Here is a 57,671-nt window from a genome sequence, read left to right as displayed (position 1 = left end):
AAAATGATGATGTATGGCGATCAGGCTGCGTTTATATCTGCCGGTGGGTATCACCATCATATAGGTTTAAATACCTGGCATAGTAAAGGAGCTTCACCAGCGCCAGCGTATGCGCCCGGCCTTTACCATACTGCTATTGTATATCCCGAACGAAAAGATCTGGCGATAATACTGCAAAGGCTCATTGATGCCAAATATACCATCACAGGAGCATCAGACCACGGGGTATCGGAAGCGATTTATTTAAACGACCCGGATCAAAACGGTGTTGAACTTTACTGGGACAGACCAAAAGAAAACTGGCCGGTTGACGAAAATGGCGACATGACGATGTTTACCAAAAGGTTGGATATTGAGGGGCTTCTGGCATTGGCTAAATAAACATCATTTTGAGGATTAAAATAGATTAACAGGATTTGTATTATCTGCCGATAGCCGGGCGTGACATACAATCCTGTTAATCTTGTAAAATCCTTAAATCGTGTTACAACTCCTTAATCCTTACATTTCTGAAATAAGCTTTATGCCCATGATCCTGCAGGGCAATTAAGCCGGTTTTAGCCGTGCCGTAATCGGGATAATCTTTCCACTTACCTTCGGTTTTTTTCTTGGTCCAGTCATCAGTCCATGCTTCAAACGAAACAATTTTTGATCCGTTAAGCCAATGCTCTACATGGCCATTATTAAACACAATTTTGCTGATGTTCCATTTACCAATTGGCTCTACTTTTTTAAGTGTATTTGGCAGGTGCATGGCGTAATCGCAGCCGGTTTTTTGCCATTCTTCCAGTTTGTCTGGCCAGCCTTCATCATCTATGATCTGGTATTCGGGACCGGTATCGTAGGTAGCACGATATTTAGGGTCTTCAATAACATGATAAAGCACACCGCTGTTGCTGCCTTTATCAATTTTCCATTCCCACTCCAGTTCAAAATTAGTGTAAGTTTTATCGGTAACAATATCGCCCCCGGTATCGCCTGCGGCTGCACCTAAGCATACCAGGGCGCCATCAACTATGGTCCAGTTTTTTACTTCGCCTTTTTTATTAAAGCCATGCCAGCCATTTAATGTTTTACCATCGAATAGTTTTACCCAGTCGGCTTTTTTAGCATGTGACTTTTTTGTATGAGGGGGTGTTTTTACCGGTATAGCCGATGTTTGCACGCAAACCAAGGCTGCGGCAGCCATCACCAAACCAAGTTTTTTTAGTTGTTGTTTCATAACTTGCTAATGTGTTTGTCTTAATAACTATAAAGTTTTTCGTCTTAACTCTTTTTCGCCAGCTGCATTTTTTCCGGATCCCAAAACATGGGGCTATTGTTATAATAGCTATCGTTACATAGCAGGGCAGGGGCGGCGGCACGGTACCCAAATATGGCATCCTCCGTTACCTTGCCATTGTTTCTGATGGCGTTAAAGAAGTTATTCATGTGGTCATAAGGGCCACCCATGTAGCCCTTATCGGCATCATAAGTGATTTCTTCTGGTGGCAGCATCATTTTGCGCTCGGTATAGCTGCCGCCTGCTTTTTTCAGTTTATCGAGGTAAAAAGGATCGTCGGATGCAAAAGTCTTGTTCCTTTTCAGGGTAACTTTATCCCAGGTTATATCCATCGAGCCTTCGCTGCCTACCAGTTTAAGGTAAGTAGTGCCGCTGGTGCCATCAACAAAGTTGCAGCGTAAAGAAAGATTAAAGGCTGGATGTGCCTGGGTTTTGCCATAATCAAAAGTGCCCAGCAATACATCAGGTACCTCGCGGCCATCATTCCAGAAACGTAGGCCACCCGATGCATAGATCTTGTTTGGCCCAACAGAATCCGTTATAAAGTGCAGACTGGAGAACAGGTGCACAAAAAGATCACCAGCCATACCCGTACCATAATCGGTATAGTTTCTCCAGCGGAAAAAGCGTTTCTCATCAAACGGGCGTTTTTTGGTGTTGCTGATATAGGTTTCCCAATCCACAGTTTGCGGTGATGCATCGGCCGGGATAGGGTATTGCCAAACTTCCAGCGGTTCGCGACGGGCCCAAAAGCCTTCGGCATAATTGAGCTGGCCTATAGCCCCGCTTTTTAACAGTTCATGCGCTTTCTCATTACCCAATGATGATACGCCCTGGCTGCCCACCTGGAATATTTTACCTGTTTCCTTCTGCGCTTTTATTACAGCCGGACCTTCGGTAATAGCATGAACCATTGGTTTTTCGCAGTATACATGTTTACCGGCGTGCATGGCATCAACAGAAATTTGCTGGTGCCAGTGGTCGGGAGTGGCAATAATTACGGCGTCTATATCCTTACGGTTCAGGATCTCTTTATAAACGCGGGTGGTAAAAATATCAGCACCCCATTTAGCTTTGGCATCTTTAAGGCGGCCGTCATATAAATCACATACGGCAACCAGCTTTACACCTGGAATTTTAAGGGCTGTATCCGTATCACTGTTGCCCATACCGCCTGCGCCGATAAGGGCAATGTTGATCTGGTCATTCAGTTCATAGCCCAATTGCCTTTTGAGTATGGCAAATGGTTTTACCGTATTTTCGGAAGCGAACAGGTTGCTTCCAACGGCTACGGCAGCGGTTGTAGTGGTTAGTTTTTTAATGAAACTTCTGCGGGATGATTCTTGTTTTTCTTTCATAGATAAGGCTTAAACTTATATGCTTTAGTTAATTTATGAGAACCGATAAAATAGGGCCGCTCCATTTTGGGGAGAGACCGGTTACGAACTGGTTTAAAAGAATTGGCTTTTAAAATTAAGGAATTGACTTAACATTTACACAAGCCAATCAACTTAATACATCCAAATAAACGCAATCATGATACAATCACTATCTTTGCTACCACTAAAAAAATGAGCAAAACCATAACTCCGTACAACAATCAGCAAGCTACCAAAAAAGAGCAGGTGGCGGATATGTTTAACAATATATCAAAAACATATGATTTTTTGAACCATTTTATGTCGTTGGGGATTGATATCATCTGGCGTAAAAAGGCGATAAACGAATTAAAAAAGGATCAACCAAAACTAATTCTGGATGTAGCCACAGGCACAGGCGACTTTGCCTTTGAAGCTTTGAAAGCGTTAAAGCCCAATAAAATAATTGGTGTGGATATTTCCCGCGGTATGCTGGATATTGCCGAGCAAAAGATCCAGAAACGAGGTCTTGGAGATAAGTTTGAGGTGAAACTTGGTGATTCGGAAAAGCTGCCTTTTGACGATAATGCTTTTGACGCGGTTACGGTTGCTTATGGTGTTCGTAATTTCGAGAACCTGGAAGTGGGGTTGGCTGATATTCAAAGGGTGCTAAAACCAGGCGGCAAAGCGGTAGTGCTGGAGTTTTCAAAACCCAAAGCTTTCCCCGTAAAACAGCTGTATAATTTTTATTTCAACTATATTACACCGGGCATAGGCAAGTTGTTTAGTAAGGATTCAAGAGCTTATAGCTATTTGCCCGAGTCGGTAGCGGCTTTTCCGGATGGAAAGAGTTTTGTTGCCTTGATGGATAAAGTAGGCTTTAAAAATACCAAACACAGGCCATTGGCGTTTGGTATCTGTTCTATTTACACTGGTGTTAAATGATCAAAATACGGTGCCTTTTAGTTGTATGCCTTATGTTTTGCTGCAAATTTTTGTTGGCGCAGAATGTACCGGCATGGGGCGGAGGTGCCGATCAGCAAGACCTGAGTTTTGGTTTTAGCTTTAGTTATGTTAGCAGCGATTTTAAAATAGTAAAGAAGCCAGATTGGCGTAAGCCCTTTTTTGATGCAACCAACAATCAATATATAACCGATTCGTTAAATGGCATCAGTTCAAAGGGTACACCTGGTTTTGCTATTGGTTTTTTAACACGCTATACATTAACCGAGCATTTTGAAGTACGCATAACACCATCGCTGGTTTTTGCTGATCGTAATTTAACGTATACTTATGCCAACCCCGATCAAAACCAGGTTAAGCAGCTGCAAACCACCTCGGTGGATATTCCGTTGTCTTTCAAACTAAAATCTGATAGGCTGGGCGATTTCAGGGCCTATATTTTAGGCGGCGTTAAATACACCAAAGCCATCGGCACCAAAAAAAATGATCCCAATTTAGATCCCATAGATAAACTGGTGAAAAATGCCGGTGGATTTAGCTCCTATGAAGCGGGCCTTGGCTGTGATATTTATTTTGAATTTTTTAAGCTCTCGCCCCAAATTAAGGTATCCAACTCCTTTGGTAATATATTGGTTCCAGAAAATCATCCATTTTCAAGCCCTATCAGTAAGTTGTCTTTACATACCGTTATGTTTAGTTTGTTTTTTGAGTAGATATATAAGTGCTACCCTGAGCTTGTTGAAGGATAGGGCGCAGGCGACTGCTCGCCAGGAACAGGCAGGTTTGGCATAACAGCCGGATTAAGTAACATTACCTCAGAACAACAATAATTCAAACTAAAAAACATAATTTCGCTCCTATAGTTATCCTACTATTATGACTAAAATTGCTTTAATTACAGGTGCAACCGCCGGAATTGGCGAGGCATGCGCACACGTATTTGCCCGCGAGGGTTATAATCTGATACTAACCGGCCGGAGGGAAGACCGGCTTGAAAAATTAGCCGAACAGTTAAATGAAACTTATAATGTGGAGATTGCCATTTTATCATTTGATGTGCGCAACCGTGAGCAGGTGATTGAAAACCTGGAGGGCTTGCCCGAAAAATGGAAGCTGGTTGATGTGTTAGTTAATAACGCTGGCTTAAGCCAGGGCCTTGATCCTATACAAAACGGTAATGTAGATGATTGGGAAACAATGATTGATACCAACATAAAAGGTTTACTTTATGTAAGCCGTATGGTATCAAACTGGATGATAGCTAATGGTGGGGGGCATATTATTAATTTAGGCTCCATAGCCGGCAAAGAAGTTTATCTTAACGGTAATGTTTATTGCGCAACCAAGCACGCTGTTGATGCGTTAAACAAGGGTATGCGTATTGATCTGTTGCCTCATGGTATAAAGGTTACAGCTATACACCCGGGTGCTGTAGAAACTGAGTTTTCTGAAGTTCGTTTTAAGGGCGATAAGGAACGCGCTAAAAAAGTTTATGATGGCTTTGAGCCGCTGGTGGCACAGGATGTTGCAGAAACCATTTGGTTTGTAGCATCGCGGCCGGCGCACGTAAATATCAACGACCTGGTGATTATGCCAACAGCGCAAGCTACTGCTGTGAATATATATCGAAAATAATGTGCAGATGATGATTTGATGTGCAGATGAAAAAAAGTATGAACATCTGAAATTATAATCTGCACATTTGCACATCTGAAATTTGCGCATTTGTTAACACGTTTGCATATCTGAAATCTGCATATCTAAAATTAAAATACATGTCATTAATCACACAAATAGACCAGGATATAAAGCTGGCTATGTTGGCAAAACAACCTGATCGTCTTAGAGGGCTGCGTGCTATAAAATCGGCCTTGTTACTGGCTAAAACCGAAAAAGGCGCAGCCGAAGAACTTACTGAGGAAGCTGAAATTAAAGTACTTCAAAAACTGATCAAACAACGTAAAGAATCGGCAGATATTTACCGCACTCAAAACCGGGAAGATCTATACGAAATTGAAATGGAGGAAATGCGCGTGATTGAGCCTTACCTACCCCAGCAAATGACCCGTTTTGAAATTGAAGGTTATCTTCAGGAACTGATCAGTAGGATTGGAGCTACATCGATACAAGACCTTGGCAAGGTTATGGGTACTGCCAATAAAGAACTTGCGGGCAAAGCCGATGGTAAAACTATATCAGAGGTAGTGAGGCAATTATTGGGATAGTTATTAATTTAACAATGTAAGCTTAATATCTACATTGATAAATTATTACTATAATTGTTGCAAGTCATTCGCAATAGATTAAATTTATAGCGAATTAACATATTTTTATACTGAAACGGGTTTTGGTATAGTTAATTGAAAATTAATATTAATAATTTATATGGATTTCGTGCTTAAAGAGGAACACGGTTTTAGTTACATCGATGAGGGCGAAGGTGAGGTGCTGTTACTACTGCACGGTTTAATGGGGTCATTAAGTAATTGGGATGGCGTAGTTGAGGAGTTTAAATCCCAATACCGTGTAATAATACCAATACTTCCAATTTATGATATGCCTCTTTTAACTACTGGTGTAAGAAGTTTATCAAAATTTGTACATAAGTTTATCAAGTTTAAAAACCTGAGCAATATTACGTTGCTGGGTAATTCGCTTGGAGGGCACGTAGCTTTAGTGTATGTTTTAGCACACCCCGAAAATGTAAAGGCCATGGTTTTAACCGGCAGTTCGGGGTTATATGAAAATGCTTTTGGTGGTTCGTTTCCGCGCCGCGAAAGTATTGATTTTGTGAGAGAAAAGGTGCAGTATACTTTTTATGATCCGGCCATTGCAACTGATGAAATGGTTAATGATATACATAAACTGATAAATGACAGGCATAGCGTAATCAGGTTGCTGGCGATGGCAAAATCAGCTATCCGCCATAACATGAAGAAAGATCTTCATAAAATGACCTTGCCTGTTTGTTTAATATGGGGTAAAGATGATAAAATTACACCGCCCGATGTTGCGGTTGAGTTTAATGAATTATTACCCGATTCTGAATTGCACTGGATTGATAAATGCGGCCATGCCCCAATGATGGAGCGGCCACAGGAGTTTAACGTTTTGTTTAGCGCATTTTTAGATAAATTAAAAGTAAAAGCATAACATGATAGCAATTGAGCTGATAGCTGATGTGATACCCCCGGTTCATACCTCTGATAGTATACAGAAGGTATATGACCGTATGCTGGAGTTTCGCGTGAGGCATTTGCCAATTGTAAATGAAGAACAGTTTTTAGGTTTAGTAGCCGAGGATGATCTGATAGGCGAAAGCGACTACCAGGCATCAATAGGATCGTTGGCGCTTTCGCTTGTTAATCCTTACGTGCTGGAGGATCAGCATATTTATGATGTGATTCGCATGTTTCATGAGCGCCAGCTCACGGTTGTGCCTGTGCTTGATGCCAAGCAAAATTACCTGGGCCTAATCTCCATAAATGCTATAACTGAATATTTTGCGCAGATCACCTCTGTATCACAACCGGGGGGTATCATCGTACTCGAAATCAACAATAAAAATAACTCGCTGGCGCATATGGCGCAGATAGTAGAATCTGACAATGCCCAGGTGCTGAGCTCATACGTTCAAACATTTCCCGATTCAACCCGGATGGAAGTAACCCTTAAGGTTAATAAGCAGGATATCTCAACCATTATCGCCACTTTCCTGCGGTATGAATATGACGTAAAGGCAACCTTTAACAATACCGATCATAACGATAATGGCAGAGATCGTTACGATTCACTTATGAATTATCTTAATTTATAATTAGTAAGGTAGTCCATGGACCATGGACGATCGACCATCGACTAATAAAAATCATCCATGAAGATAGCAATTTACGGCAGGCCATTTAATGAACCATCTGTAATCCCTTATATACAACAGGTATTTGATAACCTGGCCCAACACAATGTCGAGATCTACGTACATCATCTGCTCAACGAATATCTTCAGGATAAAATTAACGGTGTAGTATATAATGTTTTACAAAATACCGACTCGTTAAAAGGTTTTATAGATGTTTTTATAACACTGGGTGGGGATGGTACCCTGTTGGATATGGTTACCGTTATCCGCGATTCTGGCATTCCTGTTATTGGTATCAATTTTGGCAGGCTGGGTTTTTTAGCCAGTGTAAACAAAAGCGATATAAATGCTGCTATACACGCGGTAGTGAATAAGGAATTTACACTTGATTGCCGCGAACTGCTGAAAATAGATTCAAAGTCATCCATTTTTGGGGAAGATAACTTCGCGCTTAATGATGTAACTATTCACAAGCGCGACGATGCGGCCATGATTATCACCCATGTGTTTTTAAATGACGAGTTTTTAAACTCCTACTGGGGCGATGGGCTTATTATATCAACCTCAACAGGCTCAACAGCATATTCCTTAAGTTGTGGCGGCCCTATCATCTTCCCGCAGTCAAACAGTATTGTAGTTACCCCGGTGTCACCCCATAATTTAAATGTGAGGCCAATTATATTGCCGGATAACAGCAAGTTATGCTTTGAGGTAGAAACCCGAAGCTCCAAATACCTCGTATCCTGCGATTCAAGGATGGCTGTTATGGATGAAACGATGAAGTTTCATGTGGAGAAAGCCGGTTTTCAGCTAAATTTGATCCGGTTAAATAATGAAAGTTATTTAACAACGTTAAGGAACAAACTATTATGGGGATTGGATGCCCGTAATTATTAAAACTGCTTGATGCCTAAAATTTTACTTTTTGTTTTCCTTTTACTGCTTTCATACCATCTGCAGGCGCAAACCTGGGAGATAGGTGGCTCATTGGGCGGTGCTGGCTATATTGGTGATTTAAATATCAATAACCCTGTAAAAATAAGCGGCATATCAAGCGGCTTGTTTGTAAAACGAAATTTTGATGGATACCTTTCAGCAAGGTTAACGTTTAGTTACGGTAAGTTTGGCGCTGCCGATAGTACATCATCCAGCCAACAGTTTCGTGATCGTAATTTGAGTTTTTCTGATGGGGTAAAAGAGATCAGTGCAATTGGCGAGTTCAATTTCCTGAAATATATCCCGGATGCAGGTCCTAATAAATTTACGCCATTTATATATGCCGGTATCGGGCTCACTTCTTATGCGCCGCGTACTATTTATAACGGGGCATCTGTTGACTTGAGAGAGTTAAAAACAGAAGGTCAACCAAAGCCGTACGGAGGCCATACTGCGGTGATTCCTTATGGAGTTGGTATAAAGTACAATATTGCCGGAAAGTTTAACCTGGCGGCAGATATTGGATATCGCTATACGTTTACAGATTACCTGGATGATGTGAGCAGTGTGTATGCTGATAAAAGCAAGCTTAATGGTATTGCCAGGGCACTATCTGACAGATCTGGCGAACGCACCGGAACCTACATTGGTTCGGTTGGAACACAGCGCGGCGATTTTAAGCCCCGCGATACCTATTTCTTGGTTGGGTTTAGTATCTCCTATACCTTTGTTACCCAGCGTTGTTATTATTGATGTGTTTAAAATTTAATTCTGTTAATTATTTAATTATAAAATTAAATTCTGTTTAATTCATAATATATGAATTTATAATTCGTTTTAAGGTTAATGATCGGTATTTAATACTGGTGATTATTAACCTTAAACTATAAAATCATGGCCGAATTAAATTCCTCTCCCCAAAAATCAGGATCTACCCGCGGACGTAAAAGAATGAATACCCGCGTTGATCTTACCGCAATGGTTGATCTGGCTTTCCTGCTCATCACTTTTTTTATAATGACAACTACGCTTGCAAAGCCAAAGGCCATGCCTTTAGCCATGCCCGACGGCAGCCTTGGCGATCCCGTGCCTGCCAGTCGTAGCCTTACCATCTGTCTTGGTAAAAGCGACCGGGTGATGTGGTACCTTGGCGAATTGAAAAATCCGGTGATTGCGCCATCAATTACCAACTTTGGTAAAAATGGTTTAAGGCAGGCACTTATTGAAACCAGCAAAATGATCAGAAATAAAACGGGCAAAAACATGATTGTGTTGGTAAAGCCCAGTAACCACTCTGTATACAGCAATGTAGTCAATACTTTAGATGAATTAAATATTACCCAAACTCAAATATATTCTATTGTTGATATAGCCCCCCAGGATGTGGAGGCTTTAAAACAAAAAGGTGTTTATTAGCAGCTGATTAAAAGGGGTACCAAACCTAAATACCGCGCTTTATTTACAGGGCATCGTGATCAATTTTTAGGGATCATAGATGCCTTTTTTGCATTTAAAGTTGTTTTAAACCATAATAAACAGGGCCAGAAAATGTTATTTATGTGTTTTTAATGACATTTACAGGCAATATTTATAATAACATTTTCTTTTATTGCTGCATACTAAAAAAATACAAAGGAAGTTTTACCTTTGTACCCTGAAAAAACCGGCAATTCGGCATATAAATAACGCTGTAGCAGGATAATTTTTAAGGTCGATTAGTCTAAAAACAAATATTTATTAGGCATGGCGTTGATAAAAATAAAAACAAAAGCATGTCTTTTATAAGCCATTACACCGGTTTTTGATAATGAGTAATATGGAATATTTGGATCAGATTGATTTGTTAAGATTGCCAAAACATGTAGCTATCATTATGGATGGCAACGGCCGTTGGGCAAAAGAGAAAGGCAAGTTAAGGGTATTTGGTCATCATAACGGAGTGGTATCTGTAAGGGATGTTGTTGAGGGCGCAGATAAACTGGGTATAAAATACGTTACACTATATACCTTCTCGTCAGAAAACTGGAACAGACCCAAATTTGAGGTTATGGCCATCATGGAACTTATGGTGAGCACCATTCATAAGGAAATTGCCGGTTTCATGAAAAATAATATTAAGCTAAATGCCATTGGCGATTTGGACATGCTGCCCGCGAAATGCTTAAAAGAGTTAAATGCGGCCATGCAAAAAACTTCATTAAATACAGGGGTGGTACTTACGCTGGCCTTAAGCTATGGTTCAAGGCGCGAGATTTTACAGGCGGCTAAAAACATAGCCATACAGGTAAAAAGCGGGGAGTTGGAAGTGGAAGATATTAATGAAAATGTTTTTGAACGGAATTTATTCACCAACGATATGCCCGATCCTGAATTACTGATCAGAACCGGCGGCGAATATCGGATAAGTAACTATTTATTATGGCAAATTGCCTATGCTGAGTTGTATTTTACAACTAAGCTATGGCCCGATTTCAGAAAGGAAGATTTGTACGAAGCCATACTTGATTATCAAAAACGCGAGCGTCGTTTTGGTATGACAAGTGAGCAGGTTAACTAAATTTTTCCTTTTAACACTTTTTAACAACTGTATAAATTAATTTTAGCCCACTAAAATATTCGAATGTATAAATTTCTTTTTGCTATTCTTTTCTCTGTTTTTGGTACTGCTGCCCTGGCTCAGGTTTCCAACGCGCCGAGGCAACCACTCACAAAACAGATACCGGCCGATAGTTTAAGTTACCTTAATCCGCACGATTACATCATTGGTGGTATTACCGTAAGCGGAGTAAAATATCTTGATAAGGATAATTTGATATTGCTTTCAAAATTAACCAAAGGCGACCGTATTAATTTGCCAGGCGAACGCAATGCCGAGGTAATAAAGAAATTATACGAACAAGGTTTGTTTGATGATGTGCAGTTAAACATCACCAAAATTAATCTTGATACCGTTTATCTTGAAATAGTTGTAGTTGAGCGCCCGCGTTTATCACGCCTGCATATAACAGGTATCCGCAAAGGTGAAGTAGAGGATGTACAGAAAAAATTAACAGATAAGACCGGTAAAATTGTCAACGAGAATTTGCTGAGTACTACATCGGCTATCATCAAAAAACATTTTAACGAAAAAGGTTTTATGAACACCGCTGTTGTAATGACGCAGCGTAAAGATCCCGGAGATGCCAACAGTGTTATACTCGATGTAAAAATTGACAAAAAGACCAAGGTGAAAATTAACGATGTTACGTTTGAAGGTAACAAAGCTTTTTCGCAAGGCGATTTGAGAGGTTATTTGAGTAAAACCCGCAAAAAGAAATGGTACAACCTTTTTGGATCGAAAAAATTCAAACAGGATAAATACGAAGAAGATAAGTTAAACCTTATTGAAAAGATGCAGGCCAAAGGTTATCGTGATGCCGAGTTGGTAAGCGATTCTGTTTGGAAGCATGATGATAATACTGTTAACGTAAAAATTAAAGTTTATGAAGGCCCAAGGTATTACTTTGGTAAAGTAAGGTGGTCTGGTAACGCAAAATATAGTACAGAGTTATTAGAAAGAATATTACACGTTAAAAAGGGTGATGTATTTAGCGAGGACGAATTAAATAAGAGATTAAGCGGCCCAACGCCAAGTAACGATGATGTTTCATCACTTTATTTAAATGATGGTTATTTAACTTTTAATGCCGACCCTGTACAGGTTAGGGTTTATAACGATACGGTAGATCTTGATATACGTATATATGAAGGCCCGCAGTACACCATAAACCGTGTAAGCCTTAAAGGTAATGATGTAACCAACGATAAAGTTGTGTTGCGTGAGATCCAAACCAAACCGGGACAAAAATTCAATAAAGATTTATTAATTCGTAGTGCACGTGAAATTGGCCAGCTTGGTAACTTTGATGAGCAAAAAACCGAGCCGAAACCAACCAACATTAACCCCCAGGATGGTACGGTAGATATTATTTACAACGTTGTTGAAAAGCCTTCAGATCAGATCGAGCTTTCGGGTGGCTTTGGTGGCGGGCAGCTGGTGGGTACACTGGGGCTTACCTTTAACAACTTCTCATTAAGGAATATATTTAACCTTAAAGCCTACAAGCCACTGCCAAAAGGCGATGGACAAAAACTAAGCTTAAGAGGTCAGTCAAGCGGTCGTACATATCAAAACTTTTCGTTCACTTTCTCTGAGCCATGGTTAGGTGGTAAAAAACCTATTTACTTTGCATTATCAGCATATACACAGGGGAGTTCAACAGGGCAGTATTATGCAAAATCGAGCCCGTACTACAATAACCTGCGTATTAATGGTGTTGGTATTACATTGGGTAAACGCTTAAAATGGCCAGATAACTATTTCCAGTTAAACTACTCACTTAACTTTGACCACTACAACCTTGATAACTATACTGGTTACCTTTTCTCAAACGGTACCTCGTTCAATATCAAATTAACACAGGAGTTAACACGTAACTCAATAGATGCGCCAATATTCCCTACACAGGGTTCAAATATTAAATTTACGGTACAGGCAACTCCTCCATATTCGTTATTTAACAATACCAACTATAAAGTGGCCACACCGCAGGAGCGTTACCATTTTGTAGAGTATTATAAATTTAAGTATGATGCGCAGTGGTTCTCTAAACTGGTTGGTAAGTTTGTGCTGATGTCGCAGGTAAGATTTGGTTTCCTGGGTATGTATAATAAGGAAGTAGGTCCTTCACCATTTGAACGCTTTAAGTTAGGTGGTGATGGTATGCAGAGCTACCAGTTTTTACAGGGTAGTGAAATCATCGGTTTAAGAGGTTACCAAAACTTCTCTATAGTACCAGAAGGTTCAAACGAAAATCAGAACAGCAATACAGGTAGCACCATCTATAACAAATACACACTGGAGTTGCGCCACCCGGTTATCGCCAGCCAGTCTGCAACCATATTTTTACTGGCATTTGCAGAGGGTGGAAACGTTTGGAACAATTTTAGTCAATTCAATCCGTTTAACGTGAGACGTTCGGTAGGTGTGGGCGCAAGAATATTTTTACCTATATTTGGCTTGCTTGGGTTAGATTATGGTTATGGATTTGATAAAATTCCAGGTGCCCCGGATGCAAATAAAGGGCAATTCCATTTTACAATTTCTCAGAGTTTATCCGGCGGATTTAATTAATTTGCGAACCGAATATGAAGAAGATAATTTTAATAGCAGTTTTAACGTTTACAGCATTTGCAGGAGCTTATGCGCAACGCTTTGCTTATGTTGATTCGGATTATATATTAAAGCACATGCCGGAGTATGCTTCTTCACAAAAGCAGCTTGCTGCTTTGTCTGATCAATGGCAAAAAGAAGTTGATGGACGTTTTCAGGAAATTGACCGTTTGTATAAAGCGTACCAGGCCGACCAGGTGTTAATGACGGCCGATATGAAAAAACGCCGCGAAGCGGAGATTGTAGATAAAGAAAAAGCCGCGAAGGATTTTCAACGTCAAAAATTCGGGCCCGATGGTGAGCTTTCACAAAGAAGTACTGGCTTGATTAAACCAATTCAGGATAGAGTGTCTAAAGCTGTGCAGGCCGTGGCCGAAAGCAATGATTTGGATATGATCTTTGATAAAAACAGTGAGGTGATCATGCTGTATGCAAACCCAAGGTTTGACAGGAGCGCAGAAGTGATAACCAAATTAGGGCTTAAACCCGGAGTATTTGCTAAATAACTTTTTGAATAAATAAACAGAACAAAACTATTATTAAACACAGGACAAAAAAAATGAAAAAACTATTTAAAGTTGCTTTAGTTGCAGTAGGAATGATATTTGCCGGCAACTTTGCCAATGCGCAGACAAAAATTGGCCATATTAATTTTAACCAGCTGATAGATTTAATGCCAGAAACTAAAACCGTTTCAACTCAGATTCAGGCTTACCAAAAAACCTTTATTGATGTACTTACTACCATGAATAATGAGTACACCACAAAAGGCCAGGCTTTTCAAAAAGATCAGGCTACTATGACTGATGCAGTTCGTACTGCAAAAGGTAATGAGCTTCAGGATATACAAAAACGTATGACCGATTATCAAACTAACGCTCAACAACAGGTTGAAGCTAAAAAGAATGAATTAGGTAAACCACTTTTTGATAAAGCTACTGCCGCTGTACAAGCAGTTGCCAAAGAAAAAGGTTATGCATATGTATTGGATTCTTCGCAAGTAAGTTTATTAGTATCTCCGGATGCTGATGACCTGATGACAGCCGTGAAATTAAAATTAGGTTTAAAATAATATCAACCATTAGTCATTTATAAAAGAGCGCCTCGTATTTACGGGGCGCTTTTTTTATGTTTGTATATGCAAAATAAACCCATTGGTATTTTTGATTCAGGCTTTGGTGGCCTCACTGTTTTTAAATCTATCATTGAACAGCTGCCGGGTTACGATTACATTTATCTTGGTGATAACGCCCGGGCTCCTTACGGAAACAGGTCGTTCAAAACCATACATGAGTATACCTGGGAATGCGTGCAATGGATGTTTGAGCAAGGATGCCCGCTAGTAGTACTGGCTTGCAATACGGCTTCGGCAAAAGCATTGCGCACCATACAGCAACAAGACCTTAACAATGTTGACCCCACAAAACGTGTACTCGGTGTAATAAGGCCAACTGCCGAGATCATTGGCAATTACACTAAAACCAAACAGATTGGGGTACTTGGCACAAAGGGTACGGTGCAATCCGGTTCGTATCTTATCGAGATAGAAAATTTTTTTCCGGATGTAAAAGTTTACCAGCAGGCATGCCCGCTATGGGTACCACTTATAGAGAACGGAGAGTATGACCAGCCCGGCGCCGATTATTTTGTGAAATTGTATTTGGATGAGATTATGGCTCAATCCCCGGATATTGACACCATTTTATTAGCATGTACACATTATCCTATTATAAAAGATAAGATAGAGGCCAATCTGCCTGCGCACGTTAAAGTAGTTGCCCAGGGCGATATTGTAGCAAAGAGCCTGGTTAGCTACCTTCAGCGCCATCCCGAGATGGAAAGCAGGCTAACTAAAAACGGAACTAACCAGTTTTATACCACTACAGATGATACCGCGGATTTTGATCATCATGCTTCGCTGTTTTTTTCATCCCCGGTAACGTCGACATTTATTGCCGCCAATGATTTGGTGAAGAGATGTTGAGTGGTTGATTGGTTTGGATTAGGTGAGTGGTTGAATTAAGGATAAAATCAGGCACTTTCATAACCCGCCAAAAAAAAATAAAGCCACTCAACTTAATATAACTCAGTCAACCACTCTCCCAATCAACCACTCACCAATTTAATATACTAAACTTGTCGTCTAAAATAGTTCAACATTTAGTAAGTTTGCAGCTTAAGCAAAAAGGTACTTGAATTATTATATCACATATTTTATTGTTGCTGTAGGCTTGTTCAGTTTTTCGGCCTTTTTCGCTTTGTTTGGCGTATATGCCGAGCGTAAGATCTCTGCATTTATACAAGATAGGCTTGGTCCCACAGAAACCGGTAAGTTTGGCTCTTTACAAACTCTGGCTGATATCATGAAAATGATTCAGAAAGAATTGATCATTCCCGCCGCTGCCGATAAGTGGCTTTTTATGCTGGCGCCTGCAGTAATTTTTATTGCGGTTTACATGGGTTTTGCTGCATTACCATGGGCCCCCGGCCTTATTCCATCAAAAATAAATCTTGGTATCTATTATATTTTCGCCATTATCTCCATTGAAACATTGGGTATCCTCATGGCCGGCTGGGGATCAAATAACAAGTATTCCATACTGGGAGCTATGCGCTCAGCCGCACAAATTATTTCGTATGAAATCCCGGCTGGTTTTGCCATTATATCCGTTGTGATGATAGCTCAAACGCTGGATATGCAGGCAATAGCCATGCAACAAGGTATACTATCGCCAGAGAAAATAAAGTTTCTTGGTTTTTGGGATGTAACACAAACGGGAGGTTTTTTTAGCTGGAATATATTTCGTGCCCCGCACCTTATTATTGCGTTTGTCATATACTTTATAGCTTCACTGGCTGAGAGTAACCGTGCCCCGTTTGATATTCCCGAAGCGGAATCAGAGTTGGTGGCGGGCTTTCATACTGAGTTTACGGGCATTCGTTTCGCGCTGGTTTTCCTGGCCGAATATTCTATGATGTTCCTGGTATCCATGATAGGAGTTATACTGTTTTTAGGTGCATGGAACACGCCATTGCCAAACATAGGTCCGGTACATTTGGCTACCTGGACAACCGGCATGGGCTGCGGTATTTTGTGGGTAACATTAAAAACCCTGGGGTTGGTGGCCGTCCAAATGTGGATCAGGTGGACATTGCCCCGGTTTAGGGTAGATCAGCTGATGAATCTCTGCTGGAAAGTACTAACTCCGCTGGCTTTTGCCTGTATGCTGATATCCGGCGTGTGGAGATTGTGGCTCATGTAGGAAAGGGAATTTCGGATTTCGGATGTTCGATTTCGGATTTGGGATTTTTGAAATTAGAGTTTGGAATTTAGGATTTAGAGTTTAGGATTTGTTATTTAGAGTTTAATAATTAGTGTTTAAAAGAGTAGTCAACGGTTTTGCAACAGCATGGAAAGGTTTAAGCCTTACCGTGAAGCATTTATTTGCGCCAAATTCTGACAGGAAGATTATTACCGTAAGCGACAGTAATTACTTTAAACAATTGGAAAAAGGTACCAATACCATCCAATATCCCAAACAACAACTGCCCGTTCCTGAAGTGGGCCGCTACCAGTTGGAAGTAGAGATGGACGATTGTATTGTATGTGACCTCTGCGCCAAAGTGTGTCCGGTTGATTGTATAGATATTGAAGCTATCAAAGCCACTGAAGCCATCGGCCAAACATCTGATGGAACTACCAAACGCCTTTATGCCGCTAAGTTTGATATTGATATGGCCAAGTGTATGTACTGTGGTTTGTGTACTATTGTGTGCCCAACCGAGTGCATCGTGATGACCAACCAATATGATAAAACCGTATTTGAGCTAAGCGACCTGACCTACCAGTTTTCGGACATGCCGCCAGAAGTCGCTGCCGAAAAGCGTGCGCTGTTTGATCAGCAACAAGCCGAAAAGCAAGCTGCCAAACTGGCCGCGATGCAAAAAAAGGAGGGTGGGGCATGAGTTTCGTCCGGGTGTTATTTTATTTTATGAGTTTTATTGCCATTGTTTCGGCATTATATGCGGCATCCACAAAAAACCTGGTACGCAGTATTTTTGTATTTTTTGTAACGCTGTTTGCTTTGGCGGGTTTGTATGTGTTGGCCTTGGCTGATTTTGTTGCCGTAACCCAGGTGGTAATTTATGTAGGGGGGATACTGGTGCTCATCATTTTTGCCTTTATGCTATCTGGTAAAGAAACTTTAAATGTGATTCAGCAGCAAAAGGGTAAATTCTTTAGCATGGCTAAACTACCTGCCATACTGCTGGCTGCTTTGTTTTTTATAGTGATGATCAACGTAGTGTTAAAGGCCGATGCGGATAACCTGCGCTGGGTAAAGGATTCTATCGCCAATAACAATACGATTACCCCAAACGCGGTGATGATAGATAATATAGGCGTTAACTTAATGACCCGGTATTTGCTGCCTTTTGAGGCCATCTCCATTTTATTGCTGATGGCGTTGGTGGGCGCGGCGCATCTTTCACGTAAGGAGGAAAAAATATGATCACCTTAACCGATTTTTTGGTGGTAAGCGTAATGCTTTTCTGCATAGGCTTGTATATGATCGTATCAAAACGCAACGCTATCCAGATTTTGATTGGCATTGAACTGATCTTAAATGCCGCCATATTAAACCTGGTTGCCTTTGGTAAACACGATAGCGTAAATAACAGCGGGCAGATCTTCGCCTTATTTGCTATTGTACTGGCAGCCGCTACAACAGCTGTGGCACTTGCTATTATACTTAATGTGTACAGAAAATATAAAACCATTGATCCGGGTAAGATCAATAACCTGAAGGATTGATGATGAACATACCTAAAACTATATTGCTGTTACTTGTGATGTTTTGCTGTAAGCAATCGTATGCCCAGGTAAACCTAAAAGATTTGAAAAGGGTTGATGAAAAGTTTTACAATAAAGACAAAACGCCTTATACAGGTACGTTTGTTGCTTATGCAGATAACGGAAAAATAGCCGCAAAAGGTAATTTAAAAGATGGATCTCCTGAAGGGGTTGAAGTTCTTTACGACGAGAATGGCAATAAATTATCGGAGATCACTTTTAAAAACGGCTTAAGAAACGGACCGTACAAAGATTTCTATGCAAATGGTATATTAAAACAGGAAGTAAATAACGTAAATGATAAGGACGATGGCAAAGCCATGGTATATTACGAAACCGGAGAAAAGCATATTGAATTTAACTTTGCAAAAGGTGTGCAGGTTGGCGATTATATAGAGTACGACAAGCAGGGTAAAATTACCCGTAAGCTTGATTTTGTTGATGGTAAAGCTAGTTATGGCAAACAAATAAATGATTTGATTACTAAGGCAAATGATTTGGCCCACCGATACAAATCGGATGAAGCGATTGATTTGTATACTAAAGCTATTACCATAAATTCAACCATCGCTGAACTTTATTTTGACAGGGGAGCTGCAAAAGGAAATAAGTTTGATATGGATGGTGCTATTGCTGACTATGACAAAGCAATTGATCTATACCCCGATTATAAGGAGGCCTATGCAAATAGAGGAGTAGCCAAAATCAATAAGTATACATCAAAAGGTATTATTGAGCCGTCTGCTGAACAATCTGCTTCAGCTTGTGAAGATTTTTATAAAGCCAGGGATTTGGGCGACGGCGAAGCGGTTGCAGATATGATATATGTGCATTGTGAACGCAACAAAATAAAATCCTCAACCGATACCATTAAATCAAAATCTGATCCATTGTTTTTCATGGACGGAAAAAAAACTGATCAAACCGCGTTAAAAGGAATAGATCCGAATGATGTTCTTGAGATAGAAGTTTTGAAAAGCACTTCAGCAACGAGTAGTTATGGTCCCGAAGGAAAAAATGGGGTAATTTTAATGACAAGTAATGATTTTGGAATAAAGGCCTATCAGAATGTATTGAGCACATTATCAAAAAAATATGCCGATTCTGTACGTGTTCCTGATACTTTTTTATACCATATAAATGGTAAGTTACTTTCTGGAAAAAAATCAGAGATCGTTGGGAAATTATATCATTTAAAACTGGATACTATTCAAAGCGTAACTGTTAATGGCAGTGGTGATGTGAATATCATAACAAAATAGACTTGAACAACACCCTATCCCATATCGACACTGTTCTTATCACCTGCACCCTCGCAGCTGTGGCATTGCCGCTGCTTGCCGCTTTGATAAACTTTTGCCTTCCGGTTAAAAGTAAGGCTTCGGGCTGGGTATCAACATTGGGTATTTTGGCAAGCTGTGTTTTGGCAGCAAAGGTATTTGCCGGCATATGGAATAATCATCAAATACATCATCAACATATTTGGTTTACTATTGGGCAAACAAAGGTTTATGCGGGGATATTATTGAATAATCTTTCGGCATTGATGCTGTTGCTGGTATCGGTTATAGCTTTACCGGTGCATATTTATTCAACTGCTTACATGAAGTATGATGAGCGGTACAGCAGGTATTTTACTTACCTCAGCTTCTTTTGTTTCAGCATGCTGGCTTTGGTGGTGGTTGATAACCTGGTATTGTTTTATGCTTTTTGGGAGTTGGTGGGCTTTTCGTCGTACCTGCTTATTGGTTTCTGGTTTACTAAGGATAAGGCGGTGCAGGCCAATAAAAAGGCCTTTATCATGAATCGTGTGGGTGATATTGGTTTACTAAGTGCTATTATCATCCTGTTTACCCAATTCCATACTTTTGATATTTTAACGCTATTTGCCAATAAGGGATTAATAGCCCAATCAGTTGTAAATAATGGGTTATGGATTGCGCCAACCGGGCAGCTGCCCGCCATCTGGCAATATATTGCCTGCGCAGGTATCTTTTTAGCTGTTGCAGCCAAATCCGCTCAGTTTCCGCTGCATACCTGGCTACCGGATGCTATGGAGGGGCCTACCTCTGTGTCAGCTCTTATTCACGCTGCTACCATGGTTGCCGCGGGTGTGTTTTTATTAGGCAGGGTTTACCCCATGTTCACCGAAACAGAGCTTACCACACTGGCCTGCATTGGTTGCTTTACCGCGTTTATGGCGGCTACTATCGCCCTTACACAAAATGACCTGAAACGCATCCTGGCTTATTCTACCATATCGCAATTAGGGTTCATGATACTGGCAATGGGAGTAGGGGCATATGCCTCATCGCTTTTCCATTTGGCTACGCACGCGTTTTTTAAATGTTTGTTGTTTTTGGTGGCTGGTATTGTTATTCACCAAATGCAACACATTAAGGAGGATAATGACCTCGATATTGATCCGCAGAATATTTTGTATATGGGTGGTTTGCGCAAACGGCTGCCCCTTACCTTTATCGCGGCTATTATTGGCGGTTTGGCATTGGTTGGTTTACCATTAACATCTGGCTATCTTTCAAAAGATGGCATACTGATCCAGGCATTTGAATGGAGCGAAGGCAAAAGCGTATGGCTTAAAATAATCCCGGTAACGGCATTGATCACCAGCTGGCTAACCGCCTTCTACGTGGCCAGGCTCATCTTCAAAGTTTTCTTTGGAGATCTCAGGCTGCTCAACATCCACCCAAAACTAAAACTACACCTGACTGATGGTGGCTGGCAGTACAAATTACCTTTGGCGTTCTTAGCAGTTTGCTGTTTATTTCCCTTATTTTCCTTTAATCCATTCTCCTACGAGCAGGGCTGGTTATTTAAAGGCTTGAATATTTCGCGAATAACTAAGTTCGAGAGCGTTTATCACTTGATTATCCCGGTATTGGTAAATGTGATAAGCCTGGTGGTGTTATACCTGGCCTATGCTATCTACGTAAAACAAAATAGCTTTGCTTTTTCACAAACCGGGTTTTTATACCGGCTATCCTACAACCAATGGTATATTGATAAAATATACAAACGTGTTTTTGTAAAACCGGTACTTGGTTTTGGCAAAGCCTGTTTTTGGTTTGATAAAAATGTTATTGATGGACTTATCCATTTGCTAACTAAATTAAGCGGTTATGCTGCGCGGTTAACCGCCTGGGCCGATAAATATATTGTAGATGACTTTTTGCATTTAATAGCAGCCATTGTGCAAAGTATTGGCAATTTTGCACGTAAGTTTCAAACCGGCAAAGTGCAATACTATTTGTTTAGCATGCTGGTGATTGTACTGTTGCTGTTTATTTTAAAAATACTGATATAAACCTGATGAATATATTAACCTTACTCATATTTATACCTGTACTGTTTGGCTTTATCATCATGCTGCTGCCCTCATCCATGAGGAACAGTTTTAAATATATCACGCTGCTTGCTACGTTGGTACAATTGGGTATTAGTATCTGGATATACCTTAACTTTAAAACAGGCGCAGGCCATGGCGGTATTAACCATGAAGAGCAGTTTCAGTTTGTCCAAAAACTACCCTGGATAGGCCTTAACCTGGGCAGCATGGGCAAAATGCAGATAGATTATTTTGTAGGGATCGATGGTATCTCCATTACCTTATTGGTCATGACCTCGCTGGTACTGGTGATCGCTTCTTTGGCCTCATGGGAGATCAAGAGTAATTTAAAGGGGTTCTTCCTCTTGTTTTTATTGCTGGATATGGCCGTTATCGGGGTGTTTTGCGCTTTAGATTTCTTCCTGTTCTATATGTTTTATGAACTGATGCTGTTACCCCTATATTTCCTTATCGGGATGTGGGGTGGCGCGCGCAGGGAATATGCGGCCATTAAGTTTTTCCTTTATACATTGTTTGGTTCGGTATTTATGCTGCTGGTGATGGTTGGGTTATACCTATCCGTTACAGACCCTGCCACCGGTAACCATACCTTCAACATCGTACAAATGATGAACCCGGCCAATTACAGCGCACAGTCGGTATTCTCTTTAGCGGGGCATCAAACCATATTGGGTATGCCTGCACGTACGGTTGGTTTTGTGGTGCTGTTCATCGCGTTTGCTATTAAGGTGCCTGTAGTGCCATTACATACCTGGCTGCCAGATGCACACGTGGAAGCGCCAACACCTGTATCTATTATACTGGCTGGTATCCTGCTCAAAATAGGCGGTTACGGTATCATCCGTATCTGTATGGGGATTTTCCCTGATGTGGCCACAACTCATGCGTTCTGGCTTGGATTGCTTGGGGTGATCTCTATTTTATATGGTGCCTTTAACGCTTTGGCACAACGGGATTTGAAACGGATGATCGCTTATTCCTCCGTATCACACATGGGGTTTGTACTACTGGGCATTGCTTCGCAAACAGCCGAAGGTATCAGTGGTTCGGTGATGCAAATGGTAAGTCATGGGTTTTTATCAACCATGCTGTTCTTCCTGGTGGGGGTTATCTACAACCGGGTACATGACAGGGATATTTACCATTTCCGCGGATTAGGTACGCTGATGCCAAAATATACCGCCTTTGTAATGATCGCATTTTTTGCATCACTGGGTTTGCCTGGTTTCTCGGCATTTGTGGCCGAGGCGTTTACTTTAGCCGGGGTATTCAAATCACATGCGGTTAATGGCTTGTTACCTTATTGGATGGCGGTTTGTGGTACATTAGGAATATTTTTAAGCGCCGCTTATTTCTTATGGACATTGCAGCGCATGTTTTTTGGGCAGCAATCATTAAAAGGCGGCAGTGTTTGGAAAACCGCCCTTACCGATTTGAACCTGCGCGAAAAGCTAACACTTGCACCACTGGCATTAATAGCCCTGGTATTGGGTATTATGCCATCATTGGTTTTTGATAAGATCAATGATTCGGTACTGGCATTGATACAATTTTTACAAGCTAAATAAAATAATGCACGACCTGCTACCGCACATATCCGAACAGTTAACCGAAGTTTTTGGGAGTATAACCTATTTTATACCCGAGGCTTTCCTGGCCCTGCTGTTCCTGGTGGTTATGATAACCGATGTGTTATTTGGTAAAAGATCAGCCGGCCTTTGCCGTACCGTAGCTTGCGCAGGTATCCTGGTGGTGATATTCAAAGATCTGCAGCAGTTTGCATTGATATTAGATGGGCAGCATTTTATATTCAGCAATATGCTGCTGCTCAGTCGCAGTGGTATATTGTTTAAACTGGTGATTGATTTACTGGCATTTATACTGTTGTTGTATTTTACATGGGATGAAAAACTAAACTCGCATCAAAAAGGATTGTCAGATCTTTATTCCATAACTATAGCTTCTATACTGGGTTTACATTTAATGGTGATGGCTGTAAACCTCTTGTCGATTTACCTCGCTATCGAGATGGTTTCTATCGCATCATACCTGATGGTAGCTTATCGTTCAGAAAACGCTTTCAGTACCGAGGCTGGGTTAAAATACGTATTGTTCGGGGCAGCATCTTCGGCTATTATGTTGTATGGCATCTCGTTACTTTATGGGTTTAGCGGCTCGCTGGATATTGTTTTTCAGTCAACCATTATCGGGCTTGCAAAGGTTAATCCAATAAGCGCCATCTTTGCTGTGATATTGGTACTGGTAGGCATAGGCTTTAAACTCTCTTTTGTTCCAGTGCATTTTTGGGTGCCTGACGTATATGAGGGAGCGCCAACCCCGGTTACTGCTTACCTGTCAACCCTGCCCAAAATTGCGGCTTTTGCCTTACTGGTTAATTTTTTGGCGCCTTTAATGGTTTGGAGTAATGGAATAGGTTTTGATCTGGGAATTGTATTATCCATTGTTGGTGTTATCACCATGATAGCCGGTAACTTTGCGGCGGTAATGCAAACCAATATTAAACGGATGCTGGCATACTCCAGCATAGGGCATACCGGTTTTGCTTTGATGGCCGTAGTAATCCTTAACCTTCAGGGCTTATCTGCATTAACTTATTACCTGCTGGTTTACGCCCTGGCAAATATTGGCGCGTTAGCACTGGCCTCATACTTTAGCAACGTTGCCAATGCAGAAGGTTTAGATGATTATAAAGGACTTGGTTTAAAATATCCAATAGCATCTGTTTGTTTTACCATTATACTGATATCGCTAACGGGCTTGCCTGTTTCTGCAGGGTTTACAGGTAAAATATTTGTGTTTTCGGCAGTGTATAGTGTTTATCAGCAAACCCATAGTATCTGGTTGATGCTGCTGATGGCTACCGGAGCTTTAACTACAGTTGTCTCCTTGTTTTACTATATAAAAATCCCCCTGAATTTATTTTTAAAACGATCAGAAAATCAGGATATTGTATATAAAAAATCCTATAATTTATTGGTTTTGGCTGTAATTATAAGTTTTGTGCTGATTTTGTTGGGTATTTTTCCTGATTTTGTGCTTAAGTATCTATAATGACGATTTTTTATTGTCTATTTAATAAAAAATTAACATTAACTTCGTTTTATTAAGCAAAAAGTATTAATTTCAGGCCGTTTTAAAATCAGTTCTATAATTTTTGCATGAAGCGGTATATTCCTTTCTTAATTATACTTATAATTCTAACGCTAACATTTATTTTTCCATCTGTTGAGTTTAAGAATTCCGGGGATCCTCATTTTAATACAGGTGATATTGCCTGGATGCTGATGTCAACCGCGCTTGTTTTGATCATGACGCCGGGCCTTGCCTTTTTTTACGGCGGTATGGTTAACAAAAAGAACGTTATCTCCACCATGCTGCAAAGTATTGTTTGTATGGTTATCATCACTGTTTTATGGGGCATATTTGGTTTTAGTTTGGCCTTTGGCGAGAGCTTTCATGGCTTTATAGGTAACCCGATGACTTATTTCATGATGAAAGGCATGCTGGGCAATGCAACCTGGAAAGCGGCTCCCACTATTCCTTTGCTCTTATTTGCCATGTACCAGTTAAAATTCGCGATAATAACCCCTGCGCTTATTACAGGTGCTTTTGCCGAGCGGATCCGTTTTAACTCTTATATCATTTTTCTTGTATTGTTCTCCATCTTTATATTCTCGCCATTGGCACATTGTACCTGGCATCCTGATGGTATTTTGGCCAAATTGGGTGTGCTTGATTTTGCCGGTGGAACTGTGGTGCACATGTCGGCCGGATGGGCTGCTTTAGCCTCTGCCTTATACTTAAAACGTCGTAACGAAGCCAACCATTCACCTGCCCGTATCACTTATGTGATGATCGGTACAGGGCTTTTATGGTTTGGGTGGTTTGGGTTTAATGCAGGCTCAGCTTTTGGTGCAAACGCTTTGGCTGTAACTGCACTGGCCACAAGCACAACGGCATCAGCTGCGGGTGGTATCACCTGGATATTTTTTGATATGTTGCGTGGCCGTAAGCCATCTGCTATGGGTACCTGTATCGGCGCCGTAGTAGGCTTGGTAGCTATTACTCCGGCAGCAGGCTATGTAACAGTACCACATTCGCTGGCGATAGGTATCATATCAGCCGTGGTGAGTAACCTGGTTGTGGAGTGGCGTACGCGCACCACCATTGATGATACACTGGATGTATTCCCTTGCCATGGTGTAGGTGGTATGGTAGGTATGTTACTTACCGGTGTTTTTGCCAATCAGCATGTAAATGCAGGCAATACTACGGGTAACGGCCTCTTTTTTGGCGAAACGCATCTGTTTTTGGTGCAGCTTATCGCGCTTATCGGGGTATCTATATTTTCGTTCTTCGGCTCTCTTTTATTGTTAAAAATAACAGATATGATATCACCATTGAGGGTATCGGCAGAAGATGAGGTGCTTGGGCTGGATATCAGTCAGCACGGCGAAAAACTTTAATCATGAATTTCAAACCAAATCAATAAACCTAAGGTCCGGCTGAGAAGCCGGATTTTTTTTTGCCAAAAAGGAGAGTAAGGAGTAAGGATGAAAGGACAGAAGATGTTCGGACGAAAGGCCGGCGAAAAAAAATGTGATGAGTTTTGGTATAAGGTTAAACAGTTTTCATTTTCTTTTGTCTAATTTTTAAATGGGGACAAGCAGTATGTCAATTTTTCTTTTGTCTTGTTTTCGAGGTCTTGAATTGTGACTCTTTTTTAAAAATGGATTTTTTTGCAGATAATCAGTTAGGGATATTTGATACCGGCCGTCAAAATATTTTGCCGTTTGATGGCGAGGCCTATCTGTATCCCAATTTTTATGAGGAAGATGGTGTTTACGAGTTATTTGAACAGCTGAAACATACCATTCTTTGGAAGCAGGATAAAATGAAGATTCATGGCAAAATGGTGAACTTTCCCCGGCTCACTTCCTGGTATGCCGATAACGGGCAAACTTATACTTACTCTGGCGTGGTGAATATTCCAATCCCATTTACCCCTTTGCTGAAAATGATAAAGGTGGCTGCCGAGCAGCTTTGCGACAAACAATTTAACTCGGCCCTGCTTAATTATTACCGCAACGGCGAGGATAGTATGGGCTGGCACAGCGACGATGAACGGGAGTTAAGCGGAAACCCGGTTATTGCCTCGGCCTCATTTGGAGCAACGCGAACTTTTCAATTTAAACATAAACTCCAAAAAAACGCCAAAGTATCTGTTGCCTTAAATAACGGAAGCTTGCTTATTATGCAGGGCGCTACCCAGCACAACTGGCTGCACCAGGTACCTAAAACTGCCAAACAGCCTGGCCCGCGAATAAACATTACATTTAGGGATATTAAGTTTTAGATGTGCAGATGGTGAATGTGCAGATGTGCAGATGTGTAGATGGGGTGTCAAATCAGAATTTACGGAATTTTTAAATTAGCAGAATGGTGTTTAGGGTATTGGAATTTTTCATTCAGACAAAATCCTTAGATTAGCTTCGTGCAAACCAATGAACTTATAACATTATGGCGTCCTGTTGGACCAAAGGAATTAAAGTTGATAGAAGAATCAGGTTTTAAAAGATTTCCCAAACGATTAGCTGAGCAGCCTATTTTTTATCCTGTAATGAATGAGGCTTATGCTATTCAGATAGCGCACGATTGGAATGTGCCAGCTTCAGGTTCGGGCTTTGTAACCAGGTTTAGTTTACCGGTTGACTTTTTGAAACGATACCAGGTGCAAAATGTTGGGGGCCGTATTCACGATGAACTTTGGGTGCCTGCAGAAGAACTGGAAGAGTTTAATGACCATATAGTGGGATTAATTGAAGTTACACAGTCTTTTTATGCTGGTCAAAAAGTATAATACAGCATCTGCACATTTGAAACCGGTATAACTGAAATTTGAAATCGGCCCATCTTTAAATCATGTTATATTAATGACAAATGATGTTACCAAAAATCCATTAAAAATGATACCTTTGCAGCCTCATCCCGAATCATGAGCGATCAGATTAAACATGAATGCGGTGTGGCATTTATCCGCTTATTAAAGCCACTATCTTATTATCAGAAAAAGTACGGAACTGCGCTGTACGGCCTGAACAAGCTTTACCTTTTAATGGAGAAACAACATAACCGCGGCCAGGATGGCGCTGGTGTTGCAACCATTAAATTAGATATTGCCCCGGGCAAGCGGTACATCAGTCGGCACCGATCAATGGCTTCAAATGCCGTTGCTGATATCTTTGAATACATCCAGAAGAAATTCGCGGATATTCAGAAAGAAACTCCCGAAAAAATGCTTGATGCCGAATGGCTGAAGGAACATGTGAGCTTTACAGGCGAAGTTTTATTGGGGCACCTGCGATATGGTACCCACGGTAAAAACAGCATTGAAAGCTGCCACCCGTTCCTGAGGCAGAACAATTGGCAAACCAGGAATTTGGTTATTGCAGGTAACTTTAACATGACTAATGTTGATGAGTTATTGCAGCAGCTTTATGACCTGGGGCAGCACCCTAAGGAACAAGCCGATACCATTACAGTGCTCGAAAAAATGGGCCACTTTATTGATACCGAGAACCAGGGGTTGTTTGACCAGTACAAGCGCGAAGGTTTGGACGATAACATGGAGATCAGCAAGCTGATAGCCAATGATATGGATGTTGCCAAAATTCTTCGCAAATCGGCCAAAAACTGGGATGGTGGTTATACCATTGCGGGGATATTGGGCCATGGAGATGCCTTTGTGATGCGCGATCCGGTTGGTATCAGGCCTGCGTTTTATTATTACAATGATGAGATAGTTGTTGCCGCTTCAGAGCGCCCTGCTATCCAAACAGCGTTTAATATTCCCATCGAGGAAATCAGGGAGATAAAACCAGGTCATGCGCTTATCGTTAAAAAGAACGGTAAGATAACCGAGGATATGTTTAGCGAGCCAAAAGAAAAGAAAGCCTGCTCATTTGAGCGGATCTACTTTTCACGTGGCAGCGATGCATCCATCTACCGTGAGCGTAAGCAATTAGGCAGGTTACTATGCCCGCAGATATTGAACGCGGTTAACCATGATATTAAAAACACCGTATTTTCCTACATCCCTAACACAGCCGAGGTTGCTTTTTATGGCATGGTTGAAGGTGTACATAAATACGTTAAAAAATACCAGCGAGACAGGCTACTGAACCGTGAGGACAAGATAAGTGAAGAGGAGTTAACCGAAGTATTACAGCTTGCGCCAAGAGTGGAGAAAATTGCCATTAAGGATGTTAAGCTGCGTACCTTTATTACCCAGGATGCAGACCGTAGTGAAATGGTTGCCCACGTTTATGATACCACATATGGTTTGATAAAAAAGGGTTCAGATACATTGGTTGTGCTTGATGATTCCATTGTAAGGGGTACTACACTTAAACAAAGCATCCTGAAAATTCTGGATAGACTTGGGCCTACAAAGGTTGTTGTTGTATCATCTGCCCCGCAGATCCGTTATCCGGATTGCTATGGTATTGATATGTCACGCATGGGAGAGTTTGTTGCTTTTGAAGCCGCCATCAGCCTGTTAAAGGAAATGGGCAGGGAAGATATTATTCTTGACGTTTACCAGAAATGTAAGGATAGCATTAAGTTGCCTAAAGAGAAGGTTCAAAACCATGTTAAGGCGATATATGAACTGTTTACCGATCAGCAGGTATCTGACCGTATAGCACAGATCATTACTCCAAAAGAAATAAAATGTAAGGTTGAGGTGATTTACCAAACCTTAGATAACCTGCATATTGCCTGCCCTGATCATACAGGCGACTGGTATTTTAGCGGTGATTATCCAACCCCGGGTGGTAACAAAGTAGTTAATCGTGCTTTTGTTAACTGGATGGAAGGTAAGAATCAAAGAGCTTATATGTAAAAGTTATAGTCCCTAAATTGGGAGTAAAAATACAAGGCGGTGGATTTAGGTTCATCGCCTTTTTTGTTTGAAGGAGGAAGTTATAAATAGGAGAGTTGCTAAGCTTCCCATGTTTTATCATAGTAACTATAAGGAGTTAAAACGATATATTATCTCCATGGATATCAAAAATATTGGTTTCGAGCCGTTTAGCAACCGATAAGAGTTCAAGGATATTTTTAGTAACTGAGGTTCCCGCTACCGGCAACTAACATCGAGCAACAGATTAGGATGCCGACGGTGCGGCGAAAATAAAATGAGTTACCAGTTTGTCAATCAATACTAATGATGCTATAATGAGGGCAATACCTGCTAATTCATTAAGGCGATGTACCAGCTTCACAGAGATCTTATCCCGAAGTTTGTTGGCATAAAAAGCTTTAGTAGTATCCATGCCAAACTGTACGGTAAGGATAGTTAAAAACATGATTGCGATGTGGAATGACCGATGAGGCGCACCAACGTGAAATGTAGTACTGGCAGCACCTATAACTACCGTCCAGTGTATTAATAGGGTAGGGTTAAAAATACACATCAGGAAGCCCTTAAAAAAGTAACCTGCTTTATCAATCCCCGATGGTACTTTGTTGCCGTAATTAATCTCGGCTTTTTTGAACATATAATAAACACCTACCGAAAACAGGATGACAGCACCACCTATCCCGGCTATAGTTTTGGTATGCTCAGATATATCTACATATTGAGAACCGAATAATATACCACCTACAAAAACCACATCGCTGCATACTACACCGAGGGCAAGGGCGAAACCTGCATGAAAACCTTTTTCAATGCTGGTTTTTATAAGAGCAAAAAAGACCGGGCCAGTAATAAACGTCAACACTAATCCAAACCCAATTCCCGAAATAATGGCTTCTATCATTAATTTAGGCTATGTTCATTTTTGAACACTGCGAATATGCAATTTTATCTTTTAAACAACGAAACTTAAAATTGTGATTTATTTAATTAAAAATAATATAGCCAGTTTTACAAAAAATCAATTATGTTTATCCATTCAAAATCTATTCTGTATAACCCTATTTAAAAATGGAACAAAACAATGCTAAAAGTTACAGCTCGGCACTTTATACGCTGATCACTGTATTTTTCTTCTGGGGCTTTTTAGCCGCTTCAAATGGCGTATTTATACCTTTTTGTAAAGAACATTTTCATCTAACTCAATTTGAATCCCAGTTGATTGATTTTACATTCTATGGTGGTTATTTCATTGGTTCATTGATCCTGTATTTTGCTTCATCTATCAGCAAGATTGATATCATGAATAAAATGGGTTATAAAAATGGTATCATATTGGGCTTGATAGTTTCGGCACTTGGAGCTATAGGTATGATCCCTGCAATAGCGTCGGGTTCATTTGGTTTAATATTAACAGTATTTTTTATTATAGCCATAGGCTTTTCACTTCAACAAACAGCGGCAAATCCTTTCGTGGTTGCTTTAGGTCCGCCAGAAACTGGTTCAAACCGTTTGAATTTTGCAGGTAGCATCAATAATATAGGTGGTTTGTTAGGTCCGGTAGTTGTTGGTATTATTTTATTCGGTTCGGCTTCAGCTAAAATAGACGCGAAAGATGTTCAGATATCATCAGTAAACAACCTTTATTACATGCTTGCTGGTTTATTTATTGCAGTTGCTATATTCTTCTGGTTCTCTAATTTACCAAAGGTTACCAGCGACGAAAAAATAGAGTCAAGCAGTAAGGCGAATACTCCGCTTTTAATTATGTTTTTGGCCTTCTTGTTAATCCTGGCGGCCGATCCATTAAGCGCTTATCTTAACAAGTTATTATCTTCTGACGCAACGAAGATAGTTGATATCGTAAAGAGTCAGTATTTTGTTTATGCATCCCTGGCAATTATTGTGCTTACGTTGGTAGGTACCATATTTGCTGCCAAAAGAAATAAGGAAGGCTGGGGTGCCATGCAGTATCCTCAATTGATTTTAGGTATGCTTGCTATATTTACTTATGTAGGTACCGAGGTAACTATTCAAAGTAATATGGGCTCTTTATTAAAAACGCCGGAATTTGGTTCCTATCATGAATCGGATATTGCACCATACATTTCTTTGTATTGGGGTAGTTTAATGATTGGCCGTTTTGCAGGTGCAATAGGCGCATTTAATCTTTCAAAAACTGTTAAATATATATTGTATATCCTTGTACCATTTGTGGCCTTTGGTATCGTATTGCTGGTAAACGCTGCTACTGGTGTAAATGTGAGCAACCTTTACGGCTATGCCGCATGCGTTGGTATTCTTATCGTAGCATTTTTCATAGGGAAGCAAAAACCTACCCGCACATTGGCTGTTTTGGGCTTATTGGGTGTGGCCTTTATGTTAACCGGTCTTGCAACTACGGGTAAAGTTGCTACATTTTCTTTTATCAGTGGAGGCTTATGCTGCTCTATTATGTGGCCTTCAATTTTCTCTTTATCAATTACTGGTTTGGGAAAATATACCAGTCAGGGTTCCGCTTTCTTAATTATGATGATCCTTGGTGGATCTATCATACCTCCATTACAGGGTAAAGTTGCCGATGGCAGTAACAATGTTATTGCTGGTATGAGTGGTATTCACTTCTCTTATATAGTACCCGTAATAGGCTTTGCATATCTTGCTTATTTTGCATGGAAGGTAAGCCGTGAACTACGCCACCAAGGTATCGATCTTGACCATGTTGAAGTAGCCGCAGGGCACTAATATTTTTCACACATTAAGTTATTGGGCCATTAAGTCATTTAAAAATGAAGTAATGGCCCAATAATATTTATGGCCTAATTGCTTTTATTATGAAACCAAGCTTCGATTCAATTTTTATGAACCTGGCAAACGACCTGGCTAAGCGCTCACACTGCGTTAAAGCCCATGTAGGAGCCGTTTTAACCCGGGATACCCGTATTATATCCATAGGCTATAACGGGCCACCAGCGGGCACGCATAACTGCGATGAGGAGTGGCCGGAAAAAGGATGCGCCCGTGATTCAAAAGGGAGTTGCTCCCTTGCGCTGCATGCCGAAGAAAATGCCATACTGTATGCTGTAAAAAACGGAGCCAGGCTTGAGGGTGCTACATTGTATACTACGCTATCGCCGTGTATAGCTTGTGCAAGGCTTATTTTTTCGGCCGGTATAACACAGGTTTATTTTGATAAATCATATGCCGAATACAAGGGCCTGCAAAGCGATGAGGGTGTTGATTTTTTAAATCGGTTTGGGGTAAACACCGTAAAGATGGGTGGTTTAAAATCAGCATTAGAATAATAAGCGATACGGAACAGAATATTAAAATTCTATAATTCCGTTAATCAGTTAAAAAAGGCTCGATACGGCTCAGTGCAAATAGTAATTGCTCGTCGGGACTAAGATCGGTATTATCTAAAATAATAGCGTCGTGGGCGCGTACCAGGGGGCTTTCCTCGCGGGTGGTATCCTGGTAATCTCGGTGTGCAAGATTATCAAATACCTCTTCTAAAGTTATATTGGGGTTTGTAGGCAAAAGCTCCTTATAACGTCTCTCGGCGCGTATTTTAGGATCTGCCGTCATAAATAGTTTTATCTGCGCATTTGGGAATACAACGGTGCCAATATCGCGGCCATCCATAACAATGTTTTTTGATTTGCCCAAACGTTGCTGTTGCTTAACCATGGCAACACGTACTTCATGTAGGGCAGCTATAGCACTTACTTTGTCGGCTACATGCATCTGCCTGATTTCATCAGATACTTCCTCATCATTAAGTGTAATATGACTTTGGTAATCGCGCGAATGAAAACTAAGGTGGATGTTTTTCAATGCTTCCGCAATTTTATCATGGTCTTGCAAATCAATATTATTACGCAAAAAGTATAGTGCCACTGCACGGTACATTGCACCGCTATCTACATAAATAAAATGAAGTTTTTTTGCCAAAGCTTTTGCTAAAGTGCTTTTGCCGCAAGATGAATAACCATCAATTGCTACTACGATATTGTTGTTCATAAGAGCCGCTAAAGTACAAATTATTGTTGTTGATTGGACGATTAAGTTGATTAATGAGCCGTTGATAAAGTTGGATTTACATAATCCAATCAACTACTTAACCATTCACCAAAAACACTACTTTTGAAAAATGAATCTGAATAAAGCCGATCTGCAAAAAGTAATTACCTATAAAACATCAAGAAGCGGTGGAAAAGGAGGACAAAACGTAAACAAGGTATCAAGCAAGGTAGAACTTTTGTTTGATGTGGCCGGTTCTGAACTGTTTACTGATGAGGAAAAATTGTTGCTTGCCGATAAGTTACAAAACAGGCTCAATAAGGATGGCCTTGTGCAGGTAATTTGTGATGAGGAACGCAGTCAGTATCTCAATAAAGAAAAAGCCATTGAAAGGCTAATAGCGCTCCTGGGGCGGGCATTACAGGTACAAAAGGTGCGTAAGCCCACCAAAGTAAGTAAAGCCGCTAAAGCGGCCCGTTTAGCTAGTAAAAAGAAACAATCAGTGAAAAAGGAAAACCGGCGAACTGATCATGATGATTAATGATGCTTTTAGATGTGCAGATTTCAAATTTTAGATGTGCAGATGATTTTTCAATTTGATCATTCGTTTACCAGTATGGGAATTCAGGTAGGGGACCCCATCGATGCCCGGATACTGCAAAATTAATATCCTAAAAATCTGTTTAATCCCGGTTCAGACAATCATCTGCATATCTGCACATTTGAAATCTGCACATCAACTTTTTAAATCTGCACATCTACTATTTAAATCTATACACTCCGGTTACAGCCGCCCATTGGTGAGATTGATGCATTGTTTTTACTTCGCGGGTATGGAAAATAGCAGCCACATCAAATGTAAAACGGCTGGTACTAAAAGCCACACCAACCTGTTGGCTAAATACAAAAGAGTTTTTAGGTTTTGTTATTTCCTGGCTGTTTGAATTGTTATTGCTGAACAGCCCACCCTGTATGGTTGCATCGTAAACAACCGCGTTTGCCTGTGGTTTGTAGTAAAAAAATATTTCGTGTTTATGCAATAAACCTTTTTGCTCAGTTGCCGAAACGGTACTTTGTGTACTTACCGAATTAAATAACTGGTTAAAATTACCCAATCGGATCAAGGGGCCTGCGCCTGCACCTGTAAAACCGGTACCTAAATTGGCGTAACTGGCCAGGCTTAAATCAACCCATGATGCACGGGCCAGCAATTTATTGTATTCGGCAGATAGGTTGAGCTCAACATCATTTTTGATCTGGTATTGCCAGCCGTTTAATGTATAAAAACCAAATGTATTGTGGATTAGCTTTTGAACGGGTTCGCCACCTGCTGCCGGGCCAACTAAGCCGAGCTGTGCACCTAATTTAAGGGTGCTTTCGTTTTTGTATAATAAATTAAGGGTTGTACCCAAATAACTATATGCGGCAAAAGGCCTGTCTACATCATTAGCATCGCGTACATAACCAGATTGCGCATTAAACATTTTCTGCCCTAACTCAATCCCTATAACTTTATTTTGAAGATTGCTGCCATCCCCGGTTTTTAATGCCTGGCGGTAATAAAAGTAAATTCCGTTGGTGTAATACCTGTCAGATCCCTGCCCCAAATAGGAGTCGTTGTCTGATTGTATCCCAAATTCGTGGCCACGTGTCTGGGCAAATACACCAATACTACCTAACAGGCATACCAGTGTTATAAATAGCTTATTTAACATTTAGGGTATAAAATATATCAGCGACTAATATAAAAAAATTGAGTTGATTTATAATAGCCGCTGCCGGGCATATAAAATAAAAAAGGGTCGCCGGAAGTTTTTATTCATCCGGAAACCCTTTTATGTGATGAGGTTGTATGAAATTATTTAAAGGTATAACCTACGCTTACACCGCCTGCAGCTATAATGCCTTCGTCATAAAATATCGGAACGAAGCCAATTCTGAGATTAATTCCTTTTTGTTGGGGCTGGTAACGGTAACCAATTGTGGCTGTACCAATAAAGCCGGTAACCCTGTCAAAAATGAAGGTTTTGCCTTTGTTGTCTCCGTACGAGTTTAAGAAGGTAGTGCCCGCGCCTAACTCAAGCAAACTAGAGCCATTACCTGCCAGGTAATTTACTTGTATTGGAACAGTAAATACATTATTACCGCCCGATGCGAAATAACCCGCACCAATCCGGTAACCAAAACCATTGCGCCTGTGACCAAAACGAGCATCATAATTAATGGTAAGCGCGAGGCCGGGACCGCCTACTTCAAAATAAACGGACTGGGCTTTGTTACCAGTTTGTTCAGTTGATTCAACCTTGGTAGAATCAATGACAACAGACTTTGTTGCCGTGGGATGTGCCTTCTTTTTAACTGTATCCTGCATGTTGGGCTCTACAATTTGAGCCGAGGAGCTAAAGCGGGATAATAAGAGCAGCGATAAGATAATAGTGTTTAGTGTAAAAAATTTCTTCATTCTTTAGGTGTATTGAATTAATATACAATTCAAACACGTATTACGCTGATGGGTTACAAAAGGTTTCAAACAGATGTTTTCAGGATTGCGAAACCGGCGTACAAAGGATAAAATGCTTTGGAGAATACTGCCTGAACCGGCGGAAGCCAGGCGTTAATTCCTAATCATGATAGGGTATCGCCCGGCATTGTCATGAAACAAAAAAGGCACCGTTCAGGTGCCTTCTATATTTAACTTACTACAGCTTTTTCTTCTTCTTTAACTGTCAAATCCAGTGGCTCACTCACTTTTTCATCCAAAAGGGCCAGTTTAATCACCTCGCGCATATCGGTTATATAATGGAAATTTAAATCTTTTATATAATCTTCTTTAATCTCAAGGATATCTTTCTGGTTGGATTTGCAAAGGATTACCTCTTTGATATTGGCGCGCTTGGCAGCTAATATTTTCTCTTTAATACCACCCACGGCTAAAACCCTGCCGCGCAGCGTAATCTCGCCGGTCATGGCCAGGTTTGGTTTCACTTTGCGCTGGGTAAATGCCGAAACCAAGGCAGTAAGCATAGTGATACCTGCAGATGGGCCATCCTTAGGAGTAGCGCCAGCCGGTACGTGAACGTGTACATCCCATAGATCAAACAGCTTGGGGTTGATGTCAAAGTAACTTGCATGTGCTCTTAAATAGGCCAATGCAATGGTAACAGATTCCTTCATTACATCGCCAAGGCTACCAGTAAGCGTTAAGCGGCCCTTGCCGGGACTTAAACTTGCTTCAATGAATAAGATATCGCCACCAACTGATGTCCAGGCCAGGCCTGTTACAACGCCTGCCACATCATTGCCCTCATATAAGTCTTTGTCATAAATAGGAGCACCCAGAATTTTTTCTACATCCTTTTTATTTACTACCGGGTTGTAGGGTTCTTCTAATGCGATATTTTTAGCAAGGCCACGTACAACAGAACCAATCTTTTTTTCCAAAGCACGCACACCAGACTCACGGGTATAATCAACAACAATCTTCTCTAAAACATCATTTTTAAGAGTTACATCCTTAAGCTTTAAGCCGTGTGCCTCGCGTTGTTTTGGTACAAGGTGTTGTTTGGCTATCTCTATTTTTTCTTCAATAGTATAACCGTTTACCTCGATGATCTCCATCCTGTCTAACAAGGCGGGCTGAATGCTGCTCAATGAGTTTGCTGTCGCGATGAACATCACGTTGGAAAGGTCAAAATCCATTTCAACGTAATGGTCATAAAAAGTACTGTTCTGTTCCGGATCCAATACCTCTAATAAAGCTGATGATGGATCGCCACGGAAATCATTACCTACCTTATCTATCTCATCTAAAATAAACACCGGGTTAGCGGCTCCTGCTTTTTTTATTGATTGTATGATACGGCCGGGCATAGCGCCAATGTAAGTTTTACGGTGCCCCCTTATTTCGGCCTCATCACGGATACCGCCCAGCGCCATACGTACGTACTTGCGCCCTAATGCTTTAGCAATTGATTTACCCAATGAAGTTTTACCTACTCCCGGAGGGCCTACCAGGCAAAGGATAGGGGCTTTCATGTTATGCTTTAGTTTAAGCACAGCCAGGTATTCAATAATACGCTGCTTAACTTTATCTAAACCAAAATGATCTTTATCTAAAACCTTTTGGGCACGTTTAAGATCGAAGTTGTCTTTAGTGAAATCGTTCCATGGCAGATCGAGCAATAGCTCCAGGTAGTTTATTTGTACCGAATAATCCGCAGCGGCAGGATTGGTGCGCGCCAGTTTTTCAAGTTCTTTGGTAAAATGCTCCTTAACTTCTTTTGCCCATTTCTTTTTAATGGCACGCTGACGCAAGCTGTCAATTTCCAGATCGGGAGAGCTGCCCCCCAGTTCTTCCTGTATGGTTTTTAGCTGTTGATTTAAAAAATAATCTCTTTGCTGTTTATCCAGGTCAACACGTACTTTGCTTTGGATCTGGTTTTTAAGTTCCAGCATTTGCAAATCAAGCGTTAAGTGCTCCAGTAAAAGGTTGATCCTTTCACGAAGGCTGGCAACTTCCAGCAAACGTTGTTTGGCCGCCATATCGGCATTCATGTTTGATGATATAAAATTGATCAAAAATGAAGTACTTTCGATGTTACGGATGGCAATGCCGGCTTCGCTTGGTATATTAGGGGATAGCTGGATAATGTTCATGGCCATATCCTTGATGGATGACACCATGGCTTTAAATTCTTTATCCTCTTTTATTTTGGTTTCCTTAAAAGGCTCAACTGTAGCCTTTATATAAGGTTCTGATTGTACTTCATCTTTTAATACAAAACGCTTTTTGCCTTGTAGTATAACGGTGGTGTTACCATCAGGCATTTGCAGCATCTTAATGATGAGGGCAATAGTTCCAACTTTGTTCAATTGACTAAAGTTGGGGTCTTCAATCCCCACATCCTGTTGCGCAACTACCCCAATCATACGATTGCCCTTATTGGCATCGCGAATCAGTTTAATTGACTTATCCCTGCCAACCGTTATTGGGATAACTACACCAGGGAATAGCACAGTATTACGCAAAGGCAATATGGCCAGTACTTCGGGCAGTTGTTCGTTGTTCATTTCCTCCTCATCCTCAGTAGACATAAGTGGAAAAAACTCAGAATCTTCGTTTATAACTGGTAAGGTGTTTTTAAAATCGAATGGATCAAAACTCATTAATTATATTTTTTTGTAGAAAATAACGTCAAGTTGTCAGCCTATAAAATTATAAGGCTTATAAAATACAGGTAAATAATAATTTTAACCTGTGCAGCACTATGTTTCAAGAGCTGTGCCAAGTTATGGTATTAATTAATAACAATCAATTTGGCTTTGTAATGGTTTGATTTAGTGTTTATTGCAAATTTACGGGCTATTTTTTAAATAACTCAAATTTTGTTGATAAAGATGAAAAAAAGTCATAGTATAGCTTTGCGGATGTTTACGCCGACAAATCTTTTTTAAAAATTGAAGATTTTGGCATAATATTTTGATGTAAAGTTAGTTAATGATATACAATTTTGTTCACCATTAATCCATTGATGAGGCTTTCGGTTATATTACCCTTCCTGCTACTGTCATCCATTGAAACAACATTGGCCCAAAATGCCTATGTAAAAATGGGGCAGCAAGCTGTGATGGATGGCGATTTCAGATCGGCGGTTACGCATCTTGAAAAGGCCTGCATTACCGACTCAACCAATGCCAACGCTTTGTGGATGCTGGGCTATTCATATTATCACAGCGATAACTATAAAAAATCAATTACTGCTTATACGCGTGTAATTGCCATAAAGCCGGCTGATGCCACCGCTTATTACTACAGGGCCCGGGCCAAAAGTTATTTGGGTAAGGATAACCAAACCAAAGATGCTGATAAAGAATTGTATTTATTGGGGGCTATAGTTGATCTGACAAAGGCCATATCAATCAATAATGACCCCAGTGATAGTAAATATTACCAGAACAGAGGTATAGCCTATCGCGATTATGGTTTATTTAAACTACAAACAAACTCCCGTTTTTACGATAAAAGCCGCGGCATTAACTCGCTGAGAGCCTCTATTGCCGATCTTGAAAAGATCTTGAACAACAACCCGGGCAGAAACGATATTGCGGTACTTATTGACCAGGCAAAAGATAGACTTGGCCAGGCAACTTCTACAGCTGTAGCAAGGCATTAATATTTTTTTAGGAAGGGATAAAGGATGCAGATCCTTAATGTTTCAGAATCCCCTTTATCTTATAAAGATTCTTTCCCATCAACTTCACATGCTGCGATTTTTCGATCTGGTAAACCGAATCTGGAAAATAACTGAGTTTTTCTCTTGTTTCGTAAAGCAGGTTTTTGGTATGGTTAAATATCAATATCCACTTCACCTTATTCTTATCTTTTCTGATCATGATTTTAACAGTGCGCAGGTCTGGCGTTTTGGCTGTATAAATGATCAAAGAATCGGTATTTAAAACTGAATAACTGTTTTTCCAGGCTGGCCTGTTAATGTCCGACTGGATGAACAGGTTTAGTTCTTGCCCCCAGTTGGGAATATACACAGCTTTGCGCTCGGTTACGTCGTTGTGTATTACTGTTTTATCAACTTGGGGGTTAAGTTTTTTGAGTCTTGCGGTATCTGCTTTAAAATATCCGGATACGTCAAAATATTTTAAAGTGCCGTTTGGTTGCGTTTTATCCGGCATGCATGATTGCAAGCCGGATAAAAGCAAAGTACTGCTCAACAAAGCAGCTAAGGGTATTGATTTTAGTTTACACCAATACATTTCCTGTCATTTCCGCAGGTATAGCTACACCCAGTATGCTTAAAATTGTTGGTGCAATATCACCAAGTTTGCCATCATTAACATGGGTAACATCTTTATCTATTACAATACACGGTACCAGGTTGGTAGTGTGCGCTGTGTTTGGCGAGCCATCCTCGTTAATCATATAATCGGCATTTCCATGGTCGGCTATGATGATGAAAGAGTAGCCATTTGCCAAGCCAGCCTCAACAACGGCTTTTGTACAGCTATCAGCGGTTTCGGCAGCTTTTACAACCGCGCTGAAAACACCTGTATGACCAACCATATCGGTATTGGCAAAGTTTAAACAAACAAAATCAGGCCAGCCGCTTTCCAATTCCGGGATGATAGCATCGCGGATCCCGGCTGCGCTCATTTCTGGCTGCAAGTCATAAGTAGCCACTTTTGGTGATGGCACCAGCAAACGTTTTTCGTTATCAAACTCGCGTTCGCGCCCGCCAGAGAAAAAGAAGGTAACGTGCGGATATTTTTCAGTTTCGGCTATTCTTATTTGGGTTTTGCCTGCATTTTGCAGTATCTCGCCCAGGGTTTTGGTTAAATCTTCCTTGTTGAAAACCACCTGTACATTTTTAAACGTTTCATCATACGGAACCATAGTGATGTAACGGATATTCAATGGGTGAAGGTTATATTCAGGGAAAGATTTTTGTGTTAATGCAAGGCTGATCTCGCGGCCCCTGTCTGTACGGAAATTGAAACATATAACCACATCACCATCTTTTATAACAGCCAGCGGTTTACCATCGGCATCAACCCTAACAATAGGTTTGATGAACTCATCGGTAACACCATCTTCGTATGATTTTTTGATAAGATCGGTAATATGTTGAGTTGCCTCGCCGTCGCCTTTAACCATAAGGTCATAAGCCAGTTTAACGCGCTCCCAGCGGTTATCGCGGTCCATAGCATAATAGCGGCCAATGGCTGTTGCAATTTTTGCAGATGTACCTTCTATATGCTGTTCCAGTTCGGTAACAAAACTTAAACCAGATTTTGGATCGGTATCGCGGCCATCTAAAAAAGCATGGATAAACACATTATTCACATCCAATTGCCTGGCGGCATCACATAATCCCTTCACATGCCTGATGTGCGAATGAACTCCTCCATCAGAAACTAATCCAATAAAGTGAACATCTTTATTGTTTTGTTTGGCATATTCAAAGGCATCTTTTAATACCGGGATGGTTGGCAGCTCATTATCATCAACTGCTTTATGGATGCGGCCCAGTTCCTGGTAAACTACCCGGCCAGCGCCTAAGTTCATGTGCCCAACTTCTGAGTTGCCCATTTGCCCGGCAGGTAAACCTACAGCGCTTCCGGATGCTTCCAGTTTAGAGTTTGGGTATTTTTGCAGCATTGAATCAACAAAAGGAGTGTTGGCTGCAACTATAGCGTTCGACTGATCATTACGGCCATAACCCCAGCCATCGAGGATAATTAATGCGAGTTTTTTTTGATTTTCCACATTGCAAATATAAATGCAACACTCAACTTATGGATATAAATTTTGAATTTAGATTTATACTTACAGATGGTTGATTATTAAGGTAATAATTAATGGTAAAAACAGTTATAGGGTAACGTCATCCAATATGGTGTTTGTTTCCTGATTTTTTGCAAAATGTAACATTAAGTTGTTTTATAACGTATCTATATTATGAAGTTATTTTGCCTGTCATCGTTAATCTTTTTGCTTCTAATCCCTCATGCGGTTTTGGCCGATCCTTTGGATAATGTAGCCAACCTTGTAAAGCAGGGCAATACTAAAGAGTTGGGTAAATTATTTGCAGCTAATGTAGATTTGGTAATTATGGAGAATGAAAATACCTACTCCAAAGACCAGGCCATACAAATACTGAATACATTTTTCTCCAAAAATAAACCGCTAAGTATCAAACTCCTTCATAAAATAAACTCCAGCGCCAGCTTTCATCTTGGGGTGTATATTTTAACTACTACCGATAAACAGGAATATCGCGTAGCCTTTACTCTTAAAGATCAGGGTGGTACGATGAATATTGTTGATTTTAGAATTGAGAATGAAAAGGTAAAATAGATGGACAGATAGAAAATAGATGTGCAGATGTGCAAATTACAGATGTGCAGATGAAAAGATAGATGTGCAATATGCAGATTTCAAGTGTGCAGATTAATTTATAGAACTCTGCCTGTCCATGATCTTTAATGTTCTTAGTTTGATAAATTGAGGGTTCAGGCAAAAAATAAAAAATAATCTGCACACCTGCGCATTTGAAATCTGCACATCAAAAATCCGTACATCAAAAAAATCATTACTTTTGAGCCTTAAAAGTAATACGCTTGGATAAGGAACTAATAGACCAATTTATAATTAATGCTTTAAAAGAAGATGTTGGCGATGGTGATCATACCTCGTTATCAACTATTCCGGCCGGTACCGTGGGTAAGGCAAAGCTTTTGGTAAAAGATGATGGCATTTTAGCTGGTGTTGAACTCGCTGCCGAAATTTTTAACGTTATTGATCCCGGGCTTAAGCTCACCGTTTTTTTGCAGGATGGCGCCACAGTTAAGTATAAAGATGTTGCCTTTGAAGTTGAAGGTGATGTACAGAATATTTTAAAGGCCGAACGCCTGGTCTTGAATTGTATGCAGAGAATGTCTGGAATTGCTACAAAAACCCGGGAAATAGTAAACCTGCTAAAAACTACCAATACAAAAGTTTTAGATACGCGCAAAACAACTCCTGGTTTAAGATACCTTGAGAAATGGGCGGTAAAAATAGGCGGCGGCGTAAATCATCGGTTTGGCCTGTACGATATGATTTTGATAAAAGACAATCATGTTGACTATGCCGGTGGTATAAGGCAGGCCATTGAGAGTGCTAATCAATACCTTGCCGACAATAATAAAAAGCTGGCCATTGAAATTGAAGTACGAAACCTGGAAGAATTGGAACAGGTTTTGCAAACCGGCAACATAAACCGTATCTTGTTAGACAACTTTAACTTCACCGAACTAAGGCAGGCAGTTAATATCATTAATGGGCGGTTTATAACAGAAGCATCTGGTGGTATAACAATTGATAATATACGCGAGTACGCGGATTGTGGAGTTGATTATATATCTGTTGGCGCGCTAACGCATTCGGTAAAAAGCCTCGACCTTAGTTTAAAGGCTGTAAAGTAAATTTATTCTGTATCCTGTTTTTTAGTACTTAGCATTAGGTTTAGCTATTAAAATTTGGAATTTAACGCATAGCGTTCAAATTATGATTAAAGTTTTAGTACCACATCAATTTAGTAATATTGCAGGGAAATGATCAACGTATACTCAGTTTCGGCGCTCATCCTGGCCTATCTCTGCGGGTCTATACCAACTGCTGTTTGGATAGGGCTTGCATTTTACGATATTGACGTAAGGGAATATGGAAGCGGTAATGCCGGCGCAACCAACACCTTCAGGGTTTTAGGCAAACAAGCGGGGATTCCTGTAATGCTGCTTGATATTTTAAAGGGGTGGACAGCCACCAACCTTGCTTTTTTTATAGGCGTTTCTACTACGGGTGCCTATAATTCTTCCTCCTACATGAATTACGCGCTTGCCTTAGGGGTAGCCGCTGTTATGGGGCATTTGTTTCCAATATTTGCCGGTTTTAGGGGCGGCAAAGGCGTTGCCACACTTTTTGGAATGATTTTGGCTATTAACTTGCATGCCGCTTTATTATGTGTATTGGTATTTGTGGTGGTGTTACTAATTACAAAGTATGTATCGCTAAGCTCAATTGCCGCAGCGTTTACCTACCCTATCGGGGTTTCGTTTGTTTTTCCTACCTCAATCAGGTCGGTTGTAATTTATGGAATGTGTATATGCATGCTGATATTGGTAACACACCAAAAAAATATAGAACGCTTATTAAAGGGCACCGAGTCGAAAGTTAATTTTTTAAAGAAAAAAGCTGCCTGATCACCATGAAAAAGTTCAAACCTGTATTAGCAATGATTATGATCATTGCCCTGTCTTCCTGTTCAACTGTGCCACTTACCGGCCGTAGGCAATTAAGTTTGGTTGGCGACGCCGAAGTAAATCAATCTGCCGCCGCCAGTTATAAACAATTACTGTCTGACCCTAAAACCAAAGTGGTAGAAACGGGTAATGATGCCCAGCGCATAAAACGCATTGGCAACAACCTGGCAGTTGCTATTGAGCGTTATTTAAAAGATAACGGTTACGGCGATCAATATAATTTTCAATGGGAATTTAACCTGATACAAAGCAGCGAGGTAAATGCCTGGTGTATGCCCGGCGGTAAAGTAGCTGTTTACAGTGGCTTATTACCTGTAGCCAATACCGATGCTTACCTGGCAGTTGTTATGGGCCACGAAATTGGCCACGCCATTGCAAGGCATGCCGCTGAAAGAATCTCTCAGCAACAGGCGGCACAGCTTGGCGGCGCGGCTGTGGGTGCTGCTACAAGTAGCCAGTCGAGCACTACCCAAGCCATTATTGGCCAACTTTATGGTGTAGGCGGGCAACTGGTATTGTTAAAATATTCGCGTAACCAGGAATCAGAAGCAGATCGTCTAGGCTTAACTTTTATGGCTATGGCTGGTTATGATCCTCACAACGCGATAGCTTTCTGGCAACGGATGGCCGCGCAAAACAAAGGCGGATCGCCTCCCGAGTTATTGAGTACTCACCCGGCAGATGCTACCCGTATCGCAAATATTCAAAATTTGATACCTGAGGCAATGAAGTATTATAAGAAATAGGTAGTAAGTAGTGAGAGGTGAATGGCCTTCTGCTGTTTTGCACATTATTCTGCATCGGCTATGCAACTTACTATTTAACCATTCACTTCTCTCTATTACCATTCACAACTATGGCGAAGCTTCAATTTTTAAAAGCGCAGTGGAAAAATCTTGTAATGCTTAATTACGAGGTTGATGCCAAAGTTTTAGATGCCTATTTACCACCCGGAACGGAACTTGACCTGTGGCAGGGCAAAGCCCTGGTAAGTATGGTGGGCTTTATGTTCCTGGATACTAAAGTACTTGGCATCAAATGGCCCTGGCATGCAAATTTCGAGGAAGTAAACCTGCGTTTCTACGTAAAACATTTTGATGGTACAGCATGGAAACGCGGGGCTGTTTTTGTAAGTGAAATTGTGCCCAAGCCAATAATAGCGTTTATTGCCAATAATTTATACAAAGAACATTATAGCGCCATGCCTATGCGCAGTTCCATTACACAAATAGCCGATAACCATACCCGGTATTTATACGAGTGGAAGTTTCAAGGCAAATGGAACAAACTTGGTGCTACAGCCAGTAACGAATTGCGGGACATTACCCCCGAAAGCGCCGAAGAGTTTATTTTTGAGCACTATTGGGGATACAACAAGCTGAATAGCAATAGTACAACCGAGTACCAGGTTGAGCATGTATCATGGCAAACCGGCAAGGTAAAAGATTATGTTTTTGACGCCGATATAGCAGGCCTTTATGGCGAAGCATTTAAACCTTACCTGGAGAAAGAACCTGTATCAGCTTTTTTTGCTGTAGGTTCGGATATCAAGGTAAGGATGGGGAACAAGATTGTGGTGGATGCGAAATCCGGTATACCCCTTACTCAGGAGAGTAAAACCCTATCATAGAGAGTGCTCTGCATGTGATAACCTAATAAAGTTTTAAAAGGCGGGGAAATAATCAGCTATAGTTTCATCCCCCTTAAAAAATCTTCAATACCCATTCTTTTTTTGCCTTCCAACTGCACATCTTTTACGCTGATAAAGCCATCTTTTGCCGCAAACTTAAGGTATGTTTTGTTATCCGTAAGTAAATCACCGGGTTGTACGGCAGGTTGATCTGCCAATAACTCCGAAGCATATACTTTTAAAACTTTACCATGCAGATTAGTATACGCGGTAGGGATAGGACTTAGTCCGCGAATTTTGTTGTATATGTTTAGCGCAGGTTGGTTCCAGTCAATGAGGCAGTCTTCTTTAAAAATTTTAGGGGCATGTTTCAATTCTTCACCTGTTAGCAAGTTTACCTGTGGATGCTCATTGTAACGGCCGCTTTCAACGGCTTTTACAGTTTTCACAAGCAAGCCAGCGCCTTTGTTCATCAGGCGATCATGCAGGTCCCCGGCAGATTCATGACCGGTAAGCGTTATTTTTTCGGTAAATAATACATCACCGGTATCAATATCATGTTTCAGGAAAAAAGTGGTTGCGCCACTTTCTTTTTCGCCATTGATGAGCACCCAGTTTATAGGCGCGGCCCCCCGGTATTGAGGTAACAATGAAGCATGCAGGTTAATGGTGCCTTTGGTGGGCATGGTCCAGACCACTTCTGGCAACATACGGAACGCAACTACTACCTGCAAATCAGCGTGAAGTGCTTTAAGCTCAGCTAAAAACTCCGGGTTTTTTAGCTTTTCGGGTTGTAATACTTTCAACTCGTTGGCCACCGCGTATTGCTTCACTGCCGATTCGGAGAGTTTTTGTCCCCGGCCCGCAGGTTTATCAGGTGCAGTAACAACACCTACTATATCGCAACCTGCTTTTATCAAGGCATCCAAAGATGCAACGGCAAACTCGGGGGTACCCATAAATACAATTCTCATGTTGATCTTTTATTTTATTTGCGTCTTCTGTTATTCGTACAATAAGTACTTATTCCGCGTGCGTTTAAATTCCTCTAATCCGGGCTGCCAGCTGCTCCGGATCTCATCCTCTGTTTTACCATCGGTAATTTGCTTTTGGAGGGTAGTATTGCCTGCCAGTTTTGTAAAGTAGGCATTAAAAAAGTGGCCTTTATCCGGGAAAGCTTTGTAAAGCTCTATTAACCATGCAAGGTTGATATGCCCCATGTTCCTGATCTTGTCAGCACTGTAATTCTTTAAATCAATACCAAAACATTGCTTATCCTTTTGTGGGGGATTTTCGCTCATACCAGGTATACTTAGTGGTGTAAAGCTATAGGTATATATCCCTTTTAACAGCGGATGCCCTAACACCAGGAAAGGGAAATAAGTACCCCTGCCCAGGCTGAAGGTTGTGCCTTCAAATAAACAAATACTTGGATAAAATAAAATTGACTGATCGGTATTTAAATTTGGCGATGGGCTTACCGGTAATTTATAGGGTAAGTTATGCTTGTAATTGGCCACTTTTATAATTTTCAGCTTGCATTTCACGCCATTTTTTAACCAGCCTTCTCCGTTTATCATTTTTGCATATTCACCTATAGTCATGCCATGGCTTATGGGGATGGGGTGCATCCCAACAAAGGAGCGATAGGCGGTATCCAATATAGGGCCGTCAATAAGATGGCCGTTCGGGTTGGGTCTATCCAATATCATCAGCTCAACATTGTTTTCGGCGCAACCCTCCATTACATAGTGCAGGGTTGATATATAGGTATAAAATCTTACGCCAACATCCTGAATGTCAAATATCATCAGATCGATACCTTTCAGGTCATCGGCTGTGGGTTTGTAATGCTTATTGCCATATAACGATATTACCGGCAAACCGGTTTTGGGATCTACGGCATCAGTAACTACGGCGCCGTTGCTTGCATTGCCCCGAAAACCATGCTCGGGCCCAAATACTTTTTTGATGCTGATGCCAAGTTTTAATAAACTATCAACACTGGGTGTAGAGGTTTTGCCGATAATTGAAGTTTGATTAACAACCATCCCAATATTTTTTCCCTTAAGATAGTCAATATACAGCGGAATTTGATCGGCACCTGTAATTATTTCTGTGATAATTTTTTTATTGGTTTTTCCTCCTTTGGATATTTTACTGGTGTTGATAGCCGGATTGCTACAGGCCGCATGTACACTGAGGGCAACTATTAAAGCACTTTGTAAAAAAACAGGAATGATTTTCATAATATATTGTATTGAAACAATTTAAAAAGTAGCAGGTTTAATAGCAAAACCGCATATTTGCGAAGGTACTAAAAATCATCCTGCATTGAGTTTCGCCTCCTTTATATCAGCCCGCATAACATTCAAGTCAAAGCGTACATTTTCAAAGCTGATTGTACGGATAGCCATCATTGGCATTATGCTTGGTTTGGGCGTGATGATATTATCATTGGCCATTGTAAAAGGATTTAAACACGAGATTCGCGAAAAAGTTCGCGGCTTTGCCGGGGATATCCGTGTGATAAAATTTGATCTGAACAGTTCATACGATAGTTCGCCCATTACTTATGATAGTGATTTTGTAAAACGTGCCCTTAAAAGCCCACTGGTTACACGCGTAATGCCGACCGCTACCAAGCCCGGAATTATTAAAGCTAATAATGAAATTGAAGGGGTAGTACTGAAGGGAGTTGATAAAACTTATGACTTTAGCTACTTTAAAAAGATGACGGTTGCCGGCGATGTGATCGACTTTAAAGATTCTGTTGAAGCTCAAAAGGAAATTATGCTTTCGCAGCAAACAGCTAACCGTTTAAAATTAAAGGTGGGCGATAAGCTACTAATGTATTTTGTTCAGAATCCATTGCGCAAACGCCAGTTTAAAATAAAAGGCATTTTTAGCATCGGAGTGGAGGAGGTAGATAAAACCTTTGTCATTGGTGCTTTATCACTAATTAATCGCCTTAACGACTGGAAACCGGGTGAGATAGGGCAGTACGAGTTGAGAATAACCGATTTTGACCAGGTGAATTATGCTGCAAATAAGCTGGACGATATACTGCCTATAAAACTGAAATCGCGCACCGTGATGGAGGATTACCCAACCATATTTGAATGGCTTAATTTACTGGATGTTAACTCGGTAGTGATGCTGGTATTGATGGTTATTGTAGCAGTGATCAACATGATATCGGCCCTGCTGATTATGATATTAGAGCGCACGGCAATGATAGGCATGTTTAAGGCCATGGGCGCAACCAACTGGAACATTCAAAAGGTGTTTTTATTTAATGCCACTTACCTGATAGGGTTGGGATTATTGTTAGGGAATATATTGGGGGTGGGTCTGGGCTATTTTCAGCAGCAAACTCATTTTTTTAAACTCGATGAGGCGTCCTATTACATGACTTTTGTACCGGTGCAATTTAGTTTATCAGATATTTTGCTGTTAAATTTAGGCACGCTGGTAATATGCTTGCTTGTGCTTATTGTACCGTCAATGCTGGTGAGTAAAATTTCGCCGGTAAAGGCTATCAGGTTTAAATAGGTTTAGTGATTCGGTGACTACCGTCTAAGCTCCTCAATACGCCATGTACAAAAGGCTTCCTGCCACAATAGTCAAAGCTGACTTTATTAATTTCCATTGCTGATTTATCACCCCAATAAAACCGCCCGGAATTAGCTTGTACCGACAACTCAAGTTTTATGTAAATAATGATGTGAGATAAGTACAAACCCCCGTTAAATAAGTAGCCGTTTCTTTATTTTTTTGATGTTGAAAAATTCAGTTTCAAGTTTAAGCCGCCTGCTCCAAACTTTATCTGTTGCGACCCTAATCCATCAAGCGGGTATTTTAAAAATGGCTCAATTATTAACCGGTTACTTTTACCCAAAGGTGTACCTATACCAAAGGATACATTCAATGTTTTAGCAAAATAGAAACCGTTGAAGCTTTGGTGACTTGTTTCCTGCGTTGTTTGTTGTGCTGAATTTGCAAACGACGAAGAAGAAGCGGGCAAAGCATAGCTTGTGGTATAAGCCTCATTGATAAACGTACCAGAACTTAAACCCGCCGAAATATAAGCATCGCTTTTTTGTGGGTTAAACTCATATTTAATGTTTATCGGCACATCAAGCCCAACTAAATTGGCATTGTAATTTTTAAATACCGGGAAAGCTGCAGCAGGTACCAGCATGTTATCCTGAGCTGTTACTGCAAAGGTTACCGCACGGGCCGCGTTGTTGTTGGGCGGGGTAGCGGTATTATATCTTAAGGTATTTTGTGCCAGAGCTACGCCGGTTGAAAGTTTAAGGTTTTTGCTAAGCTTTATATCAGATGTAAAACCTGCTCCTGCGTTTACCTGGTTAGCACTGCCTTTGGCATAGTTGAAAAAAGTAGCGGCATAAATACCGAATTTTACTTTTTTATCATCAACCATATCTTTAGCTTTTGGAGCCCTGGAATCGTCGGCTGCAAGCATTTTGTCCATGGCACTGGCCGATGAAGGTTTAACACGGGTTGGCTGTTGATTGGCATTATTTGATTTGGCAACAGGCGTTGTAATTATTGCCGTATTTGCAGGGGCATTAACGGCGTATTGCGCATCAGTTGCTGGTGCAATTGTTTTAACACTATCTGGCCCTTTTACGGGTGGAATTGAGTTTGAATTTTGCTTTTTTGCAGGTTGTGTGGCTATAAGTTGATCATTGATGCCGCTATTTGTAATTACTAAAGAAGGGTTAGTAATTGGTGCGGTTACAGCCGCTTTTTTTGATTGACCTGTATTTGATTGATTGATATTGGCAATAATATTTTGTGTTTTTGTAACTGCAGAAACCCCGGTATTATGGCCTGCGGTTTTTTTATTAGATGCATAACTATTGTTAGCAATGCTGCCCGGTGTTGATGTTATTGTATCGGCAGGATTGCTTTTTATGGTAACAGGTGTATTTGTTGCTAATTGGGCTGAAGTATCAGCAGGTGCAACTTTATGCGGTTGTGCCTGATGCTTTAATGGCTGCACAGCTATGGTATTGGCAGGCTGTTTTTTGCCCATCATCCAAATACCTATACCTAAAAATAACAGTAAGCCCGCTGCAGCGCTTGCCCGCCATAGCCAAACCACGGGGCGCTTCTTCTCCTTCACAGGGAATCTTTCCCTGAGTAGCAGCCAGCCTTCATCAGCGGTGGTGTCTTCGTAATTATCAAACACCTCCCTGATGCGGTCACTTAAGTCGTTATCCCACTTATCATCCATGGTTTTGTGCCTCTTGCGTTATTATTTTTCTTAATCGTTCTTTAGCCCGGCTCAGGTAAACGCGCGATGAGCTTGCCGGGATAGCTAACATATTGCCAATTTCATCATGATTATAACCATCTATTTCATACATATTGAATATGGTGAGCTGTATAGCAGGCAGCTCATTCATCAATTTTAATATATCCTGTGCATTCAAATTATCAACCGTACTTACATTACTGCTAATTGGCGCGGCATTATCCAAATCAATATTTAACTGGAATTTAAGATCTTTGCGACGTCGATCTATTGCCGTGTTTACCACAATTGTGCGTAACCAGGCTTTAAAGGGTTTATCGGTATTATAATTATGTACTGCATTAAACACTTTTATAAAAGCATCATTTACGGCTTCTAACGCATCATCACGATTAAGGCTGTAGCGTAAGCTTATACCCATAGCGTAGCCATAAAACTGCTTGTACAGCATTTCCTGGTATTTAAGGCTGCCTTTTTTGCATTGGCTGATGATCTCTTCTTCAGTAATGCGCTTGGGTGGATGCATTAAGTGTGTTTAATTCCGCTTAAATATAGTGTTGGTTTTAATGTTATTACGCAGTAGATAACATTATTGATACAAATAAAAAAAAGATTTTTTATCGATCGAAGTAATGTTAACAGTTATGGCTAACTGTTGACATTAACAAAAGGCTTGTAACATTTAAAACAGCCATCGCCGTATTTTAAGCGATGGCTGTTCAGTTATAAACAATAATTAATTTGCTGATTTTACAAGATCATACCTGCCTATAGTATCCGGATTGATTGACGAACTTGCACGTAACATTTTAAAGTTTTTACCATCATAAAGATACTGGTAAACACCAACTAAGTGGTTTTTTGTACGTGGCGCTGATGCTTTAAAAGTGCTATCGTTAAATTGAATATAATTACTATCAAAAGCAAATGTTCCGTGGCTGCCGGCATGTTTTACTGTAGTATCGGCCACTACTGCAAAATGGAAAGAAGCGTTCATTTTTAAAATGATGGTATCTTTCAATGTATCATATTTACCGGTAGTTGAGTTTTTGGTTAATAATCTAAACAAACCATTAAAAGTTCCGGTAGGGGTAGGGATTACAATTGGATCTGATTTTGGTGAACAAGCTACACCTAATGTTAACAATAATGGTAGTAAATAGAATAAATTTCGTTTCATAATCTTTGTTATTTAACTGCTATTACGTTATTTATAACCAAAACGCTACAATGGGTTATCATATTCTTAAAGTTTTTTTGCTTCATTCCAAAAAACATCCATTTCGGCAAGGCTCATATCCTGCAGGTGCTTGCCGTTTTCTTTGGCCTTAAGCTCCAGGTATTGAAAGCGTTTGATGAATTTTTGATTTGTTTTCTCCAATGCATTCTCTGGATTTATATTGATAAAGCGTGCATAGTTAATGAGTGAAAATAGCAGATCGCCAAATTCGCCTTCGGCCTTTTCATGGTCAATGGTGGTTTCGTCTTCGGCATTAAATTCGTTTTTAAACTCCTGCATTTCTTCTTCCACTTTGGCCCAAACCTGGTTTTTTTCCTCCCAATCAAAACCTACGCCCCGTGCTTTTTCCTGTATGCGCGATGCTTTTACCAATGCAGGTAATGAAGACGGTACCCCACCCAAAACAGATTTGTTACCCTCTTTAAGCTTAATTTGCTCCCAGTTACGTTTTACATCCTCCTCGTTCTGTACTTCAACATCACCATAAATATGTGGGTGACGGTTAATCAGTTTGTCGCAAACACTGTTTAGCACATCTGTAATGGTAAAATCATTAGTTTCTGAAGCTATTTTAGCATAGAAAACCAGGTGCAGCATAATATCGCCAAGCTCTTTTTTTATCTCCTGCATGTCATCGCCCAAAATGGCGTCGCTTAACTCGTAGGTTTCTTCGATAGTAAGGTGTCTGAGGCTTTCAAGCGTTTGCTTTTTATCCCATGGGCAATTGGCCCTGAGATCGTCCATAATAATAAGTAAACGTTGAAATGCGATGGTGGAAGTGGGGGCAGTTTCGGGAGCTTTTAGAGGCATAAGATGTACGTAAGTAATATAATACTGCAAATGTAGGATAACATCTTTAATGCAAACTTATCACACTATTAATTTAAAGCTAATATTATTTAACTTTATTAGCAAACTTTAAAATCCTAACTATGATGAAGAATTTTTACCTGACTATGTGTTTTTTATTTTTGCTTACTAATTTTTGCGGTGCACAGCAATTGATGAAAACAACCGAGCAAAGCAGCTCATTAGAACAACCACAGCCTTTTTTGTATACCATTAATACCTTAAATCCTTCGGGCAGAAACTGGAGTGTAAACTATTCTGGCGGCTATGGTGAACACACGGTTACCCCAATTGGGTTTGATGGCGTAGATCAAAACATTTCTGTTAAAGGGTATTTGGGTCAGAAGTTTACCTTCCTGGCAACTTTAGGTACTGGTTTTAGTAACAATGGTGGTGTGCATACCTTGCAACAGGCCGAGTTGTTACGTGATTTTATTGGTGGAAATCAACCCATGGGATTTAGAATTGGTGCCGGTTTAGGTTTCAGGCATGAGTTTAATAATGATAATGTAGCATTTAGCCGCATAACAGCTGCTTATGATGTTACTTCCTGGAAAGTTGGGGCAAACGTTCGGTTGGAAAAAGCTTTTGATGCCAGGCGGGATGGACTTGACATTATTACAAGTATCGGACTACATCGCCACATCAGCGGTCAGTTTTTTGCCGGAGTTGAAGCAGTAGGGCAGGACCTGGAAGGTTTTTGGGAAAGCAATGAGGCAGAAGGCGGCGCCCGGTTATTGGTGGGGCCATCTGTAAATTACGCGCCATCAGGTTCGCGCTTTGCGTTTACGCTTTGTGGTGGTCCAATTATTTACGCTACCAAGAGCAATTTTGCGCAGGGGCAGTTTGCAGCCTATCGTGAATTACCTGCAAATAATGGTTTTACCTTAAAGTTTAATGTTGGTTTCAGGTTTATGTAAACCAACATTAAATGACAAAATTTTTTAAAGAATAGACTTACCTAAGCGTTAGGTTTAACAGCCCTGAGCATTTCCCTTTTTCCGGCGGCGCCCGGGGCTTTTTCTATTTTTAAACCAAGGGCTTTCAGCATTCGTTTAAGGTTGCCGGTTATGGCGTAAGTAACAAATACACCTCCCGGCTTTAAAAAGTTTATCACATGGTTTATAGCTTCTTCTTCCCACATTTCTGGCTGGCGGGAAGCTGCAAAGGCATCAAAATAAATGATGTCATACTTTTCATCAACCTTAAAATTCAGGAGTGTTACACTGGCAATATTAAGCTGGATATAATTAACAAGGTTAACTTTGGTCTGTAACGCTTCAGGATATTTCTCCAGGTAAGTTTGCCATAGTTGTGGCGAGGTATATTCATAGTACCCTGTTTGCGCCATCATTTGAGACGTTAGCGGATAGGCCTCAATGCCGGTATAATTAAGTTGGATCTTTTTAGCAATACACAAATCGGCACTTAATAAAAAGTTTAAACCTGTGCCAAAGCCTACCTCAAGGATGCTCACTTCATTTACACCAGTATCAGCTAAAAAATAGCTTAGGCCAGAATTGACAAATACATGTTGACTCTCCTGTAAGGCTCCATTACGCGAGTGGTAAAGTTCGCCAACCTGGGCATTGTAAATGGTTTTTGAACCATCTGCAGTGGTGACTATGGTTAGTTCGTGGCTCATGGTAGAAAAATTAGTTGTTCATTATTAATCATGGTTTTTAGCGAAGAAAGCCCGGACCATGAAAAAGTGGCTCATGAACCATTATCAATGAACTAAAAACTCAGCTATTTGTTCGCTCAAATCATAAACTGGTACGGTATATATTTGGGCTGCCACAATACTGGTTGCTGCTGCAGAACGATATCCGGCAGCACAGTGGATAACAATAGGTTTATCAGTTGGGATCTCAGCAACGCGTTCACGTAGTTCAGGCAGGGGAATGTTAATGGCTGTTTTAAATGCCTTGCTTTCACTTACCTCACTCTGGTTGCGAACATCCACAATGGTGTAGTTTTCAGGATTAGCTTTAAAATCTTCCAAATGCAGATCGTCCAATTTTTCGGCTGTGTTTTGAGGGTATTGAAGTGTTGCAATAATATTGCTTTCATACCCTATTTTTGCCGCCTTTTTAATTAATATGTCGGCGGTAGCTTCATCTTCTGCTATCAGGTAAAATTTTTCAGTTGGCTTAAGGATTGATCCTAACCAGGTTTCAAATTTTTCCCCATCCTGTAGGTTGATAGCACCTTTTAGGTGAGCTACTCTGAATGCTTTTTTGGGGCGACTGTCAATTATAGTGACGCCTTCAGTTAGTTGAATATCGGCATCGATTTTTGCGATACTATCCACGCTTTGCTGAAACGCTGGCGCACCGTTTTTATTAAGCTCCACATCGTACTCAAAATACTTAGGCACAAATGGTTGATCAGTAGTGAGGGTTTTAACAAAAGTAACCTCATCCATCAATTGCAGGGCATAGTTTTTAAGCAGCTCGCGACCGATAGTGCTTTGCAGATCAGGACTCATATTTTTGCCGCACAGTGAACCAGGGCCATGCGCAGGGTAAACCACAACTTGTTTTGGCAGTATCATCAATTTTTGGCGGGTGCTTTGGTACATTTGCCCGGCCAGTTCTTCTTTTTTTGCGGTAATGTTGCCAACGTTTTCGCGCAAGTCGGGACGGCCAACGTCACCAACAAACAGGGTATCACCTGTGAAAATGGCGGTTTCTTTACCTTTTTCGTCTTCCAGCAAAATACAGATGGAATCTGGCGAATGCCCGGGTGTATTAATGGCTTTTAGCTTAATATCATTTAGCTGGATAACATCACCATCATCAAAGGTTTCGTGCGGATATGTTGCAGCGGTTAGCTTACTGCAATAGATAACAGCATTGGTAGCTTTATGTATTTCGAGGTGCGAGCTGACAAAATCCGCATGGGGATGAGTTTCAATAACGCCCACAAGATCGGCATCATGCTGGGCCGCGAAATCATAATAAGGCTGCGGGTTACGCGCCGGATCAATAACGATCATTTTACCTGAACGGATCACGGCGTAAGATGCATGCGCCAACCCTTTATCGTAGAATTGCTGGATAATCATATCAGCTGCAAAGATAGGAGTTTGAGTGAGATGTTGTAATGCGGAAATGTTTGAAGGTTGTAAAGTTTGGGCAAAGCGGGTGTTCTGATTTCAGCTATATATGTTCAGAATCCGGATTATGCTGTTTTAGAAATATTATTGTTGTAAGTGATTGTATTTCAAAAAGTTATATCTTTTTTTAATTGAACCTCTTTTTGCATTTCTGATATGAAGCTGTTCAATACATTAAGTTCATCCGTAACTGCGTACACCCGTCTTAGTACAAGATACTCTTTAAGATGGGATTTTGAAGCCGGTGTGATCAGTAAAATATAATACTATATGAATTAGGATAATGCAGGCTTAATTCCTTAATTCCGAGAATTCGGCTACGTTCGGAGATTTATTGCCTTCAATAGCAAAGACGTGCCGATGGGATCAATACCCTAATAGTACAAAGTACAGAACTTTAATTTCTTAAAAATTAAGGTTAATGAAAACTAATAAAACCTACAACCGGCAGGGGTGGCCGTTTAACGATTGAACCAGTTTATTACAAAATCCAGCTTTGATCTTTTTAAAATGTCAACCCAGAAGCGATGTATATGCATTGATTTCATGCTTGTTAGTGCTTTATTTTATATAATAACTTTTTAAATGTAAAAATATTGTGATGAAACGTTGGTTGCGGGAAGCGGGTTACGGGTGGCCTGTTAAGATTTATAGTTTTAGAGCCGTGGGTTTTGAGAAAATAAGTTTGAAATATTGGGCGGTTAATCAGCCTCAGGCAACATACTCTACCTCCTGATCCAGATTCCCGCAAACCGAACCAAAAAAGCCCTGCAACTATTCATACATTTGCTTATTTTTGCGCGTTATGAGTATTTCTAAAACATATTTGCCTAAAGAAACCGAGGATAAATGGTACAGTTACTGGTTAAAGCACGATTTTTTTAAGTCGGTGCCCGATGAGCGCGAGCCCTATACAATAGTCATTCCGCCGCCAA

Annotated in this window: 56 protein-coding genes (2 of these 56 running past the window's edge); 39 read left to right on the top strand and 17 right to left on the bottom strand. The window is 40.6% G+C overall.

Translation table 11 applies throughout. The annotated features are described in order from the left end of the window. Nucleotides 1-381 carry the 3' portion of a VOC family protein gene (locus AC1D0K_RS09870; RefSeq protein WP_477394159.1) on the top strand. 108 nt of this gene lie to the left of the window's left edge, so 381 of the gene's 489 nt are visible here — the last part of the coding sequence; its start codon lies off the left edge, out of view; the stop codon is at nucleotides 379-381. 103 nt (nucleotides 382-484) lie between these two features. Here AC1D0K_RS09870 and AC1D0K_RS09865 read toward each other — a convergent pair whose 3' ends face one another. Both AC1D0K_RS09865 and AC1D0K_RS09860 read right to left on the bottom strand, forming a co-directional pair. Beyond that, nucleotides 485-1,222 carry a 3-keto-disaccharide hydrolase gene (locus AC1D0K_RS09865; protein ID WP_477394157.1) on the bottom strand — a complete coding sequence of 246 codons (738 nt, stop codon included), beginning with the start codon at nucleotides 1,220-1,222 and terminating at the stop codon, nucleotides 485-487. Nucleotides 1,223-1,266: 44 nt separating this feature from the next. Beyond that, on the bottom strand, nucleotides 1,267-2,640 hold the full coding sequence (locus AC1D0K_RS09860) for a Gfo/Idh/MocA family protein (RefSeq protein WP_477394155.1): 1,374 nt from the start codon (nucleotides 2,638-2,640) through the stop codon (nucleotides 1,267-1,269). A gap of 213 nt (nucleotides 2,641-2,853) precedes the next feature. Here AC1D0K_RS09860 and ubiE point away from each other — a divergent pair, with 213 nt between their 5' ends. The 26 genes from ubiE (at nucleotide 2,854) to AC1D0K_RS09730 (ending at nucleotide 29,753) form a co-directional block, all read left to right on the top strand. Next, nucleotides 2,854-3,585 carry a bifunctional demethylmenaquinone methyltransferase/2-methoxy-6-polyprenyl-1,4-benzoquinol methylase UbiE gene (gene ubiE / locus AC1D0K_RS09855; RefSeq protein ID WP_477394153.1) on the top strand — a complete coding sequence of 244 codons (732 nt, stop codon included), beginning with the start codon at nucleotides 2,854-2,856 and terminating at the stop codon, nucleotides 3,583-3,585. Then, nucleotides 3,582-4,316, top strand: a complete 735-nt coding sequence (porT, locus tag AC1D0K_RS09850) for a type IX secretion/gliding motility protein PorT/SprT (RefSeq protein WP_477394151.1) — start codon at nucleotides 3,582-3,584, stop codon at nucleotides 4,314-4,316. Before ubiE ends, porT begins: the two co-directional genes overlap by 4 nt. A 163-nt stretch (nucleotides 4,317-4,479) precedes the next feature. Further along, nucleotides 4,480-5,238: an SDR family oxidoreductase gene (locus tag AC1D0K_RS09845; protein ID WP_477394149.1), complete on the top strand. Its 759-nt coding sequence runs from the start codon at nucleotides 4,480-4,482 to the stop codon at nucleotides 5,236-5,238. Between the two features lie 140 nt (nucleotides 5,239-5,378). Continuing rightward, nucleotides 5,379-5,828 (top strand): GatB/YqeY domain-containing protein, encoded by a 450-nt coding sequence (locus tag AC1D0K_RS09840; RefSeq protein WP_295720908.1) that lies wholly within the window; start codon nucleotides 5,379-5,381, stop codon nucleotides 5,826-5,828. A gap of 160 nt (nucleotides 5,829-5,988) precedes the next feature. Next, nucleotides 5,989-6,756: an alpha/beta fold hydrolase gene (locus AC1D0K_RS09835; protein ID WP_295720907.1), complete on the top strand. Its 768-nt coding sequence runs from the start codon at nucleotides 5,989-5,991 to the stop codon at nucleotides 6,754-6,756. A gap of 1 nt (nucleotide 6,757) precedes the next feature. Next, entirely contained in the window at nucleotides 6,758-7,420 is a 663-nt protein-coding gene (locus tag AC1D0K_RS09830; protein WP_295720906.1) for a CBS domain-containing protein, read from the top strand. 57 nt (nucleotides 7,421-7,477) lie between these two features. Continuing rightward, nucleotides 7,478-8,359 carry an NAD kinase gene (locus AC1D0K_RS09825; RefSeq protein WP_477394146.1) on the top strand — a complete coding sequence of 294 codons (882 nt, stop codon included), beginning with the start codon at nucleotides 7,478-7,480 and terminating at the stop codon, nucleotides 8,357-8,359. A gap of 9 nt (nucleotides 8,360-8,368) precedes the next feature. Continuing rightward, a complete protein-coding gene (gene porG / locus AC1D0K_RS09820; RefSeq protein ID WP_477394144.1) occupies nucleotides 8,369-9,151 on the top strand; it encodes a type IX secretion system protein PorG in 783 nt (260 codons plus the stop codon). Between the two features lie 141 nt (nucleotides 9,152-9,292). Continuing rightward, on the top strand, nucleotides 9,293-9,814 hold the full coding sequence (locus AC1D0K_RS09815) for an ExbD/TolR family protein (RefSeq protein ID WP_295720902.1): 522 nt from the start codon (nucleotides 9,293-9,295) through the stop codon (nucleotides 9,812-9,814). 400 nt (nucleotides 9,815-10,214) lie between these two features. After that, nucleotides 10,215-10,955, top strand: coding sequence for an isoprenyl transferase (locus AC1D0K_RS09810; RefSeq protein WP_295720962.1), 741 nt, complete (start codon nucleotides 10,215-10,217; stop codon nucleotides 10,953-10,955). A 63-nt stretch (nucleotides 10,956-11,018) separates the two neighbouring features. After that, on the top strand, nucleotides 11,019-13,571 hold the full coding sequence (gene bamA / locus AC1D0K_RS09805) for an outer membrane protein assembly factor BamA (RefSeq protein WP_295720901.1): 2,553 nt from the start codon (nucleotides 11,019-11,021) through the stop codon (nucleotides 13,569-13,571). Nucleotides 13,572-13,585: 14 nt separating this feature from the next. Next, entirely contained in the window at nucleotides 13,586-14,116 is a 531-nt protein-coding gene (locus AC1D0K_RS09800; RefSeq protein WP_295720900.1) for an OmpH/Skp family outer membrane protein, read from the top strand. A gap of 53 nt (nucleotides 14,117-14,169) precedes the next feature. Next, nucleotides 14,170-14,682 (top strand): OmpH/Skp family outer membrane protein, encoded by a 513-nt coding sequence (locus AC1D0K_RS09795; protein ID WP_295720899.1) that lies wholly within the window; start codon nucleotides 14,170-14,172, stop codon nucleotides 14,680-14,682. Nucleotides 14,683-14,748: 66 nt separating this feature from the next. After that, nucleotides 14,749-15,594 (top strand): glutamate racemase, encoded by an 846-nt coding sequence (murI, locus tag AC1D0K_RS09790; RefSeq protein ID WP_477394138.1) that lies wholly within the window; start codon nucleotides 14,749-14,751, stop codon nucleotides 15,592-15,594. A gap of 208 nt (nucleotides 15,595-15,802) precedes the next feature. Next, nucleotides 15,803-16,873, top strand: coding sequence for an NADH-quinone oxidoreductase subunit NuoH (gene nuoH / locus AC1D0K_RS09785; RefSeq protein WP_477443478.1), 1,071 nt, complete (start codon nucleotides 15,803-15,805; stop codon nucleotides 16,871-16,873). A 112-nt stretch (nucleotides 16,874-16,985) separates the two neighbouring features. Beyond that, nucleotides 16,986-17,576 (top strand): 4Fe-4S binding protein, encoded by a 591-nt coding sequence (locus AC1D0K_RS09780; protein ID WP_477394134.1) that lies wholly within the window; start codon nucleotides 16,986-16,988, stop codon nucleotides 17,574-17,576. Continuing rightward, the gene (locus tag AC1D0K_RS09775) at nucleotides 17,573-18,121 is read left to right on the top strand and encodes an NADH-quinone oxidoreductase subunit J family protein (RefSeq protein ID WP_477463044.1); all 549 of its coding nucleotides are present in this window, start codon (nucleotides 17,573-17,575) and stop codon (nucleotides 18,119-18,121) included. Before AC1D0K_RS09780 ends, AC1D0K_RS09775 begins: the two co-directional genes overlap by 4 nt. Continuing rightward, nucleotides 18,118-18,423: an NADH-quinone oxidoreductase subunit NuoK gene (gene nuoK / locus AC1D0K_RS09770; RefSeq protein ID WP_295720894.1), complete on the top strand. Its 306-nt coding sequence runs from the start codon at nucleotides 18,118-18,120 to the stop codon at nucleotides 18,421-18,423. Before AC1D0K_RS09775 ends, nuoK begins: the two co-directional genes overlap by 4 nt. After that, nucleotides 18,423-19,724 (top strand): hypothetical protein, encoded by a 1,302-nt coding sequence (locus AC1D0K_RS09765; RefSeq protein ID WP_477394130.1) that lies wholly within the window; start codon nucleotides 18,423-18,425, stop codon nucleotides 19,722-19,724. The genes nuoK and AC1D0K_RS09765 overlap by 1 nt, the downstream gene beginning before the upstream one ends. A gap of 2 nt (nucleotides 19,725-19,726) precedes the next feature. Continuing rightward, complete coding sequence (gene nuoL, locus AC1D0K_RS09760) at nucleotides 19,727-21,787, top strand: NADH-quinone oxidoreductase subunit L (RefSeq protein ID WP_477394128.1); 2,061 nt, start codon at nucleotides 19,727-19,729, stop codon at nucleotides 21,785-21,787. 5 nt (nucleotides 21,788-21,792) lie between these two features. Beyond that, the gene (locus tag AC1D0K_RS09755) at nucleotides 21,793-23,397 is read left to right on the top strand and encodes a complex I subunit 4 family protein (protein ID WP_295720891.1); all 1,605 of its coding nucleotides are present in this window, start codon (nucleotides 21,793-21,795) and stop codon (nucleotides 23,395-23,397) included. A 4-nt stretch (nucleotides 23,398-23,401) separates the two neighbouring features. After that, nucleotides 23,402-24,901 (top strand): NADH-quinone oxidoreductase subunit N, encoded by a 1,500-nt coding sequence (locus tag AC1D0K_RS09750; protein WP_477392797.1) that lies wholly within the window; start codon nucleotides 23,402-23,404, stop codon nucleotides 24,899-24,901. Nucleotides 24,902-25,008: 107 nt separating this feature from the next. After that, on the top strand, nucleotides 25,009-26,316 hold the full coding sequence (locus AC1D0K_RS09745; RefSeq protein WP_295720889.1) for an ammonium transporter: 1,308 nt from the start codon (nucleotides 25,009-25,011) through the stop codon (nucleotides 26,314-26,316). A gap of 263 nt (nucleotides 26,317-26,579) precedes the next feature. Beyond that, nucleotides 26,580-27,206, top strand: a complete 627-nt coding sequence (locus AC1D0K_RS09740; protein ID WP_477392799.1) for an alpha-ketoglutarate-dependent dioxygenase AlkB family protein — start codon at nucleotides 26,580-26,582, stop codon at nucleotides 27,204-27,206. A gap of 138 nt (nucleotides 27,207-27,344) precedes the next feature. Continuing rightward, nucleotides 27,345-27,710 carry a hypothetical protein gene (locus AC1D0K_RS09735; protein WP_477392801.1) on the top strand — a complete coding sequence of 122 codons (366 nt, stop codon included), beginning with the start codon at nucleotides 27,345-27,347 and terminating at the stop codon, nucleotides 27,708-27,710. 135 nt (nucleotides 27,711-27,845) lie between these two features. After that, a complete protein-coding gene (locus tag AC1D0K_RS09730; protein ID WP_295720886.1) occupies nucleotides 27,846-29,753 on the top strand; it encodes an amidophosphoribosyltransferase in 1,908 nt (635 codons plus the stop codon). 265 nt (nucleotides 29,754-30,018) lie between these two features. On the opposite strand, the gene AC1D0K_RS09725 is transcribed toward AC1D0K_RS09730, so the two are convergent. Next, complete coding sequence (locus AC1D0K_RS09725; RefSeq protein WP_295720884.1) at nucleotides 30,019-30,675, bottom strand: LysE family translocator; 657 nt, start codon at nucleotides 30,673-30,675, stop codon at nucleotides 30,019-30,021. 167 nt (nucleotides 30,676-30,842) lie between these two features. Between AC1D0K_RS09725 and AC1D0K_RS09720 the strand changes: the two genes are divergently transcribed. Both AC1D0K_RS09720 and AC1D0K_RS09715 read left to right on the top strand, forming a co-directional pair. After that, on the top strand, nucleotides 30,843-32,516 hold the full coding sequence (locus AC1D0K_RS09720; protein WP_295720883.1) for an MFS transporter: 1,674 nt from the start codon (nucleotides 30,843-30,845) through the stop codon (nucleotides 32,514-32,516). A gap of 89 nt (nucleotides 32,517-32,605) precedes the next feature. Then, nucleotides 32,606-33,076 carry a deoxycytidylate deaminase gene (locus AC1D0K_RS09715; protein ID WP_477392804.1) on the top strand — a complete coding sequence of 157 codons (471 nt, stop codon included), beginning with the start codon at nucleotides 32,606-32,608 and terminating at the stop codon, nucleotides 33,074-33,076. Nucleotides 33,077-33,116: 40 nt separating this feature from the next. On the opposite strand, the gene cmk is transcribed toward AC1D0K_RS09715, so the two are convergent. Continuing rightward, a complete protein-coding gene (gene cmk / locus AC1D0K_RS09710) occupies nucleotides 33,117-33,794 on the bottom strand; it encodes a (d)CMP kinase (protein WP_477392806.1) in 678 nt (225 codons plus the stop codon). A 130-nt stretch (nucleotides 33,795-33,924) separates the two neighbouring features. On the opposite strand from cmk, the gene arfB reads away from it, so the two are divergent. Next, complete coding sequence (gene arfB / locus AC1D0K_RS09705; protein WP_477392808.1) at nucleotides 33,925-34,335, top strand: alternative ribosome rescue aminoacyl-tRNA hydrolase ArfB; 411 nt, start codon at nucleotides 33,925-33,927, stop codon at nucleotides 34,333-34,335. A gap of 220 nt (nucleotides 34,336-34,555) precedes the next feature. Here the strand turns inward: arfB and AC1D0K_RS09700 are convergent, their stop codons facing one another. From AC1D0K_RS09700 to lon, 3 genes are all read right to left on the bottom strand, one after another. Further along, nucleotides 34,556-35,509 (bottom strand): lipid A deacylase LpxR family protein, encoded by a 954-nt coding sequence (locus AC1D0K_RS09700; RefSeq protein ID WP_477392810.1) that lies wholly within the window; start codon nucleotides 35,507-35,509, stop codon nucleotides 34,556-34,558. 143 nt (nucleotides 35,510-35,652) lie between these two features. Next, nucleotides 35,653-36,255, bottom strand: coding sequence for a hypothetical protein (locus AC1D0K_RS09695; RefSeq protein WP_477392812.1), 603 nt, complete (start codon nucleotides 36,253-36,255; stop codon nucleotides 35,653-35,655). A gap of 230 nt (nucleotides 36,256-36,485) precedes the next feature. Continuing rightward, complete coding sequence (gene lon, locus AC1D0K_RS09690) at nucleotides 36,486-38,960, bottom strand: endopeptidase La (RefSeq protein ID WP_295720877.1); 2,475 nt, start codon at nucleotides 38,958-38,960, stop codon at nucleotides 36,486-36,488. Between the two features lie 365 nt (nucleotides 38,961-39,325). Here lon and AC1D0K_RS09685 point away from each other — a divergent pair, with 365 nt between their 5' ends. Continuing rightward, nucleotides 39,326-39,967, top strand: coding sequence for a tetratricopeptide repeat protein (locus AC1D0K_RS09685; RefSeq protein ID WP_295720876.1), 642 nt, complete (start codon nucleotides 39,326-39,328; stop codon nucleotides 39,965-39,967). 34 nt (nucleotides 39,968-40,001) lie between these two features. Here AC1D0K_RS09685 and AC1D0K_RS09680 read toward each other — a convergent pair whose 3' ends face one another. Beyond that, the gene (locus AC1D0K_RS09680) at nucleotides 40,002-40,481 is read right to left on the bottom strand and encodes a hypothetical protein (protein WP_477392814.1); all 480 of its coding nucleotides are present in this window, start codon (nucleotides 40,479-40,481) and stop codon (nucleotides 40,002-40,004) included. A gap of 67 nt (nucleotides 40,482-40,548) precedes the next feature. Continuing rightward, nucleotides 40,549-42,072, bottom strand: a complete 1,524-nt coding sequence (gene gpmI / locus AC1D0K_RS09675) for a 2,3-bisphosphoglycerate-independent phosphoglycerate mutase (protein ID WP_477392816.1) — start codon at nucleotides 42,070-42,072, stop codon at nucleotides 40,549-40,551. A 192-nt stretch (nucleotides 42,073-42,264) separates the two neighbouring features. Here gpmI and AC1D0K_RS09670 point away from each other — a divergent pair, with 192 nt between their 5' ends. The 5 genes from AC1D0K_RS09670 (at nucleotide 42,265) to AC1D0K_RS09650 (ending at nucleotide 46,239) form a co-directional block, all read left to right on the top strand. Further along, entirely contained in the window at nucleotides 42,265-42,663 is a 399-nt protein-coding gene (locus tag AC1D0K_RS09670) for a DUF4783 domain-containing protein (protein WP_477392818.1), read from the top strand. Between the two features lie 263 nt (nucleotides 42,664-42,926). Further along, nucleotides 42,927-43,772, top strand: coding sequence for a carboxylating nicotinate-nucleotide diphosphorylase (gene nadC, locus AC1D0K_RS09665; protein WP_295720872.1), 846 nt, complete (start codon nucleotides 42,927-42,929; stop codon nucleotides 43,770-43,772). Nucleotides 43,773-43,901: 129 nt separating this feature from the next. Then, complete coding sequence (gene plsY / locus AC1D0K_RS09660; RefSeq protein WP_477392820.1) at nucleotides 43,902-44,549, top strand: glycerol-3-phosphate 1-O-acyltransferase PlsY; 648 nt, start codon at nucleotides 43,902-43,904, stop codon at nucleotides 44,547-44,549. A 5-nt stretch (nucleotides 44,550-44,554) separates the two neighbouring features. After that, nucleotides 44,555-45,355, top strand: a complete 801-nt coding sequence (locus AC1D0K_RS09655) for a M48 family metallopeptidase (protein ID WP_477392822.1) — start codon at nucleotides 44,555-44,557, stop codon at nucleotides 45,353-45,355. A 110-nt stretch (nucleotides 45,356-45,465) separates the two neighbouring features. After that, on the top strand, nucleotides 45,466-46,239 hold the full coding sequence (locus tag AC1D0K_RS09650) for a YqjF family protein (RefSeq protein WP_477392824.1): 774 nt from the start codon (nucleotides 45,466-45,468) through the stop codon (nucleotides 46,237-46,239). Between the two features lie 56 nt (nucleotides 46,240-46,295). Here the strand turns inward: AC1D0K_RS09650 and fmt are convergent, their stop codons facing one another. Continuing rightward, the gene (gene fmt, locus AC1D0K_RS09645; protein WP_477392826.1) at nucleotides 46,296-47,213 is read right to left on the bottom strand and encodes a methionyl-tRNA formyltransferase; all 918 of its coding nucleotides are present in this window, start codon (nucleotides 47,211-47,213) and stop codon (nucleotides 46,296-46,298) included. 30 nt (nucleotides 47,214-47,243) lie between these two features. Further along, nucleotides 47,244-48,488, bottom strand: a complete 1,245-nt coding sequence (locus tag AC1D0K_RS09640) for an exo-beta-N-acetylmuramidase NamZ family protein (RefSeq protein WP_477441967.1) — start codon at nucleotides 48,486-48,488, stop codon at nucleotides 47,244-47,246. 85 nt (nucleotides 48,489-48,573) lie between these two features. On the opposite strand from AC1D0K_RS09640, the gene AC1D0K_RS09635 reads away from it, so the two are divergent. Continuing rightward, nucleotides 48,574-49,794 carry an ABC transporter permease gene (locus AC1D0K_RS09635; RefSeq protein WP_477392830.1) on the top strand — a complete coding sequence of 407 codons (1,221 nt, stop codon included), beginning with the start codon at nucleotides 48,574-48,576 and terminating at the stop codon, nucleotides 49,792-49,794. A 214-nt stretch (nucleotides 49,795-50,008) separates the two neighbouring features. Here AC1D0K_RS09635 and AC1D0K_RS09630 read toward each other — a convergent pair whose 3' ends face one another. The 4 genes from AC1D0K_RS09630 to mazG form a co-directional block, all read right to left on the bottom strand. Further along, a complete protein-coding gene (locus AC1D0K_RS09630; protein ID WP_477392832.1) occupies nucleotides 50,009-51,505 on the bottom strand; it encodes a hypothetical protein in 1,497 nt (498 codons plus the stop codon). After that, nucleotides 51,498-52,052, bottom strand: coding sequence for an RNA polymerase sigma factor (locus AC1D0K_RS09625; RefSeq protein ID WP_477392834.1), 555 nt, complete (start codon nucleotides 52,050-52,052; stop codon nucleotides 51,498-51,500). The genes AC1D0K_RS09630 and AC1D0K_RS09625 overlap by 8 nt, the downstream gene beginning before the upstream one ends. Nucleotides 52,053-52,262: 210 nt before the next feature. Next, nucleotides 52,263-52,706 (bottom strand): hypothetical protein, encoded by a 444-nt coding sequence (locus AC1D0K_RS09620; RefSeq protein ID WP_295720863.1) that lies wholly within the window; start codon nucleotides 52,704-52,706, stop codon nucleotides 52,263-52,265. A gap of 66 nt (nucleotides 52,707-52,772) precedes the next feature. Beyond that, a complete protein-coding gene (gene mazG, locus AC1D0K_RS09615) occupies nucleotides 52,773-53,576 on the bottom strand; it encodes a nucleoside triphosphate pyrophosphohydrolase (protein WP_295720862.1) in 804 nt (267 codons plus the stop codon). 122 nt (nucleotides 53,577-53,698) lie between these two features. Between mazG and AC1D0K_RS09610 the strand changes: the two genes are divergently transcribed. Next, entirely contained in the window at nucleotides 53,699-54,535 is an 837-nt protein-coding gene (locus AC1D0K_RS09610) for a hypothetical protein (protein WP_477392836.1), read from the top strand. Between the two features lie 41 nt (nucleotides 54,536-54,576). On the opposite strand, the gene mnmC2 is transcribed toward AC1D0K_RS09610, so the two are convergent. Beyond that, complete coding sequence (gene mnmC2, locus AC1D0K_RS09605) at nucleotides 54,577-55,260, bottom strand: tRNA (5-methylaminomethyl-2-thiouridine)(34)-methyltransferase MnmC2 (protein WP_477392838.1); 684 nt, start codon at nucleotides 55,258-55,260, stop codon at nucleotides 54,577-54,579. Between the two features lie 84 nt (nucleotides 55,261-55,344). Further along, nucleotides 55,345-56,685 (bottom strand): MBL fold metallo-hydrolase, encoded by a 1,341-nt coding sequence (locus AC1D0K_RS09600; RefSeq protein ID WP_477392840.1) that lies wholly within the window; start codon nucleotides 56,683-56,685, stop codon nucleotides 55,345-55,347. Between the two features lie 856 nt (nucleotides 56,686-57,541). Here AC1D0K_RS09600 and AC1D0K_RS09595 point away from each other — a divergent pair. Beyond that, on the top strand, nucleotides 57,542-57,671 hold the start of the coding sequence (locus AC1D0K_RS09595) for a valine--tRNA ligase (RefSeq protein ID WP_477392841.1). 2,588 nt of this gene lie beyond the right edge of the window; the window shows 130 of its 2,718 coding nt (coding positions 1-130); the start codon lies at nucleotides 57,542-57,544; its stop codon lies off the right edge, out of view.

Source organism: Mucilaginibacter sp. P1_A3 (assembly GCF_056406855.1).
This window is presented reverse-complemented; position numbering and strand designations above follow the sequence as displayed.

Coding starts and splice junctions, on each gene's coding strand:
- AC1D0K_RS09865 (WP_477394157.1), bottom strand. CDS start 1,222: ATGAAACAACAACTAAAAAAACTTGGTTTGGTGATGGCTGCCGCAGCC.
- AC1D0K_RS09860 (WP_477394155.1), bottom strand. CDS start 2,640: ATGAAAGAAAAACAAGAATCATCCCGCAGAAGTTTCATTAAAAAACTA.
- ubiE (WP_477394153.1), top strand. CDS start 2,854: ATGAGCAAAACCATAACTCCGTACAACAATCAGCAAGCTACCAAAAAA.
- porT (WP_477394151.1), top strand. CDS start 3,582: ATGATCAAAATACGGTGCCTTTTAGTTGTATGCCTTATGTTTTGCTGC.
- AC1D0K_RS09845 (WP_477394149.1), top strand. CDS start 4,480: ATGACTAAAATTGCTTTAATTACAGGTGCAACCGCCGGAATTGGCGAG.
- AC1D0K_RS09840 (WP_295720908.1), top strand. CDS start 5,379: ATGTCATTAATCACACAAATAGACCAGGATATAAAGCTGGCTATGTTG.
- AC1D0K_RS09835 (WP_295720907.1), top strand. CDS start 5,989: ATGGATTTCGTGCTTAAAGAGGAACACGGTTTTAGTTACATCGATGAG.
- AC1D0K_RS09830 (WP_295720906.1), top strand. CDS start 6,758: ATGATAGCAATTGAGCTGATAGCTGATGTGATACCCCCGGTTCATACC.
- AC1D0K_RS09825 (WP_477394146.1), top strand. CDS start 7,478: ATGAAGATAGCAATTTACGGCAGGCCATTTAATGAACCATCTGTAATC.
- porG (WP_477394144.1), top strand. CDS start 8,369: ATGCCTAAAATTTTACTTTTTGTTTTCCTTTTACTGCTTTCATACCAT.
- AC1D0K_RS09815 (WP_295720902.1), top strand. CDS start 9,293: ATGGCCGAATTAAATTCCTCTCCCCAAAAATCAGGATCTACCCGCGGA.
- AC1D0K_RS09810 (WP_295720962.1), top strand. CDS start 10,215: ATGGAATATTTGGATCAGATTGATTTGTTAAGATTGCCAAAACATGTA.
- bamA (WP_295720901.1), top strand. CDS start 11,019: ATGTATAAATTTCTTTTTGCTATTCTTTTCTCTGTTTTTGGTACTGCT.
- AC1D0K_RS09800 (WP_295720900.1), top strand. CDS start 13,586: ATGAAGAAGATAATTTTAATAGCAGTTTTAACGTTTACAGCATTTGCA.
- AC1D0K_RS09795 (WP_295720899.1), top strand. CDS start 14,170: ATGAAAAAACTATTTAAAGTTGCTTTAGTTGCAGTAGGAATGATATTT.
- murI (WP_477394138.1), top strand. CDS start 14,749: ATGCAAAATAAACCCATTGGTATTTTTGATTCAGGCTTTGGTGGCCTC.
- AC1D0K_RS09775 (WP_477463044.1), top strand. CDS start 17,573: ATGAGTTTCGTCCGGGTGTTATTTTATTTTATGAGTTTTATTGCCATT.
- nuoK (WP_295720894.1), top strand. CDS start 18,118: ATGATCACCTTAACCGATTTTTTGGTGGTAAGCGTAATGCTTTTCTGC.
- AC1D0K_RS09765 (WP_477394130.1), top strand. CDS start 18,423: ATGATGAACATACCTAAAACTATATTGCTGTTACTTGTGATGTTTTGC.
- AC1D0K_RS09755 (WP_295720891.1), top strand. CDS start 21,793: ATGAATATATTAACCTTACTCATATTTATACCTGTACTGTTTGGCTTT.
- AC1D0K_RS09750 (WP_477392797.1), top strand. CDS start 23,402: ATGCACGACCTGCTACCGCACATATCCGAACAGTTAACCGAAGTTTTT.
- AC1D0K_RS09745 (WP_295720889.1), top strand. CDS start 25,009: ATGAAGCGGTATATTCCTTTCTTAATTATACTTATAATTCTAACGCTA.
- AC1D0K_RS09740 (WP_477392799.1), top strand. CDS start 26,580: ATGGATTTTTTTGCAGATAATCAGTTAGGGATATTTGATACCGGCCGT.
- AC1D0K_RS09730 (WP_295720886.1), top strand. CDS start 27,846: ATGAGCGATCAGATTAAACATGAATGCGGTGTGGCATTTATCCGCTTA.
- AC1D0K_RS09725 (WP_295720884.1), bottom strand. CDS start 30,675: ATGATAGAAGCCATTATTTCGGGAATTGGGTTTGGATTAGTGTTGACG.
- AC1D0K_RS09720 (WP_295720883.1), top strand. CDS start 30,843: ATGGAACAAAACAATGCTAAAAGTTACAGCTCGGCACTTTATACGCTG.
- AC1D0K_RS09715 (WP_477392804.1), top strand. CDS start 32,606: ATGAAACCAAGCTTCGATTCAATTTTTATGAACCTGGCAAACGACCTG.
- cmk (WP_477392806.1), bottom strand. CDS start 33,794: ATGAACAACAATATCGTAGTAGCAATTGATGGTTATTCATCTTGCGGC.
- arfB (WP_477392808.1), top strand. CDS start 33,925: ATGAATCTGAATAAAGCCGATCTGCAAAAAGTAATTACCTATAAAACA.
- AC1D0K_RS09700 (WP_477392810.1), bottom strand. CDS start 35,509: ATGTTAAATAAGCTATTTATAACACTGGTATGCCTGTTAGGTAGTATT.
- AC1D0K_RS09695 (WP_477392812.1), bottom strand. CDS start 36,255: ATGAAGAAATTTTTTACACTAAACACTATTATCTTATCGCTGCTCTTA.
- lon (WP_295720877.1), bottom strand. CDS start 38,960: ATGAGTTTTGATCCATTCGATTTTAAAAACACCTTACCAGTTATAAAC.
- AC1D0K_RS09685 (WP_295720876.1), top strand. CDS start 39,326: ATGAGGCTTTCGGTTATATTACCCTTCCTGCTACTGTCATCCATTGAA.
- AC1D0K_RS09680 (WP_477392814.1), bottom strand. CDS start 40,481: ATGCCGGATAAAACGCAACCAAACGGCACTTTAAAATATTTTGACGTA.
- AC1D0K_RS09670 (WP_477392818.1), top strand. CDS start 42,265: ATGAAGTTATTTTGCCTGTCATCGTTAATCTTTTTGCTTCTAATCCCT.
- plsY (WP_477392820.1), top strand. CDS start 43,902: ATGATCAACGTATACTCAGTTTCGGCGCTCATCCTGGCCTATCTCTGC.
- AC1D0K_RS09655 (WP_477392822.1), top strand. CDS start 44,555: ATGAAAAAGTTCAAACCTGTATTAGCAATGATTATGATCATTGCCCTG.
- AC1D0K_RS09650 (WP_477392824.1), top strand. CDS start 45,466: ATGGCGAAGCTTCAATTTTTAAAAGCGCAGTGGAAAAATCTTGTAATG.
- fmt (WP_477392826.1), bottom strand. CDS start 47,213: ATGAGAATTGTATTTATGGGTACCCCCGAGTTTGCCGTTGCATCTTTG.
- AC1D0K_RS09640 (WP_477441967.1), bottom strand. CDS start 48,488: ATGAAAATCATTCCTGTTTTTTTACAAAGTGCTTTAATAGTTGCCCTC.
- AC1D0K_RS09630 (WP_477392832.1), bottom strand. CDS start 51,505: ATGGATGATAAGTGGGATAACGACTTAAGTGACCGCATCAGGGAGGTG.
- AC1D0K_RS09625 (WP_477392834.1), bottom strand. CDS start 52,052: ATGCATCCACCCAAGCGCATTACTGAAGAAGAGATCATCAGCCAATGC.
- AC1D0K_RS09620 (WP_295720863.1), bottom strand. CDS start 52,706: ATGAAACGAAATTTATTCTATTTACTACCATTATTGTTAACATTAGGT.
- mazG (WP_295720862.1), bottom strand. CDS start 53,576: ATGCCTCTAAAAGCTCCCGAAACTGCCCCCACTTCCACCATCGCATTT.
- AC1D0K_RS09610 (WP_477392836.1), top strand. CDS start 53,699: ATGATGAAGAATTTTTACCTGACTATGTGTTTTTTATTTTTGCTTACT.
- mnmC2 (WP_477392838.1), bottom strand. CDS start 55,260: ATGAGCCACGAACTAACCATAGTCACCACTGCAGATGGTTCAAAAACC.
- AC1D0K_RS09600 (WP_477392840.1), bottom strand. CDS start 56,685: ATGATTATCCAGCAATTCTACGATAAAGGGTTGGCGCATGCATCTTAC.